At 43.0% G+C, this 47,914-nt stretch carries 35 protein-coding genes; 6 read left to right on the top strand and 29 right to left on the bottom strand.

Annotation, left to right across the window (positions count from 1 at the left end; translation table 11 throughout):
* Positions 1–35 precede the first annotated feature (35 nt).
* The 5 genes from C900_RS20455 to rpmH all read right to left on the bottom strand — a co-directional run bounded on the left by C900_RS20455 (position 36) and on the right by rpmH (position 3,545).
* Complete coding sequence (locus tag C900_RS20455) at positions 36–554, bottom strand: DUF2480 family protein (RefSeq protein WP_009582100.1); 519 nt, start codon at positions 552–554, stop codon at positions 36–38.
* Positions 555–602: 48 nt separating this feature from the next.
* The gene (tsaB, locus tag C900_RS20450; protein WP_009582099.1) at positions 603–1,283 is read right to left on the bottom strand and encodes a tRNA (adenosine(37)-N6)-threonylcarbamoyltransferase complex dimerization subunit type 1 TsaB; all 681 of its coding nucleotides are present in this window, start codon (positions 1,281–1,283) and stop codon (positions 603–605) included.
* Positions 1,283–2,938: a S41 family peptidase gene (locus C900_RS20445; RefSeq protein ID WP_009582098.1), complete on the bottom strand. Its 1,656-nt coding sequence runs from the start codon at positions 2,936–2,938 to the stop codon at positions 1,283–1,285. The genes tsaB and C900_RS20445 overlap by 1 nt, the downstream gene beginning before the upstream one ends.
* Positions 2,939–2,940: 2 nt before the next feature.
* Positions 2,941–3,303: a ribonuclease P protein component gene (rnpA, locus tag C900_RS20440; RefSeq protein WP_221408153.1), complete on the bottom strand. Its 363-nt coding sequence runs from the start codon at positions 3,301–3,303 to the stop codon at positions 2,941–2,943.
* A gap of 86 nt (positions 3,304–3,389) precedes the next feature.
* Entirely contained in the window at positions 3,390–3,545 is a 156-nt protein-coding gene (gene rpmH / locus C900_RS20435; RefSeq protein ID WP_009582096.1) for a 50S ribosomal protein L34, read from the bottom strand.
* A gap of 231 nt (positions 3,546–3,776) precedes the next feature.
* On the opposite strand from rpmH, the gene C900_RS20430 reads away from it, so the two are divergent.
* Positions 3,777–5,498: a M61 family metallopeptidase gene (locus C900_RS20430; protein ID WP_009582095.1), complete on the top strand. Its 1,722-nt coding sequence runs from the start codon at positions 3,777–3,779 to the stop codon at positions 5,496–5,498.
* A 617-nt stretch (positions 5,499–6,115) separates the two neighbouring features.
* Here the strand turns inward: C900_RS20430 and C900_RS20425 are convergent.
* From C900_RS20425 to C900_RS20355, 15 genes are all read right to left on the bottom strand, one after another.
* The gene (locus C900_RS20425) at positions 6,116–8,182 is read right to left on the bottom strand and encodes an insulinase family protein (protein WP_040497197.1); all 2,067 of its coding nucleotides are present in this window, start codon (positions 8,180–8,182) and stop codon (positions 6,116–6,118) included.
* A gap of 25 nt (positions 8,183–8,207) precedes the next feature.
* Positions 8,208–9,569, bottom strand: coding sequence for a M16 family metallopeptidase (locus C900_RS20420; protein WP_009582093.1), 1,362 nt, complete (start codon positions 9,567–9,569; stop codon positions 8,208–8,210).
* Positions 9,570–9,606: 37 nt separating this feature from the next.
* Positions 9,607–10,611: an adenosine kinase gene (locus C900_RS20415; RefSeq protein WP_009582092.1), complete on the bottom strand. Its 1,005-nt coding sequence runs from the start codon at positions 10,609–10,611 to the stop codon at positions 9,607–9,609.
* 102 nt (positions 10,612–10,713) lie between these two features.
* Positions 10,714–11,757 (bottom strand): glycerophosphodiester phosphodiesterase, encoded by a 1,044-nt coding sequence (locus tag C900_RS20410; protein ID WP_245558464.1) that lies wholly within the window; start codon positions 11,755–11,757, stop codon positions 10,714–10,716.
* A gap of 3 nt (positions 11,758–11,760) precedes the next feature.
* Complete coding sequence (locus tag C900_RS20405) at positions 11,761–12,714, bottom strand: formylglycine-generating enzyme family protein (RefSeq protein WP_185113985.1); 954 nt, start codon at positions 12,712–12,714, stop codon at positions 11,761–11,763.
* A gap of 183 nt (positions 12,715–12,897) precedes the next feature.
* Positions 12,898–14,412 carry a sulfatase family protein gene (locus C900_RS20400; RefSeq protein WP_009582089.1) on the bottom strand — a complete coding sequence of 505 codons (1,515 nt, stop codon included), beginning with the start codon at positions 14,410–14,412 and terminating at the stop codon, positions 12,898–12,900.
* A 240-nt stretch (positions 14,413–14,652) separates the two neighbouring features.
* The gene (locus tag C900_RS20395; RefSeq protein WP_040497189.1) at positions 14,653–16,878 is read right to left on the bottom strand and encodes a glycoside hydrolase family 3 N-terminal domain-containing protein; all 2,226 of its coding nucleotides are present in this window, start codon (positions 16,876–16,878) and stop codon (positions 14,653–14,655) included.
* 8 nt (positions 16,879–16,886) lie between these two features.
* Positions 16,887–17,666, bottom strand: a complete 780-nt coding sequence (locus C900_RS20390) for a carboxylesterase family protein (protein WP_221408151.1) — start codon at positions 17,664–17,666, stop codon at positions 16,887–16,889.
* Positions 17,659–19,008: a glucoamylase family protein gene (locus tag C900_RS20385; RefSeq protein WP_009582085.1), complete on the bottom strand. Its 1,350-nt coding sequence runs from the start codon at positions 19,006–19,008 to the stop codon at positions 17,659–17,661. The genes C900_RS20390 and C900_RS20385 overlap by 8 nt, the downstream gene beginning before the upstream one ends.
* Positions 19,009–19,021: 13 nt before the next feature.
* Positions 19,022–20,983: a glucoamylase family protein gene (locus C900_RS20380; protein ID WP_009582084.1), complete on the bottom strand. Its 1,962-nt coding sequence runs from the start codon at positions 20,981–20,983 to the stop codon at positions 19,022–19,024.
* 99 nt (positions 20,984–21,082) lie between these two features.
* Complete coding sequence (locus C900_RS30695) at positions 21,083–22,858, bottom strand: LamG-like jellyroll fold domain-containing protein (protein WP_009582083.1); 1,776 nt, start codon at positions 22,856–22,858, stop codon at positions 21,083–21,085.
* Positions 22,859–22,865: 7 nt separating this feature from the next.
* A complete protein-coding gene (locus C900_RS20370) occupies positions 22,866–24,395 on the bottom strand; it encodes a RagB/SusD family nutrient uptake outer membrane protein (protein ID WP_009582082.1) in 1,530 nt (509 codons plus the stop codon).
* A 10-nt stretch (positions 24,396–24,405) separates the two neighbouring features.
* Positions 24,406–27,453 carry a SusC/RagA family TonB-linked outer membrane protein gene (locus tag C900_RS20365; RefSeq protein ID WP_009582081.1) on the bottom strand — a complete coding sequence of 1,016 codons (3,048 nt, stop codon included), beginning with the start codon at positions 27,451–27,453 and terminating at the stop codon, positions 24,406–24,408.
* 418 nt (positions 27,454–27,871) lie between these two features.
* Entirely contained in the window at positions 27,872–29,725 is a 1,854-nt protein-coding gene (locus C900_RS20360; RefSeq protein ID WP_040497187.1) for a 7TM diverse intracellular signaling domain-containing protein, read from the bottom strand.
* Between the two features lie 140 nt (positions 29,726–29,865).
* Positions 29,866–31,233, bottom strand: a complete 1,368-nt coding sequence (locus tag C900_RS20355) for an exonuclease domain-containing protein (protein ID WP_009582079.1) — start codon at positions 31,231–31,233, stop codon at positions 29,866–29,868.
* Between the two features lie 490 nt (positions 31,234–31,723).
* Between C900_RS20355 and C900_RS28740 the strand changes: the two genes are divergently transcribed.
* The 3 genes from C900_RS28740 to C900_RS20340 are packed head-to-tail and all read left to right on the top strand — an operon-like array spanning position 31,724 to position 32,793.
* On the top strand, positions 31,724–32,203 hold the full coding sequence (locus C900_RS28740; protein ID WP_009582078.1) for a YkvA family protein: 480 nt from the start codon (positions 31,724–31,726) through the stop codon (positions 32,201–32,203).
* Between the two features lie 28 nt (positions 32,204–32,231).
* A complete protein-coding gene (locus tag C900_RS20345; protein WP_009582077.1) occupies positions 32,232–32,441 on the top strand; it encodes a YtxH domain-containing protein in 210 nt (69 codons plus the stop codon).
* A gap of 7 nt (positions 32,442–32,448) precedes the next feature.
* A complete protein-coding gene (locus C900_RS20340) occupies positions 32,449–32,793 on the top strand; it encodes a phage holin family protein (protein WP_009582076.1) in 345 nt (114 codons plus the stop codon).
* Positions 32,794–33,056: 263 nt separating this feature from the next.
* Here the strand turns inward: C900_RS20340 and C900_RS20335 are convergent, their stop codons facing one another.
* The 3 genes from C900_RS20335 to C900_RS20325 form a co-directional block, all read right to left on the bottom strand.
* Entirely contained in the window at positions 33,057–34,025 is a 969-nt protein-coding gene (locus C900_RS20335) for a lytic transglycosylase domain-containing protein (RefSeq protein WP_009582075.1), read from the bottom strand.
* Between the two features lie 329 nt (positions 34,026–34,354).
* On the bottom strand, positions 34,355–35,074 hold the full coding sequence (locus C900_RS20330; RefSeq protein ID WP_040497191.1) for an LOG family protein: 720 nt from the start codon (positions 35,072–35,074) through the stop codon (positions 34,355–34,357).
* Positions 35,075–35,271: 197 nt separating this feature from the next.
* Positions 35,272–36,183, bottom strand: a complete 912-nt coding sequence (locus C900_RS20325) for a TIGR01777 family oxidoreductase (protein WP_009582072.1) — start codon at positions 36,181–36,183, stop codon at positions 35,272–35,274.
* Positions 36,184–36,638: 455 nt separating this feature from the next.
* Between C900_RS20325 and C900_RS20320 the strand changes: the two genes are divergently transcribed.
* Entirely contained in the window at positions 36,639–37,541 is a 903-nt protein-coding gene (locus C900_RS20320) for a hypothetical protein (RefSeq protein WP_009582071.1), read from the top strand.
* 190 nt (positions 37,542–37,731) lie between these two features.
* Here the strand turns inward: C900_RS20320 and C900_RS20315 are convergent, their stop codons facing one another.
* The 3 genes from C900_RS20315 to C900_RS20305 form a co-directional block, all read right to left on the bottom strand.
* Positions 37,732–40,608: a TonB-dependent receptor gene (locus C900_RS20315; protein WP_009582070.1), complete on the bottom strand. Its 2,877-nt coding sequence runs from the start codon at positions 40,606–40,608 to the stop codon at positions 37,732–37,734.
* A gap of 230 nt (positions 40,609–40,838) precedes the next feature.
* Positions 40,839–42,338: a hypothetical protein gene (locus C900_RS20310; protein ID WP_009582069.1), complete on the bottom strand. Its 1,500-nt coding sequence runs from the start codon at positions 42,336–42,338 to the stop codon at positions 40,839–40,841.
* A 212-nt stretch (positions 42,339–42,550) separates the two neighbouring features.
* Positions 42,551–43,543 (bottom strand): AAA family ATPase, encoded by a 993-nt coding sequence (locus C900_RS20305; protein WP_009582068.1) that lies wholly within the window; start codon positions 43,541–43,543, stop codon positions 42,551–42,553.
* A 477-nt stretch (positions 43,544–44,020) separates the two neighbouring features.
* On the opposite strand from C900_RS20305, the gene C900_RS20300 reads away from it, so the two are divergent.
* On the top strand, positions 44,021–44,707 hold the full coding sequence (locus C900_RS20300) for a metallophosphoesterase (protein WP_009582067.1): 687 nt from the start codon (positions 44,021–44,023) through the stop codon (positions 44,705–44,707).
* Between the two features lie 19 nt (positions 44,708–44,726).
* On the opposite strand, the gene C900_RS20295 is transcribed toward C900_RS20300, so the two are convergent.
* From C900_RS20295 to C900_RS20285, 3 genes are all read right to left on the bottom strand, one after another.
* Positions 44,727–45,890, bottom strand: coding sequence for an SMP-30/gluconolactonase/LRE family protein (locus tag C900_RS20295; RefSeq protein WP_342662401.1), 1,164 nt, complete (start codon positions 45,888–45,890; stop codon positions 44,727–44,729).
* Between the two features lie 421 nt (positions 45,891–46,311).
* Positions 46,312–46,527, bottom strand: a complete 216-nt coding sequence (locus C900_RS20290; RefSeq protein WP_009582065.1) for a hypothetical protein — start codon at positions 46,525–46,527, stop codon at positions 46,312–46,314.
* A gap of 303 nt (positions 46,528–46,830) precedes the next feature.
* Complete coding sequence (locus C900_RS20285; RefSeq protein ID WP_157494098.1) at positions 46,831–47,202, bottom strand: hypothetical protein; 372 nt, start codon at positions 47,200–47,202, stop codon at positions 46,831–46,833.
* Between the last annotated feature and the right edge of the window lie 712 nt (positions 47,203–47,914).

Genomic DNA, 47,914 nt, shown 5'->3' with positions numbered 1-47,914 from the left:
ATAATCACAATACCTGACTAAGAAAATTTTTGAAATTATTTTTTGGGAGCCTTATATAACGGCACAGTACTGCATGGTTCGCCATACATTATGCTCGATGCTACAGATCGTAACTTGCTGGTAATCTCCACATAAGCAAATTCGGGAATGGGCAAGTGGCCACATCCTTTTACAACTACTTTTTTATCGAGAAATTCGTTGATATCAATTTTATCCAAGGCAACTTTGAATAAAATCTTTTCTAATTCACCAAGTGTCCCATGGATAACAGTAATGGCATGAGGTTCAAGTTTGGTTGCCAACAACATATAGGCCCAGGTAGGTACTATTGCGTCAGCCGTGCATGTCAGGGCTACATGTTTATCAGTATATTGTTCCCAATCATGGTCTTTGACGGCTTGTCTAAAATCCTTTTCCTTCAAGATGATACCCTGGAACAACCAATCTTTAATATCAAAAAGGACCCGTTCTCCATGCTGGTAATAATCTTCAAGGTTAAATGTAACTAATGGGCTTTGCGCTACTCTGTTTATTATCTCTCTTTCTTCTGCCATGATAAAGCTCTTAATTTTTTGGCCCGAATTTATTTTGCTGTAACGTTTCTATCTGGATTTCGGTTGACTAATTCTAAAATCTTTCAGATAAAATGGTTCAAAATATGCCACATTCTCAAACTGTGACTTTTGAAATTTTTCTGCAGCAATGGCTCCAATATGAATTGCATCGGGAAATACATGATCAATGAATACAGCATTATCACTTTTAATGACCCCCTTACATTTTGTGGCTCCATTGCCAAAGAATAATATCTTATGCACCGAAAGTTGCTCCTGAAATGAAGACTCATCGATAACCACAGGCCGCGTTTCCGATACAATATCTTTCTGAGCATTGACGAGCAAGCAGTAGACCTCCATTCGTCTTGCATCTATCATTGGACATAACATGGCTTGCCCGTGGTTATACTTGTTTACACCCCGCGCCATTGCTTCCAATGTGCTTACGGCAATCAATGGTATATCAAGAGAGAAGCACAAACCTTTAGCAGCCGAAACTCCAATACGTAAACCTGTGTATGAGCCGGGACCTTCAGATACCGCCACTGCTGACAAATCATTGATAGTATAACCACAGTATTCGACCAGAGACTTTATTGATGGGGCCAATAAGCCGGAGTGTGACTTATCGATAAATAGTGATTGGCTGCCCAATAATTCATTATTATCATGAAGGGCAACGGAACATACTGTGGTAGCCGTTTCGATGCTTAAGATTAAAGGCATTATTTTCCTGAAAGCAACTGATTATATGTTGCTGTATCTTTTAGTAATTCGATAGCTTTTTGAATATCCCGATCATCGTTAAAGGATGCTTCGAGGCTTCCCTTTTGCAGATAATACCTGGAGGCAATTTCTTCCTTGAGTACCTGCTTTATTTCTGATTTAAATTTTTCGAGGTCCTGTTCTTTGTTATGTTTTACTTTGTTCTTCAGGTCCATCAGTTGGTTCGCTATGTCCTTATAATATTTTTCCTTTTTAGCTGATTCTTCGAGTTCCACCAACTCTTCTTCTACCTGGGTGGTATAATCATAATCCTTATCAGATAGCCAGGACTTAAATTGCTTATATTCCTCATCCGTCAGTTCAAATTCGGCTGCGGATGGGATACTTTTTCTTTTGGAAGAATATTGCGTGGCATATTCAAAGATCAGTCCTTTTGTTAAGAGGCTCTGGGTAATCGGAGTATAATACTCCTGTTCGATGTCAACATCGGGGTCGAGCCCTCCTCCATCATATACAGTGCGTCCATTTTTTGTTTTGAACTCGCTAATTAATGAATCGGCCACTTTGCTCACGGTGCCATCTTCATTGCGATGGGTATAATCCAGAGACTGAATGCACCTGCCGCTGGGAATATAGTATTTTGCTGTTGTAACTTTTAGTTGTGCATTGTAGGTAAGCGGCCTGGTGGTTTGCACCAACCCTTTGCCGAATGTTCTCGAGCCCACAAGCAGCCCTCTGTCATAATCCTGCATAACTCCTGATACAATTTCCGCGGCAGAAGCACTGCCCCCATTAGTTAACACAACCAAAGGTATCTTATTATCGACCGGATTATTTAGTGTTTTATACGTTTTGTTCCACTCAGTCACTTTTCCTCTTGTGGACACCACATCCACTCCTTTTGGCACAAAAACATTAGAAACATTTACTGCCTCGCTTAATAATCCTCCGGGGTTGTTTCGCAGGTCCAGGATGATTTTATCAGCTCCTTGCTTCTTCAATTCTTCCACTGCCCGGGCTACCTCTTTACCTGCATCCATGGTAAAATCTTCGAGTTTAATATAACCAATGTTATCGTTTACCTTACCAAAGTAGGGTACATTGGTCACTGTAATTCGCTCCCGTTTAAAAGAAAAGCTCAGTGGTTCTTCATGGCCGTATCTTTTAATCGTAACTTCAACAGGAGTTTTTGCCTGTCCTTTGAGTAAAGTACTTATATCTGAAACTTCCATGCCCACGACCTTTTTACCATCTATGGCTATTAGTTCATCACCTATTTTTAAGCCCGCATTATAAGCAGCGAAGCCCTGGTAAGGCATCGTGATCACGGTCTTGCCATTCACCACACTGATTAGCGCTCCTATTCCGGCGTATTGGCCGGTGGTCATGGTGCGGAAAGATTCTATTTCATCTTCGGGAATATAATTGGTATACGGATCGAGAGATAGCAACATGGCGTCAATGCCTGTACGTATAACTTTATCCGGGTCGACCTCATCCACATAGTAGGCGTTCACTTCCTTAAACAGTGTAGCGAAAATGTCGAGGTTCTTTGCAATTTCAAAGTATCGCTCTGTGGGTGCAGTAAAGGACACCAGCGTTATCCCTATAATAAAAAATAGGGCGACTAATTTATTGGTTCTTTTCTTTAGCATTTTTATTCACCTTTAGCTAGCTGCTGATTTAAACGTTCAAGAGCCAAAATCAGTTTCCTTTCGATCTCTTTATACTCCAAAAGTTCTTTGGCAGTATAAATATACGCAATTTGAAGTTTAGACGTGCTCTTTAGAAGGTGCTTATTTAAGCGATAGGCCTCCCGGATTCTGCGCTTGAACTTGTTACGAAGCACCGCTTTTTTAAAGTTGCGTTTAGGAACGGAAATAAGAATCTGATGGAAGGAGCCTTTCGGGTCTGCCCTCGAGATGATCTTGAATGGGTATATATAAAAAGAGGAACCCTTTGAAAAGAGTTCCTGTATAGCCTTCTTACTGCAGAGCCGTTCTGACTTTTTGAAAGTCATTGATGTCATGGCCGTAGTTTTTTTCAATGTAGCATGAAAAAAAACGATTCCTATCGGCAGTATTTCTGCCGATTCATCGGCAAAGCTTATTTATGAGTTTTCTCGTCAGAAACTGTAAGCTTCTTTCTTCCTTTAGCTCTTCTTCTTGCTAAAACCGCTCTGCCGTTTGCAGATTCCATTCTTGCTCTGAAACCGTGCTTGTTCTTTCTCTTTCTTTGCGATGGTTGAAATGTCCTCTTCATGTGTAATATATTTTATCCCCCTGTTTAGGAAGGTGACTAGTCACTTTAAATTTCAATCGGGCTGCAAAGATAAATAGCTTTTTTGTATTTGCAAATTTTTGTTTCTCTTTCTGTTTGATGTTTGGTGTTTGGTGTTTGGTGTTTATACGATTAGAGCATTGATAAAAGATAAGGCCCGATTCTTCCCATGATTCGGCAGGATGTTGTTAATTTTATGCAAAACTAGTGTTTATGAAGTACTCTATTTCGTTCAGAAATCCTTTAACTCATTTTATTCATGTTGAATTAGAGCTAGATACGTCTCAGGTAGATATCATATCTCTGGCTTTGCCCATATGGCGTCCGGGAAGGTATGAAGCTGCCAATTATGCCAAAAATATCCGCGGATTTAAGGCTATATCTTCAGGTAATTCACTCTTGCCTTATAGAAAGATCTCACACAGCATGTGGGAGTTAGATACACGAGCTACAGATAAGGTGATGGTATCCTACGATTATTTTGCGTTTAAAATGGATGCGGGTAATAGTTGGTATGATGAGGAACTTATCTACATCAACTTCATTAACTGTATGTTATATGATATACAACAGTTGAATGAGGCATGTCAGGTATTTATTGACATTCCCGACAACTATTCCATCGCATGTGGTTTAAAGCGGCAGAGGAAAACTTTTGTTGCGGATAATTATTACGAACTGGTAGATAGTCCGCTACTTGCCAGTGCCGAGGTTGAACATATTGAATATAGTGCGGGAAATGTGCAGTTCCATATCTGGCTCAATGGGCGGCATCCGCTTGACCGTGATCAAATCACGAAAGCATTTCGAAAGTTTAGTGACAAGCAAGTGGAAATGATGGGTGAATTTCCCGAAGAGGAGTATCACTTTCTATTTCATCTGCTTCCTTATAAGTTATATCATGGAGTGGAGCATCACGATTCGACTGTCATTTGTCTTGGTCCGGCCGAAGCTTTAAATGATGAAGACCTTTACAGCCAGTTTTTAGGGGTTAGTTCTCATGAGCTATTCCATGCCTGGAATATTATCAGGATACGGCCAAAAGAAATTATGCCGTACGAATTTCATAAACCGGTTACATTCCCCACAGGGTTTGTGGCTGAAGGCTTCACCACTTATTATGGTGATCTTTTCCTGGTTCGAAGTGGGGTTTTTGACCGGGATTGGTACTTTAATGAATTGAACGTGCTATTTAAACGGCATTTTTCAAACTTTGGGAGACTCAATTATTCTGTGGTAGATTCCTCGGTAGACCTTTGGATTGATGGATATAGCGTCAGTGCACCGGAACGGAAAAGCTCCATTTATGTTGAGGGGGCTATGGTTGCGTTATGTCTGGATCTCATGATCAGGGAGAGTACAACCAATAAGTATTCGCTAGATGATGTTATGCGCGAATTATGGCTGCACTACGGCAAACAAAATATTGGCTATACCTTTGACGATATTCAAGCGCTTTGTGAAAAATATTATGGAAACAGTCTGGCGGAATTTTTTAAAGAACATGTCACTGGTTTAGCCTCTAAGGAAGATCTTATTAGTGAACTATTGAATTCTGTGGGCTGTCAGTTGATGAAAAGCGAGGCAGAAAGTAGCCTGGAAAAATATTTTGGATTGAGACTATCTGATAATAATGGTGGGCTGAGAGTAAGTCAGATCGCTCCTGGTTCCATTGGCGAAAGGCATTTTTCCCTTAATGATGAAATTCTTACGATCAATAATGAAGAAGCATCAATGGAAAAGATCAATTCTTATGACTCAAGTTCTTATGTATTTATGATAAGGAGAAATTATAAAGACCTTGAAATAAATATTACACCCGGAACAGATAGATATTTCCCGATTTACAAAATTGAACCCATCGCTCAACCATCTGAACGTCAACAGGAAGCATTTAGGCAATGGTTGGGGTGTGATTTAATAGTTGATGTTTGATGTTAGTCGGGGATTGTGTATTGGTTAATGGTTAATGGTTATTGGTCACCAATTTGACATGGTTTTCACTTTAAATTGTGTCAACCTATATCAGGGACGGACAAATTGACAAGGCAAGCTTTACTAGTCCTTATAGGCTTAGTAAAGCAGCATTCGTAACTCAATACAGGACATGTTTAACAGATCTGTGCCATACGCTTGGGGATAGCTTGCAGTTTAAGGCTAGGGCTTTGGTCAATCATTAATTGGTGCTTTGACTTGTTTGACAATTGATATTGCTTACAGATTGAAGCTCAAAGCTTGCTGCTATCCGTGCTTCGGTCTTCCGGCTTCTGGCTTCTTTTGGGTTAAGCTTTACAAGTCCTTATTAGGCTTAGTAAAGCAGTATTCGCAATTCAAGACTCAGGACCCTACTTGCCTACTGCTTCTGCCTACTGCCGATTGGTTCTGATGTTTGATGTTGCGACCTATAACATTCATCGGATGAGACTTGCTTTGCGGCCAATCATCCGATGAATTATTTCAAGGTTTATGTGATCTGCATAGTTCGTTGTAAAAAGCAAGAAGGCCGCTTGCGCGACCTCCTTAACTTATTGAATAGCGTGATAGCTCTTATTTTATTTAAAAGTATCTTCGCCAACCTCCGGGTTGATCTCAATATTTTGGGTTTTTACATTTAGCTTCATACCTCCACCCATAGGCTGTACCACAAGGTAAGGGAACTTTATACCATCAACCTCTTTATAGTCGCTATAGGTGGTTGATAGAGACATTTCTCCCTGCGGGGTCTTTTGGGTTTTGGTTTCTTGAACTTTCAGCCCTGATCCGGCATCATAATACTCGATCAATTTGCTGCCTGAGGGATAGGTTACCTCAATGGCATAAGCATCTTTACCGTCAATTTTTTCCACTCCTGTGAGCTCTATCTTGACACCCAATTTTTCATATTGCAATGCAGGGAAAGGGTAGCTGGCTAACAGCAATTGTTCTTTAGCTTCTTCATTTACAGGCACTTTGTTGCCCATTTGCATAACGACAGCTTCATCATCATTCAACAGTTGCTTGCTCATAACGTTTCCACCCATGCTGACTTCAATCAAAAGCTTCTCAGGCACTTTTTTAATTACTTTCATATCAATGGCGTTGCCCATCATCTCGGCACTCATATCCATTTTGATGGCCTTAACCGAGGAAAGCTTTTCTTCACCACCAAGCGCACTGATATAATTGTCAATCACTTTTTCTGCCGTTAGACCTGCCGGTAGTTCCTTAGCTGCGGATGGCTCATACTCATTGCCATAGATATCATAGTATTTTACCGCTCCAAATTTTTTCAGGCCATCAGCTACCTCAGAACCCTTGCCCACCACAATAATATTGGCGTGGTCGGGAAGGATATATTTATCAGCCATAGCTTTAACGTCTTCAAGTGTTGTTGCTGATACGTTTTTCAGATAGTTAGCATAATAATCTTCCGGAAGGTTATATCTGGCGGTGTTGATTGCAAAATTGGCTATTGTAGAGGGCTGCTCCAACGACCTGGCGAAGCTACCGATAATAGAAGCCTTTGCGGCTGTTAATTCACGCTCTTCTACCACGCTGTTACGAATTTTTTCGAGCTCCTGAATAAATTCATAAACAGCGCTGTCTGTAACTTCATTTCTTACACTTGCTGAAGCAACAAAATTGCCCACTAAATCATCACTAGATAGTGACGACCTCGCTCCATAGGTAAAGGCCTTATCTTCCCTCAGGTTTTGCATCAGCCTGGAAGAAAAGCCTCCACCCAGGATCTGATTGAGCACTCTGGTCTTGATTACATCAGGATTTCCTGGTCTTAGCTCCAGCGGGTAGGCGACCTCGATCACAGACTGAACGCTTGCAGGTCGATCAACAAGAGCTACGAAAGTGCTTTCGGGGGCCTGGGGCACCTCATAAACGGGTTGCTTGATCTCTCCTTTTTTCCATTTACTGAAATGCTTCTCTACCAGCTTTCTGGCTTCTTTAAGGTTAATGTCTCCTACAACTGCCAGGTATGCTACATTGGGTTTGAAATATTTATTGTAGTATGCCCTTACATCCTCCAGTTTAACATTTTCTACAGTTTCTTCAGTCGTAAGTTCACCATATGGATGTTCTTTTCCATATACCAGCACATTTCTCACGTTTCTGGCAATAGCATTAGGATCGTCTTTACTGGCCGCCAGCCCCGATACTGTTTGCTTTCTGATCTTCTCGAGTTCATCTTCAGGAAAAGCAGGATTAAACAGTACATCTGTCATCAGTTCCAGGAGCTTTTCCTTATGCTTGGTCAATGACGAGGCATAGATGCTACCAGAAGAGGTGGAAAGTGACGCTCCAATGAAGTCTATCTCTTCATCAAGCTGCGCTTTTGTTCTGTTAGTGGTCCCATTCCTTAAAAGCTGTCCGGCAAAACTTACGTATCCTGCTTTATCTCCTTCAATGATGGGTTCGTTATCAAGTATCAACGAAAAAGCCACTCTGGGCATTTTATGATTCTCAACTACAAATACTTTGAGGCCATTTTTTAGTTGAAATGACTGGTATTCACCTATCTGGATCTTTGGTGCGGGTCCTGGTTCGGGAGCTTTGCTTCTATCCACCTGGGCCGAAGTGCCAAGTGAGATAAGAAATAACGTTATGATTATATATATTTTGTTCATGTTATGGTTCATTTCATCTACATGTTTAATTGTCTGCTTTTACTTCTGACTCTGCTGGCTGGTCCCTGGCCGATTCCGGCAGATAGTAAAGAACTACTCTGTTTTCCTTTTTCAGGTACTTGTTAGCAACGGTTTGGATGTCTTCCCTGGTTACGCTCATAAAGCGTTCTATTTCGGTATTTACAAGGTTAGCATCTCCAAAATAAACATGGTAGTTGGCCAGGTTTTCCGCAACTCCTGCCATCGTGCTGTTCTGCGAAATGAAATCATTCTCCACCTGATTGCGGATCTTTTGAAACTCCGTTTCGGAGATCAATTCGTTTTTAACACGCTCGATTTGCTCATCTACACTGCTTTCAAGCTCCTCCACATTCACGCCCATATTAGCGATAGCATATATCAGATATAATCCCGGGTCTTCAAGTGCAAATGGAAACGCTCCGGCAGAAATGGCCTTTTGCTGCTCATCCACCAGGCTCTTGTACATTCTTGAGCTTTGCCCATCGCTAAGAAGGGTACTTAACATACTCAATGCATATGCATCTTCAGTGCCCTGCGCTGGTATATGATATGCTTCAACCACTGCTGGTAGCTGGATCTGATCATATACTATGTCTCTTACTTCCTTTTTTTGCTCCGGTTCAACTATATCAGGTCTAGGTATATCTTTACCTCCTGAGGGTATATCTGCAAAGTATTTAGCTACCAGTTTTTTGGTTTCTTCTACATCAATGTCTCCGGCAATTGAAAGGGTTGCATTTTCGGGTACATAGTAGGTCTTATAAAAGTCGATGAACTCTTCCAGACTGGCTGCAGTGAGGTGGTCAAGCGATCCGATGGGCATCCATTGGTATGGGTGCTTTGTATAGGCTCTTTTGAAAACCTCGATCATCAGGCTTCCATAAGGTCTGTTATCGTAGCGCTGTCTCTTTTCTTCTTTTACCACTTCCCGTTGCGTTTCAACGCCAATAGTTTCGATATTAGCATGCATCAGCCGCTCCGACTCGAGCCACAGGCCCAGTTCGAGTTGATTGGAAGGAAGAAGTTCGTAGTAAAAGGTACGGTCAAAAGAAGTGTTTGCATTGTTGACGCCACCGGCATTGGTGATGTATTTGTCAAACTCACCCCTTTTAATGTTTTCTGATCCTTCAAACAGTAGGTGCTCAAAGAAATGTGCAAATCCTGTTCTTTCAGGATCTTCATTTTTGGATCCTACGTGGTACATAATGGTCACGGCTACAATTGGTGTGCTGTTATCCTTGTGTAGAATAACATGAAGACCATTATCCAGGTCATACTCTGTAAACTCTATTTTGTTGCTTTTCTGTGCATTTAATGACAGTGTAAAAGCAAAAAACAGAATAAACATTATTGCTGCTTTTTTCATATTATAAAGGTTGATTAAAAAAATGGTTTACTTAAATTCAATTTCTTTCAAACAGGTGATTCAGTATCTCCTTGGCTTCGTGCCACTCCAACCTGGGACCCCATTTGGCTACTATTTTAGAAGATGCCAGGCTGGCTATTTTTCCGGCTTCAGCGTAGCTGTGACCATGAGTGATCCCGTAGAGGAAGGCTCCTGCAAACATATCTCCGGCTCCATTGGTGTCAACAGCCTTCACTGCATAGGGCTCTATATCAATAAATGTATCGCCATCGAAGATCATTGCCCCATTCGCTCCTTGTGTGATGGCAAATCTTTTAGCCACCTTCTTCAATTCTTCCCTGGCCTCGGAAAGGCTACTTTTTCCGGTAAATAGTTGTGCTTCCTCCTCATTGCAAAAGAGGAGATCAACACTGGCTCCTACAACCTGCTCGAGTGGCTCTTTGAAGTATTTCACCATGCTTGGATCGGAAAATGTAAGCGCTGTTTTAACATTGTGCTTTTCTGCTATTCGCTTGGCGTGTTTCATTGCCTCAAGTCCGTTCTCAGAAGTGATCATATAGCCTTCCAGGTACAAATAACTTGAATCCTTTAGGTGATTTTCTTCTACTTCATCAACCGTGAGATTTGAGGCAACACCCAGAAAGGTATTCATTGTACGGTTTGCATCAGGGGTGGTCATTACCAGACATTTTCCGGTAATACCTATTGGCACTGTATCTGCTGTAAAATTGGTGTCAACTCCATTTTCTCGAAGGTCTTTAAGGTAAAACCTGCCCATTTCATCGTTGGCAACTTTACAGGAGTAAAAGCAGTTGCTGCCAAACTGGCTTGCTGCAATGACTGTATTTGCTGCTGACCCACCACAGGCGAGATTACTGCTTGGCAAATGAATGGCCTCTACCAATTCGTGCTGTCGCTCTTCATCTACGAGGGTCATCAGGCCTTTTTCAATTTTATATTTTTCAAGAAAATCGTCTCCGACCTCTGTTACAATATCTACCAGGGCATGACCTATGCCATAAACATCATATTTTCTTTCCATTTAATACTATTTAAAACTTATTAGTGCCGCTAAAATAGGTTTCTTAGGCGAGGTTTTAAAATTTAATTGACCCGGCCTCGCTGTAAAAGTCTAACTTAAGGATCACTTTTTATTATCTGGTAAAGGTAAAGTTAGGCCCAATTGTTTAGCCATGTTGGGGTAATCGGTTATTATCCCATCAACTCCCCAGTTTACCAGTTCCTGCATTTCCTTCTCCTCATTTACAGTCCAGGGAATAACTTTTATCTTTTTATCATGCAGTTCTTTGACTGTTTTTTTTGAAAGCAATTTATAGTAAGGGCTATAGATCTGCGGAATAAAGCCAATGTTGGCAAGATTAGTCTCTATAGACTTGGTATTCTCTACCAGCGCAGCCAGTCTGACTTTTGGATACTTCTTATGCCAGTACTTTAAGACCCGGAAATCAAAAGACTGGATCACTATACGCTCCATCGGTAGATACTGGTTAATAAGAGCGTAAACCAGATCGGAAAACTCTTCAACTGAAGGGTGAAATTTATCGTCCCCTTCTTCAGTGCTTTTAATCTCGATATTGTAATCAACCTCATACCGGGTATAACTTTTTATGTGTTTTTCTACTTCTTTAATCACATCGCTGAGCAGGGGTTTGCTTACGCTTATACTTTGCTGCTCCGGAAACCTGGTGTTGTTTAACCCTCCGCAATCAAATGCTTCTACTTCTGCATAGGTCATCTCATAAATATTGTATTTCTTTTCGTTCTTTATTTTTGAGTTGTCGGGCATCAGGCATATATCAGATGACATCCAGGGTTCGTGTGATACTACTACGCGTTTATCTTTTGTGATCACCACGTCCAACTCTAATGTGGTTACTCCCTGGTCCAGTGCATACTTAAAGGCGGGGATTGTGTTTTCCGGCATCATACCCCGGGCACCGCGATGGCCCTGGATGTCTAGCTTTTGGGCGTTTGAGAATAGTGGTGTCATGAAGAGTATTGCGATGATTGTGATGATTGCGATGGTAAAGTGATGGTGATGGTAGTGATGGTACGTGGGGACACGTACCATTGGGGTGGGGACACGTACCATTGGGGTGGTGATGATTGTAATGATGACGGTACGTGGGGACACGTACCACTGCAAGGGTGAGGGTTCGTTGGTCATAGATTAAAATCTTTTGTCATTACTAAGGTACGATTTATATGTGGTTTTTATTGTTGTGTTTTGGTTTGGTGTTTGATGTTTGGGGTTTGATGTTCGCCTGTCAACATCCATGGCACAGCGGAAGCCCATATGGAAGTTGGAGGTTTCGCGGGAGGTAAACTGGCGGGCTGAAACGCGGTAGCCATGACAGACCAGTGAATCACACATAAAGGAGCCGCCTCTGATCACTTTTACATTTGGATCTTTTTGGTAAGGATAATGATTCCCCGGATACAACTCGAAGATATTACTACACCATTCCCATACATTTCCACCCATGTCAGACATACCGCATGATGTTATTCCGAAGGCACCAACGGGTGAGGTATGGGCAAAGTCGTCAGCTACTGTGTTGGTATCGGGAAAATGTCCTTGCCATACATTAGCTTTAAATACACCATTGTTATCGGTGAGGCTGTTTCCCCAACTGTATTTGTCATTGGTGTTTTTACCATTTCGGGCGGCAAATTCCCATTCATATTCGTGTGGCAGCCTCTTGCCAGCCCATGAAGCATAGGCCATGGCATCATTCCAGCTAACATGGGTTATGGGATGGTTATCTTTAGCCGGAGCACCATTGGGGCCAAGTGGCTGCTGCCAGGTGACACTATCCACTAACTCGTATATAAGCTTTTTATAGTTGAAAAGGGCAGAGTTTCCAAATTTTTCAGCATCGGTTTTGTATCCGGTCGTCTGTACAAACGCTCTGAACTGCGCTACCGTGACAGGGTGTTTATCAATAAAAAAGGGGGCTATTTCTGCTTCAAAGGTTGGTGCTTCGTTTGTTAAACCATGCTCTGAGCCGATGGTTATATCACCTCCGGCAAAATATACCATCCCTTCAGGGGCTGTGGGATTGGGATTGCAGGTTAGTAGCACTCCTGCTATAAGCAAAAGCAAAACTTGTCTTATTAGCAAACCGGTGATTTGGATTTAGTTTTTTGATAATTAATTTGGTGATATTACAGCTTTTTAGCATAAATCTACCAGTCTGAAGACTGGAATTTCGGTTAAGGTACAAGTGACGCTATAGCTTAACACTTGCGCCAGCTACTAATCTCTTTTGGTCAAATAAACTGGGTTTTAAAAGATCTTTTCCTACTAGTACGTGTTTTTATAACCATGATCAAATCTTGCTCCGCGGTCTTCTTTGAGCGGGATCTGCATGCCTCCTGTTCGCTCTAGCCAATTGAAGAGATCTGCTCTTAATTCTTTGGCGATGGGTTGGTGCTCTTCACTTCTGATCAGGTTGTTCATTTCCATCGGATCATTTTCGATGTCGTAGAGTTCGTTGATATCCCATATGCCGTAGTACCTGATGTATTTGTACTTATCCGTTCTTACAGCATGCACCGTGGGGGTTTGCGGAAAGGGTCGCTCCCAAAAATATTCATAGTAGATGCGATCTCTCCATTCAGGAGTCTCTCCCTTCAGCAGCGGCACAAAAGATTGTCCGTCCATGTTGGCTGGCTTTTCAAGTCCTGCCAGGGCCAGGATCGTAGGAGCTATGTCGATATTCTGAATCAACTGGCCAACGCTATCTTTTTGCAATAGCTGTCCACCTCCGTAAGCCAGCAAGGGTACGCGTATTGATTCTTCATAAGCATGTCGTTTATCTATGAGTCCGTGTTCGCCAAATGAGAAGCCGTTGTCTCCCATATAGAAAACCAAAGTTGATTCAAGGAGATCATTTTCTTCCAGATAACTTAGCACGTCCCCAATACTTTCATCTATGGAGAGCAGGGTTTCATTATAGTTTTCATAAAATTCATCAAAATTGATCTGCCCGTGGTACATGTAGTCTACGCCATGCCAGCTATGGCGTTGTTTTTTCACCCAATCAGGTACGTCTTTATAGTTGTACTTCGTGGTATCGGCACTTGCCGGAAACATGGTTGGCGGGTATTGCGGTTTTGTACCTTCATATACATCTTGATGCCTTTTTGCCGGCGAAAATTCCGAATGTACGCCCTTGTGTGACAGGTACATGAAGAACGGCTTGTCTTTCTTTCTTTTCCCAAGCCATTCTATAGCCTTCTCTGTCAGCAAATCGGTGATATAGGTGCTGTCAGTGTATTCTACTTCCTCCCCATCAATGTTTAGTGTAGGATTATAGTAAACTCCCTGTCCTTTAAAGCTTACCCAGTAGTCAAATCCCTTTCTGGGATTGGCATGGTGTTCCCCCATGTGCCATTTACCAAAAAAGGAAGTTTCGTATCCGTATTTTTGCAAGTATTGTGGAAAAAATATTGCCCTGTCGGGTACCGGAGACTGGTTATCGACTACCTGGTGGCGGTGAGAAAACTGGCCTGTTAGGATTGAAGCACGGCTGGGTGAGCAGAGTGAAGTAGTAACGAATGCATTGTGAATGTGCGTCCCTTCTTTTGCCATTTTATCCATGTTAGGTGTTTGTAAAAAAGGCACTTTCCCGGTAAACCCCATAAAATCGTACCTGTGGTCGTCACTCAATATGAAGATCACATTCATTGGAGGAGTATCTGAAGTTTTTTCAAGTACCAACCCGTCTGAATCACTTTGTGTATGATGCGGGTTATCGCAAGAATAAAAAAAGCCACTTATCAATAGGAGTATAAAGTATCTGCCGGATAAAGTCATAGTGTTTCTGTTAATGGTCTTTTCACAAAAGGGGCCGAAGCCTTTTATATTCAACCTAATCCCCTATGAGACTGAAAACTGTTCTTCGGTTTATACCCCTTTGTGAAAAGATCCTCTTTTTAAGGTCATTCAGAATGACTGATCTTACTAAGTTCAAGGGTACTATTCACAACTTAGGAAGATACTTCCTGCCCTCAGCATGACCACGTATTCTTTTAAGTATTTTATATCGAACTCATGTTATTTTAATGTAAACTGAGCTGTCTTTCCTTCTGCCGAGTTTGGCCCTATTGTGATCAAAAATTCACCGGGTTCAACTCTATATGACATATCTCTAGTGTAAAATTTCAGATTATCCGAATTTATCGTAAACGTCACCACCTTGCTTTCTCCGGGCTTCAAACTTATTTTCTCAAAACCTTTTAGCTCTTTCACAGGCCTTGTAACGCTTCCCACCAGGTCCCTAACGTAAAGCTGTACCACTTCCTGCCCTTCGTACTCCCCAGTATTCTTCACCATCACCTCTATGGTCAGATTTTCATGCTCCTTTATTTCGATTTTACTGAGCTTCGGCTCCCCGTATTCAAAAGTAGTGTAGCTAAGACCGTAGCCGAAAGGATATAATGGTTCGTTAGATACATCCAAATACTTACTGGTGTATTTTGAATCAGCATCGAAAGGGCGTCCGGTGTTTTTCATACTGTAGTAGATCGGTATCTGACCTACATTGCGAGGGAAGGTGATGGTCAGCTTTCCTGAAGGATTATACTTCCCTGCCAACACCTCAGCGATGGCCTTCCCGGCCATGGTACCCAAGTGCCATGTATTCACAATAGCAGGAATATTTTCATCCATCCACCCAATGGTCAGCGGACGACCGGCCATTACCAGGGCGACAATCGGCTTTCCCGTCTGATATATTGCCTCAACCAACTCCTGCTGCACTCCCGGGAGATCCAGCCCTGACCTGCTGGCTGCCTCTCCACTTTGCTGATGGTTTTCACCAACAGCCATAATTACCAGGTCTGCTGCCCTGGCGTTTTTTGTTGCTTCTTCGAAACCACTTTTGTCGCTTCCCATGAAATCCGCTCCTTTAGTATAAGTGATCTTTGCCTTTGGGAACGCTTCTTTCAGTCCCTGAAGTACAGTAACTACCTTATTGGCATCACCGGAGGCATGCCATGTGCCCAGCATGTCTATCTGATTATCGCCCAGAGGACCAATAAGAGCTATAGATTTGACATCATTGGCTATTGGGAGCAGCTTTTTGTTGTTGTAAGGTTCGTTTTTCAATAGTACAATAGATTCACGTGCCGAAACCAGCGCATGATCCATCAGCTCCTTCGAAAACAGCACCTGCAGCTCTCTTTTTTCATCGAGGTAACGGTATGGGTCTTTGAACAATCCAAGCCTCCACTTCATTTCCAGTATTCTCCTTACTGCCTCATCGACCTGCTTTTCAGAAACCTTACCCTCGTTCACCAACGTAGCCAGGTGGTCATTATAAACACCCCCTTGCATATCCATATCGACACCGGCATTCAGCGCAAGGTCTGCGGCCTCTTTTTCATTGGCCACTACTCCATGGGGCACCATTTCGTTGATTGAGGTATAATCTGTTACCACAAACCCCTTAAACCTCCATTCTTCTCTTAAAATTTCAGTCATCAGGTACCTGCTTCCCGAAGCAGGAACCCCATGCAATTCGTTGAATGAAGTCATTACGGTGGCAGCTCCTGCATCTATAGCCGCTTTGTAGGGTGGCAGGTATGTCTCCCTGAGCACACGGTCTGACATATCCACCGTATGGTAATCACGGCCTGCCTGAGAAGCTCCGTAGGCAGCAAAGTGCTTTACACAAGCCAATACGGTAAACGGGTCGCTTAGGTCATCCCCCTGGTAGCCTTCTACTTTTGCTTTGGCGATAAGGCTACCCAGGTAAGTGTCTTCCCCTGAGCCTTCCGCAATCCGGCCCCAGCGCGGATCACGTGCTATGTCGACCATAGGATTAAATGTCCAGTTCAGGCCCGAGGCAGCCGCTTCTTTAGCCGACAGACGGGCCGTTTCTTTGATCAGATCGAGGTTCCAGGAGGAGGCTTCCGCCAACGGTAATGGAAAGATGGTCCTGTGCCCGTGGATTACATCATACCCAAAGAGTAAGGGGATGCCCAGACGAGTCTCTTCCACTGCCATGCGCTGAAGGTCGCTGTTGTATTTTACTGTATGCGCATTGAACAGCGCTCCTACTTTACCGGCCTTCAGGTCCTCTTTATAATTTTCATTAAGTGTAGGCCCTGTCACATCCCAGCCGCTGGTATAAAGAGTCATCTGCCCAATCTTTTCTTCAAGTGTCATCACACTCAACAGTGAATCTATGTGGGAATCGACTGTTTTTCCATTCCTTTCCTGCGCACAAGTGAGTGTGCTGTATCCTAAAATCAGTATCGGTAAAAATCTTTTTATCATTTTTTATATTACTTCTTGTTTGAAAAAAGCCAGGGTAGCAGCTCAGGCTCTGCAAAAGCGCTGTCCCAGCTATTATGATTAGCATTTGGATAAAGTGTATATTTCACATCTCCACCTTCTTTCTTCAAAGCCTCGACCATTACCTCGGAGCCCCTTGGGGGTACAACATCATCCTTGGCACCATGGAATATCCAAAAGGGAACCTTTTCAGCGTATTTTTTTGCCATTTTAGGATTTCCGGCTCCACAGATAGCAAAAGCAGCCGCAAAAGTCTCCGGTCTGAGTCCAACCAATTCGTAGGTACCCATTCCGCCCATAGAAAGGCCTGCAATGTATACCTGACGAGTGTTTACAAAAGTCTCATGCAGCAGAGCATCCAGCAGATCTGAGACATTCTTTAATGCATTAGTCGGCTCGCTATCCTCTTCAAAATAGAATTCTCTTTCTCCATTGTTGTACCTCGATTTTATACTTGACCAGTAGTCTTCTTTTGGGCATTGCGGAAAGATCACTATTGCAGGGTGGTTGGAACGCTTTTCCATGAATAGCGAACTTCCGTGTACGAGTTGTTTTTTGTTGTCATTGCCACGCTCTCCTGCGCCATGAAGAAATATTACCAGCGGGTATTTCTTTGACTTGTCAAAATTTTCAGGCCAGAGGATGCGGTAAAGCAAAGTATCTCCATCATTAATAAAGTGTTTGCTCTCAAATGCACTTCTATCTTGTGTCATACCGCCTGTGCTTAACATGAAAAACATTACTGTCGATATAGCTAGCATCTTACTCATAAGAAAATCCCAGTTTCGTTAATCCTTCTTTTACCTCCGGGGCCTGCATGAACAGCTCCCACAATAGTCCGCTGCGATGGTTTTCGATCATCACCGGAATAGGCCCCTGGTCTATGGCCAGGTAGCGGGGCAGATACCAGTCCTTTTCGAGGCTGAAAGCATCATAGGGTCCGTATTCTCCTACCAGAGAATCAGCATCTGTGTATAGAAATCGCAGAAAATCCATGCTTTGATCAGGTGTATAGGGAAATGATGACAAGGCTGCCGTTGGTGATATGACACCAAGGTCGTTGCTGGGTTGGTGCCCGGCATAACCGGTGGGTGAATAGCTTGAGGTGAGCCCCCAACAACTCTTACCATACCCTTCATAATTTTTTGGGTTGCGCACACAGTACTCATAGTGGATCAGTGCATGGTTCTGATTCAGTTTCCAATAGTCTGCATATTTGTCTTTAAGGTTTCGTGGATCCAGCCCTAAATACGAATAGTGCGCCCAGAACAGCGGTCCAACAGGATCATTGTTGTGTTCATAGTGGTCGAGCACTGTTTCATAGCCCAGGTATGTGGTATCCATGGCTATGGAATCGTTACGGGCCCAACCCTGATGATATACCTCCGGCTCGATGGGATAAGTAGGAGAAGCTGCTGCCAGCACATACATGATCAGGCATTCGTTGTAGCCACCTACCGGGAAGTTCATATCCCAGCCGTTATTCGGAGACCAATGCCAGTACAGCACGTTTTCACCTCCTTTTGTATACCAATCCCACTCAACCCCGCGCCATAGCTCATCAATTTTTGCCGCCAGCGCTTTTTCCTGTTCGCTGCCGTTTTTAAAATACTCCCTCACCGTCAGTAAGCCCTGAACAAGAAAGGCTGTTTCCACGAGGTCTCCTCCATCATCTTTAGGGCTAAAAGGCTTTACCTTGCCTGTTTCGCCTTCCAACCAATGAGGCCAGGCGCCATGAAACCGGTCAGCGGTATGCAGATAGCTTACTATTTTCTGAAACCGCTCCAGTCCTTCCTCTCTGGTGATGAAACCTCGTTCGATTCCGACCAAAATAGCCATTAAGCCAAAACCAGAACCTCCGGTAGTCACCACGTTTTTGTCATCCTGAGGGTAAATACCATCCATATGTGTCCTTTCCCTGCCAAGTCCGGATACCGGCTCGGCATTGTCCCAGAAATACTGGAAGGTTTGGTACTGAACAAGAGTCATCAGAGAGTCATCTGAAATGGTATTTTTTGCTCCGTTATGCAATTCTTCAGAAGTCTGCGGCTTTTGCCCACAGGAGGCGATGATCAGGATTAAAACTATAAATATGTAAAAGTGTCTAGTCATTAGTGTTTTCAAATTAGTATGATGTAAAATTTAGTTTGTTCAATCCGGTTGCAATTTCCGTATTGCTCATAAAAAGGTCCCAAAGAAGCCCTGTACGGTAGTTTTCTATCATGATTATAACAGGCCCCTGATCTATAGCCAGATAAGAGTCAGCCACCCACTGTTCTGTAAAATTGAAGGCATCATAAAACCCGTATTGTCCCCATAACTTATCTCCTAGCAAATAATAGAAGTGATGCAAGGCATCCATTGAATATTCGGGTGTATATGGCATCGATGATAGAGCCGCTGTTGGCGTGATCACACCCAGGTCATTATCCGGTGAATGTGCAGCATAGCCCTGATGGTTGTCACTGGCAGTCAGGCCCCAGCTATAAATGCCATAGCCGACATAATTTAAAGGGTTGGCTGCAGTGTAGGCCCTATTGATCAAAGTATGGTTAACATTTTGAGTCCAGTAATTGGAATACTGATCTTCCAGATTGCGTGGGTCAAGTCCAAGAAATGAATAATGTGCAAAGAATAAGGGACCACCCTTTCCGTTTCCAAGCGGCAAGGTAATGCCGTAGTACTCGTTACCATTTTTTATATCACCATCTTCAGCCCAGCCATTGTGATAAACATCAGCATTTATGGCATGAGTAGGTGACGAAGCTGCCAACACGTAAACTATTAGGGCCTCATTCCATCCTCTTACCTGGTGATTCATCTCCCAGCCATAGTCTGGCGACCAGTGCCAGTACAATACATCCTCGCCGCCACGGGTGTACCAATCCCAATCCACTTCTTCCCAAAGCTGCGTGATCTTCTCCTGAATAGCCGCTTCCTGTTGGTCGGCATCATCCAGGTACTCCCTAACGGTCAGCAGTCCTTGTATCATCAATGCAGTCTCCACCAGATCACCTCCATTGTCTTTTTGACTAAACGGGATAACATCACCTGTATTCCCATCCATCCAGTGCGGCCATGCACCATGAAAGCGATCAGCAGAGGTCAGAAAATTGACAATGGTTTCAAGCCTGTCTACCCCTTGCTGCCTGGTGATGAATCCCCTTTCTATGCCCACAACAATAGCCATAACTCCAAAGCCAGAGCCCCCAGTAGTCACCACGTCTCCTGAAGTGTTTCTCTCTCGTGTCATGCCACTTACCGGATGTGCGAAGTCCCAGAAATATTTGAAGGTTTGTTCCTGAACCTTCGTTAGAAGCTCTTCATCAGGAATCTCAGGAAATTTCGGAGTAGAATCCACGGCTGTGTAAAAATTCAATTCATAGCCGGTAAACGGCTCCCCGTCCTGCCCTAAAAGCGCATCTGACAACTGTAAATAGTATTTTTTCAGATGCTGCAAAGCAGTTGTACTGCTGATGATCATGGTCTTATCTCCGTTGGACGGGGTGAAATTAAGAGCGGAAAATCCGGTGATGGTCAATGCTTCCTCAAAAGAAGCTTTATCAATGGCCGATGAAAAGTTGAAGGTCATAGATAGATCAACAGGCACATTGCTAAGCCTCAGTGTCTGAACAACTTCTTCACCCTCAATGAAAACTGAGAGCAATTCAAGGTCATCAGGCCTGGTTTTGAAGCTGACAGATGTCGGAGTTGCTGCGGCTCCTCCCTCGCTCCTCAACTGATCAGATACCTCAATGGTATAAACGGTATTGCTTGCTAGTATTGTTGATGGCCGAATGACCACTGTATTGCCAGAAGAGAGGGTTAGCTCTATCGATATGTTTTGATCATTGGCTTTTACAGAAATGCCATTGGCCATAGAAGCCTCCTGAACCACGCCTGAAAAAGTTAGCGCTATCGACCTGTCTAAAGGAGCTTTTTCGGCTATAGCTCCAGACAGACTGAGTTCGATGCCGCCTATAGAAGCACGCTGTAGCTCAAAAGAAGTGTGCTGATCTTCATCATCGCTACAAGCGTTGAGCCCTATAATCAGAAGTATAAATGTGAAAAAAGTTTTCAAAGACATTCCTTTAAGTGATAATGAGGGGCTCCGGTTTTACACGAAGCCCTCATTTGCATTAATCAACTACTCACTATGAAAAATTTAATTGTTTAACAATGGCTACTATTTTGCATCAATTATATCCTGAACCTCTGCCTGAGTAAGCACTTTATCAAAGATCCTTAGTTCGTCTATATAACTGAGGTCTGACCGATGGTCCCATCCTGTGAACCGGGGAGCGCCTGATCCTATGGAAAGGATGTCGCAATCTGTCCAGTCGACTCCATCAAATGTTCCCTGCGATACGATTTCACCGTTGATGTAGATTACCGCTTCGGTACCTGAGATAGTAAAAGCCATATGCACCCAATCAGTAGCTACTGCAGGGTCAAGATCAGCCGCATCCCCACCATCAAACCATGCATCACCGGCTCCTGTTCCTACATTTAACTTAAATCTCTGGTCTCCTCCAGCATCTTCCCTGAAAAACCTAAACCCGCTTGTTCTCACATTCTGAGCGTCAGGATTGTCAGGATCAGGGGGCCCAATGACCAAAATACCCGCACGATTTGGATCATTATTTAATTTATACCAGAAAGAGGCGCTAAATTCACTATTTTCAAGACCACCTGAAGGAAAGGTCAGATATGAATCTGTAGCTCCTGCATAGGCATTACTTCCCCGTAAACTTTCCCCTGCAAATCCTGGCGTTCCTACTTCTGTTGCACTTGTGCCCGAGACAGACTCGGTATAGTTACCATCAAATGGCATATAGAATATCTCTCCGAATTCAGGCCCTCCACCCACACTTCCACCTTCATCAGCAATGATATTTTGGATCTCTGTTTGTGATAATTCTTTATTGAACAAGCGCAATTCATCAAGATAGCTTTCGTCCGACAAGTGTCCCCATTCGGTAAAATGTGGTGCCCCGGACATTATGGATAATACATCTACCCCGGACCAGTCCACACCTGGAAAGCTACCCTGGCTCACTACTTCTCCATTAATGTATACGGCCGAATGGCCTCCTGATATTGTAAATGCAAAGTGTACCCACTCATCAGTATCCGGATCCACATCGGCAGCGCTACCACCGTCAAACCACGAGTCGCTATCTCCTGTTCCTACGTTAAGTTTAAAGCGTTGCGCTCCAGCGGCATTTTCCCTAAAAAAACGAAAACCTGCCGTTCGGTCATTTTGTGCTGTAGGATTTGCCTCATCTTCAGGCCCCGCCACTAAAATACCCGCACGATCCGGAGCTGAATTAACTTTCATCCAGAATACCGCACTAAACTCAGTACCTGTTAATCCTTCCATAGGAAAGGTAAGATAGGAATTCACAGCTCCTGCATAGGCATCACCACCCATTTTGCCTTCATCAGCAAACCCCGGAGTGCCCACAACTGTTGGAAAAGTCACGCTTACCAACTCAACATTTTCACCATCAAAAGGCATGTAAAAGATCTCTCCATCATATTTAGCAACATAAGGTGGTTCTTTTGAAAAGTTTACTGATTTGGAAGTGCTTTTACCTTCAATGTCTGTAGCTGTGACTGTAAGGGTATGGTTCCCGTTGGTCAGGTTCTCATACTGGTATTCGTCTATTACTTTACGGAAATCCTTAAACTCACTATAGGTTGTGAGTTCTGTACCGTTCAATGCGAGCTTAATTGTTTTAATTTCAATATCATCCGTCACTTCGAATTTGATATTTATTGAGGTAACTTCGTCATATACCTTTATTGCAGTACCTTCATTCGGGTAGTTGATTGTTACTCCGGGAGCCGATTTATCCGCCCCCGGATCTACAGCAGAAATATCATCTATGTATCCATCGTCACATCCAAGAGAGAATGACAGGACAGTTATTATTAATAGCGTTAATTTTTTCATCATCGTCATTTTAATTTCCATCTTGAAGTTGTGGTAGAGCATCTACCTGTTCTAAAGGATAAGGAAGAAAGCGATCCTTTCCTTCCTCGTAGATTATACCATCATGATTCAATTCAGCGGTTCTGCCATGGCGCACCAAATCATAGAAGCGGATACCCCATTCCATCGCAAATTCAGCAAATTTCTCATCGAGCACATTATCAAGCGTAACTCCTGATATAGCGCCAAGTCCCGCACGCCCTCTCACTTCGTTCACGGCATCATCGGCACTCATCACAGCGCTGGAGGCTCCATTTACCAGCGCTTCTGCATGCATCAGTAAAACTTCAGCGTATCGAATCACCCTGAAGTTATTATTCTCTCCCCATTTTGTTCTTCCTGGCGTTAGTTGAACTGTCGGTAGATAGTGCTTCCCACTTAGGAAATCATAGCGCGTATGGTTTTCAAACTGATCACCATCAGGAGATGTAGTTGAAATAAAAGCTGGCAAAGGAGCATACTCCGGATCCGATTGTATCTCAGCGATACCATCTGGGGTAAATATCACACTGGTGACCAGCCGCTCTTCCTCACCACGATCCAGCATGAATTTTATGTACTTTACTGTCGGTTCCCAAAAACCCCAACCTCCGCCAGAACCTGCTACTGCTGGTGTGTAAGCTCCCGGGCCAAAAAACTCCCAGAGATAACTAGTTGAAGTACCTGAACTGGTACCAAAATCAGAATATTGAAGTTCCATCAGGCTTTCATCGCTTAGTTTTCCGGGTATTTTGAATAGTTGATAGAAATCAGGCTCCAAATGAAACAACCCTGCACCGATGATCTCACCCGTTGCATCAGCTACTTTCTGATAGTTTTTAAGCTCCAGATTGGCCATAGCTTTTACTGCATATGCTGTGTATCTGGTAACACCTCCTTGTATATCAGTACGCTGGTTGGGCCTTACAGGGGGAAGATCAGATATAGCTTCATCCATCTGGTCAGAAATGTGCTGCATAGCTTCTTCAAAGGTAGACAAAGGAGTGTCTTCGAGCTCCGCAGGTACGGAAGTGGCCGGCACCAGGATATCTCCCCACAACCGTGCTATTTGAAGCAGCTCAAAAGCACGCATTACCTTGATTTCAGCAATATACTGATCTGCTTCTGCCGCATTTGCCCCTGATTCTTTATAGAAGTTGATACTTTCCATCAGTCCGTTAAAAAGGAAAATATCGTTGTAGAGGTTCAGCCAGGTAGAATTGTACATCCAGAAATTCCGGTCGTATTTAAATTCATCGGTTTGCGTCAAAGGCTCCTGATCTCCGGCTGCATTTACATCATCACCCCTTACTGATATGGTTGGGAAAGTCTCCCATTGCAAATCGTTGAATTCACCGTAGGCCCCATATAGAAGCAAGACCATGTCCTCCGATTTAGTGTAATCGGTTTCTTCTTCAAGCTCTACATTCTGAAGAGGCTCATCGAGTACATCGCATGACATTATCACCAGCAGTGACAGCACCCATGCAAATGTGTATTTCCAGTATTTTATTCGTATCATAGTTGTATTCTTAAAGTTTTATGTTCAACCCAACTGTGTAGATCGCGGGTATCGGGTACACTTGTCTGTCGATACCATCCGCTACTTCAGGATTAAACCCGTTGTAGTCAAACACTGTGAGCAGTCGCTCAGCAGTTAGAGTTATTCTTGTTTCAGGCATTTGAGAACCTAAGATCTGGCCTTTAAAAAGGTAGGAGAGACGCACGTTCTGAACCCTGAAATATGAGCCGTTTTCGACAAAATATTCGCTCATATTCTGGTTCCATCCTTTTCTCAATCCTGCGGCGGATGGGTATTTGTTAGAGGTGCCATCTCCACGCCACAGGTTATCTGCCAGTTCTGCATCCAGGTTGGTATCGTTAGTAAAAATGATCTCTCCTCTTTTTCTGTTTAAAATGCTATTACCAGCCTGTCCCTGAAAGTGTGCAGTGAGATCGAAATTGCCATAAGAAACTGCTATATTAAATCCATAGGTAAGATCGGGCAGGTATGATCCTAAAATAACCCTGTCTTCATCATCGATCACACCATCTCCGTTTTGATCTTTGAAGTAAAAATCCCCTGGTTGCAGATTATTTTCAGCTAAAAATTCCTGTGTATAGCCACTATTGCTTATCTGTTGCTCATTTTGGAAAACACCCACCAGTTCATAACCATAAAAAGCTTCGAAAGGCTCTCCAACAATCGAAATCTGTCTGAACTCTGCCGAACCGGCATTAAGACTTTTGGCTCCCCCTAAACCTCTAACCTCATTTTCCAGAGTTGCTAAATTACCTCCAACTGAATATGCCCATTTATCTGATATCCGGTCGGACCAGTCGATGGAGAACTCAAAGCCGGTATTTCTTATTTCGCCTACACTTCTTCGCACTGGCTCTCTAAAACCGGGAAGTATTATATTTACAGCCAGATCTTTGGTATCTCTGATGAAATAATCGGCCTCGAAAGAAAGTCTGCTTGCCAGTAAATTAGCTGTAATACCTACGTTTATTTCTTCTGTTTTTTCAAAGGCCGTTATACGATCAAAAGCAGGATTCAGAAATCTGCCGGTTACAGGTGCCCCGTTGATAACAGTAAGTCTGCCTTCATCAAAAGTTGGACTACCTTCAGCAGGTCTGATACCATCATTCCCCAACTGTCCCCAGCCTCCTCTGAACTTCAGGAAATCTATAAAGCCGACATCAAAGAAAGCCTCTTCAGACAGCACCCAACCCGCACCAAAAGTGGCGAAGTTGCCGTATTTTGTTTGGAATTTATTATTCCCATCTCTCCTAAATGTGCTGTAAAGCAAGTATCGACCATCGTAATTGTACGCTAACCTGCCGAACACTGACTGGTAAAAAAGACGACTATTCAACGTGTTGCCATCAGTATCTCTGATGTCATTGATGTTTATGTTGGCTGCCCTCGAGAGGTACCAGAATTCCTCCTGGTCTCTATCAAGCCCTTGTATCTCTGTACCCCTTGCATACAATAATTCTCTGTATTCACTTCTAAAAGAATACCCTGCAACCAAGGTCAGGTTATGTGCGCCCCAGTTGTCCCTGTATGTCGCATAATTATCCCATACCTGATCAAATGACGTCACCGTTTCCCTTACCAATGCAGACTGTACATTCTCCATTCCGTCAGAATAGTTAAAATCTACATTGCGTGCCGATATGGCTTCCATGCTATAGTTGTACACTGTTTTAAAAGATAGCTTATCCTCCAAAAGGTGTACATCCAGATGGAAATTGCCGAGCACTTTACCTATGTTATTACGGTTGTCATTGTACAATAATGGAAAAAAGGGGTTTTGACGATTTCTATAGCCCAGTTGTCGCGCATTAGCCAGCCGGAAAGGCGAAGCGTTGCTATTCTGCTCATCATACACAGGCATGATGGGTACGGCAAAGTAAGCATCAAACCAGGCCGCATTTTCACCAACATACTGACGAGCCATACTAACATTTAGATTACCTCCCACGGTGAGCCATTTCTTAACATCCGTATCCAATTTAGCCCGGAATGTAAGGCGTTTAAACTCATTGCGGGTTTCATTTAGTAACCCTTGCTGATCAAAATAGCTACCGCCAATAGAGTACCTGGTGCTCTCGGAGCCCCCATTGAAAGAAAGGGAATGGTTTTGAATGGTGGAAGGGTCCATCACCTCATCGTACCAGTCGGTGTTGACATCAGGCACGTTGGGGTTTACTCTGCTTCTTCCATAGCGTTGAAAGGCATTATCCACAAATGCCAGGTCTGCAGGATCACCTACCTCATTGATGTACCTGACAAATTGCTCGGAGTTCGCCATTTTTATCACATTCTGGGGAACCTGTATCCCTACATATCCATCATAAACAATTTCCGGCTCTTGCCCATAGGCGCCAGATTTAGTCTCAATCAATACTACCCCATTGGCTGCTCTCATACCATAAATGGCAGAAGCTGATGCATCTTTTAATATGGAGATAGTAGCGATGTCGTTGGTATTCAGAAAATCGATATTGTCGAAAAACATACCATCTACTACATAAAGAGGAGCCGCATTACCTTCGAAAGATCCGATCCCTCTGACCCGAACAGTTGGCGCTGCTCCGGGCGCACCGTTGCTTACAATCTGAACACCGGCCACCTTTCCCTGCAATGCCTGCATGGCTTGTCCGGTGGGTGTTTTGGTTATCTCCTCGGTCTTCAGGGTGGTAATTGCAGTGGTCAGTTCTCTTTCTTGTAGCGTACCGTAGCCAATGACTACCACTTCATCCAAAGAAGTAATATCACTAGCCAATGATACATCGATAACACTACGCCCACTCACCGAAATGCGCTCCGTGGCGAAACCAATAAATGAAAAGACAAGAACATTTTCGTCACCATCAAGTGTAATGGAATAATTCCCATCTACATCGGTAACTGTTCCTTTGGTAGTGTTTTCCACTAACACATTCACACCGGGCAATGGCTCCCCATCATCCGAAGATGTCACCCGCCCCTGCACCACAATTTGAGCTGCTGCGTCAAATGCCATTGCGGAGGCGAAGAAAAGACACATAAACAGTAAATACTTTTTCATAAGATTTTTTTAAGGGTTTCAATGTTTTTTACGCTGGGTTAATCAAACGTGAAATAATTGTAGGATTCCATTTACATTAAAACAAACAATGAGAGCAATAGTCTTGAAAATCAGGGGGTTTTTATAGTATGAAAAGGAGCTCGTTATTGCGCTTTAAAAACAAGGATAGATGAAGATTTGAACGTTTTTGGTTGTGGGAACGATCTCATTTTGCACATCAATAGCAGAATCTGTGAAATCGTTGATGGTTAATCGTTATTTGTTAATCTGTTTGGTGTTTGATGTTTGATGTTTGGGGTTTGGGGTTTGGGGTTTACTGGTTGACGATTGATATTTTGCTTGAAGCTTGCAGTATCCGTGCTTCCGACTTCGGTCTTGTGAATGCTTGTAGCTTAATGCCAACAGCTTGCAACTCGCACTATGCTAGATGCGCAGAGAAAAGATCATTAATCAATATACTCTTGTGGTTGTTTTCCGGACCGTCATAGAGGCTTTCGATTTTCTTTTTAAAGGTCCAGATGGTGTTTCTCCTGAGATCGAGCATTTCGGATAGCTCATCTAAAGTGAAGTGGTTGTGGCGGTTGTTGGTGAGATAGAGGATGTAAAACGCCTTTTCTATTGGAAATTTTATGCGGTGAAACACGGTATTACTGGTGACAGACTCGTCATAGCCACACTTGGAGCAGCGCCTGGAAAATTTTGTATGCCCTGTGGAGTGTTTATTATTACCGCACTTGCTACACTCATACCCCCCTGCCCATTTCAATCGCTCCAAAAATCGATAACAACTGATCGGATCGGGGAAAATCTTTTCGAACTGCTCCAGGGTCAGGTTTTTATTGACCAAACGATCCTGCAAAATTTCTTTGATGTTGTTCTTCAGCTTCCAATTGTCGAGATCAAGCATAGAATTGATCTTGTTGATCTCTTTGGCCTGCTCCAACATCTTCTGGTTAGTTTCTTCCAGAAGCAAATTCTTCTCCTGCAACTGTTTTGTACGCCTCGTTACCAGATCTTCCAGCTCTTTGTTGACCTTATCTTTCAGCGTAGCATTTTCCTGGTGCTGGATGATTATCCTCTTCAACGCCCGGTCACGGTTATCCTTTAATATCCGCACCCGGTCGCTCAACGCAAATGTCAGAAACAGCATTTCCAATAAGAAGCAAATGTGAAGGCTATAGTAGGATAATATCAAAAATGGGATAACTGACAAGTTAAGTAAGGCCTTGATGAGAAATCCAAGGAACAATACTCCGTAGGCCATTACGAAAAACCTCGCTGGTTTATACCCCCTTATCCATACGTCTATACCAGCGTAAAATATCAGCGACAATGGTATGATCTCTATATTTCTCCACTCAAAAAGTCGATTATCAAACAGCAGTACATGAACATACCATGCTGACCTGAGGATCAAAACACCAACAATGATCTTATGGAGCCTGGGTGCTCGTACTCTGGTGTTAAGAAACCGCTGCCCAAAGATCATTGCCCAGAATATCAATGAAAAAAGAGCGGTGCCATGGGCGATCTGATTCCATTTTGGCCACCCGGGCCATAAAAACTGGTAGGCAATACCATCCACACACATCGCGTATACACCTACACTCAGGATATAAAAGGTATAGTACAAGTATTTAACCTCACGTATAGCAGAGAATATCAGCAGATTGTACAAACTGATAATTACGATCATGCCATAGAAGATGCCGTACAAAAAGTACTCCTTAAGAGCATAGTGTACAAACCGATCAATAGTTCTGACAGCGATCCTGATATCAGCATAGGAATGGGACTTTATTTTAAAATAGAATGTTCTCACCCCGGAAAACTCTGAACTTAGTAGTATCTCAAAGTTTTTGTGTTTGAAGGGCTTTTGGTTGAAATTATACATGTCGCCCATTACCATGCGTTTATATGTGCCATCATCCTGCGGCACATAGGCTTCTATATGATCTATAGTTTGGTCATAAAACTCCAGCAGCCACTGGTGGTCGTCCGGTTGAGGAATGTGGAGTGTCAATTTCACCCAATAAGCTGATTCCGGATTATAATCATTGGGTTTAAAACCTGGCATCAAAGAAAACAGCCTGGGCGAGCGTCTTACCTCTGCAAAAGTCGCCCTGTCGAGAGAGTCTTCGAAAACCAACAATTCGTTGATCGGAATGATCTTCTCCGCCACTTTACTGTGCAGATGTATTACCTGTGCTACCGATGGCATGCTGAGGCTAAAGAAAATTATAAAGATACCTAAAACCCTGGCCGTGAACATCCTTGTTAAAATATTAGAGATCTGAGATCTGAAACCTGAGAAAAAAAATAGTTTAATGAAGGTACACAAAATTGGCAAAAGCTAAAAGTAAGGTTAGTCGTACCAGGTGTGGTCGTAGGTACTGGTATAGCTGACCAGCTTTACTCAAAATCAATCACCTCTGCCCCGGCGCTATTCAAATAGCTTTGGATGTAGGTATCAATTTCGATAGTAGACTTGTAGCTGTCGATCACCATTTTCACCTCTTCCAGGCTGCTCATTTGTAAATCTCTGTCACAGAAGCCGAAGCCATGATAATTTCCCCTTTCCACTAACACAATGGAGAGTTCCTCCTCTGTACGGCCGGCTCCCAAAATAGCAAAAGACCGGTCCTGTTCATAGAAGCTTTCTGCTGCCTGTCGTACTCGCTCATTGTATGTTTGATGGTTTTCCTGATGATCGCATGCACCACGACACTTGCCAAGAGGCAGGTCGTAGCAGGCGCCATCAGATTTCTGGATACCTGCCAGCTTGGGACACAATTCAAAATCACGAACTTTTCCCAGCAAAAACTGCCATGCATCAGAGTGCGAATAGAAGCTCACCAACGGTTGCACACCTTTCACTTTCTTGCTTATGTTCAGCCTCGTATAGCCTTCCCTGTCTTCATAGCTATAGATCCCCCATTGGTTGGGTATGTATTTCTGAGCCCTGTTATACTTAGGCCATAACCGTTTGATCTCGTGAGATTCCAGTAGCAGGGCAATCAACTCATTGCCGGTAAGCTCATAGCTGATATGATGTATTTCATTGCGAATGTATTGATTTCTTTTGTTCTTGCTGGTGCCGGAAAAGTGGCCTGTAATCCTTTTCTTGATATCGATGGCCTTTCCCACATAAATCACCTCCCCATGTTTATCATGAAAATAATAAACTCCGGGCTGTTCTGGCAAAGCCTCATACTCCTCTTTGGGGAGATTGGGAGGCAGGGTAGTCTCCCTGGAGTTCCTTTTTAGCGCCAGTTTGATGTATTCATAATCCTTTTTAATCAGTTGATCAAAGAGAATGGCCGTAGCATGAGCATCGCCACCCGCCCTGTGCCGGTTTTTGATTTCTATCCCTAATTGTTCACACAGGTTGCCCAGGCCATACGACCGTAGTCCGGGATATAGCGCCCTGCTGAGCCGCACAGTACATAACCGCCTGGGACTAAAAGGCAACTTCAGCTTTTCAAACTCCCTTTTTAGGAAAGAGTAATCAAAATGCACATTGTGAGCGATGAACACCCTGTCACGAAGCAGCTCAAAGACCTCCCCGGCCACCTCTTCAAAGGTGGGTGCCGATTCTACCATATGTTGATTAATACCGGTAAGCCCGGTGATGTAGGACGGAATATACTGTCCCGGATTAACCAATGTTTCATATGAGTCTACTATAGCCTCTCCATCGTGCAGAAAAATGGCTATTTCCGTGATCCTGTTCTTCCCGGCAAACCCTCCCGTGGTCTCTATATCTACGATCGCATACACTCCACTAATTTACTTGTTTAGCTTGAAAATGGATATCGTGTAGGGCTAAGAATTTGAAGTTTAATAAGTGCTGGTAAGAAAACTACAATTGACTTTAAGCAAACTCAAGCTTCCCTTCGGTAGCCGCTTTGACTGAACAAGGGCTTGTGTCTACGCACCGAAGTGCTTTGGAAAACAGGTGTGAAGTCCTAAAAAAGCGGAGTCCCGTTGTCTGGGTTGGTATTTTTAGGACGAGCGTAAGGCGGACATGGCGTTTTATTAGAGACACTAATTGATGTGTAACAGCCTGCCTTTATCACATTAGGCAGGAAAAAATGAGAACGCCAGGCTGAGAACCACCTAACTGTATGTGGTGTAATTTCTACTATTTTCGCTCGAAACATCTACGGCACATAACTGTTATGATTAGCAGAAGGCAGATAAGCCAGCTCCTGCAGCAAAAAATCAGGAGCCAATTAAAAGCGGTACGATATTTTCAATAACAAGAAATATGGCAACTAACACTACTACTGATAATTCCAATGGAGCCACGAATGGCAGGTCGACAGGATCGGCTGTTGGTGCTGTGCTGGAATCCAAAGCATTTGCTATAGCTATGAAAGTAGCTGAGAAACTGGCCTACAGCAAAAGTAAAATTTTCAGGCTCCTGGAGCATGCTTTTGAAAAGCTCAAAGAAGAAAGCAATAGAAAGCGGCTGCGACAAGACTTCCAGGAGAAGACTCAAATCCTTATGCGGCTGCTTAGAGCGTATTACAATGGTGAGTATCGAAAAATACCCACAACGGCCATCATACGTATAGCAGGGGGACTGCTCTATTTCGTTTGGGTGCTCGATTTTATACCTGACTTCATACCCCTGCTGGGTCTGGCTGACGACCTGGCTGTAATTGTATGGGTGTATAATGGAATTAACGATGAGCTTGAAGATTATGAAAACTGGGAATCGGCAACGGCCATTACTATTGATTGATAAATACTAACTAAAAATAATTTCAATTATGAACGATAATGCAAAATTTCTCGCAGGACTAGCCACCGGATTAGGGGTGGGTACTATTTTAGGATTGCTAATAGCTCCGGATAAGGGGAGTGTAACTTATAAAAAAATAGAAGGGGCGGTGAAAGATGCCGCCAACGACCTGATGGAGTTTAGCAATGAGGCATTGAAATCTGCCAAAAACGAATCTCAGGCAGTTAAAAACAATTGAAGAAAATATGTCAATTCTGACAAGTTTAATTCGTAAACCTATCAACTACGTAGAACATAGGATAGCCGATGCCAAGGAGCATATCCGCGAAGAGATTGCCGAGAAGGTATCTCAGGTGATCGTCTATGCCGCGTTGGGTATCCTGATGTTCTTCTTTACACTATTTGTCAGCATTGGTCTGGCCGTGCTATTCAACGTATGGCTGGAAACAGCGGTATGGGGTTATTTCATTGTAGGAGGCATTTATCTGCTATTGTTTGGCATTCTCTTTCTGATCAGAAAAAAGGACTACCTGGCCCGAAAAGCTCGCCAGTATGCCGATTATTTTGTAAAAGGTATCTACAGGGCGTAGAAGCCGGAGCAGAGCCCGGAGATAGACTTAACATTCTGCGGGTCAACCTGTATTTTGGGATTTTGATCCCTTCTCCTATGCATATCAGAAAACATCGAAAAAACCTCTTTAAGGAAGAGTGAAGAATCTTAATAAGTTCAAGAGTACTATTCACAACTTAGGAAAATCCTTCTCCCGAAAGCTTTAAAGCATTCGGGATAGGATGACCGCCTATTGGCGGGTCACTTCAACCATTTCCTCAATGAGAACTTATTTTTTCAATTTTACGGTGCCATTGGAATGGCGATCTTGTAGGTCTTGTTTCTCTTCACATCCAGGTGGTCATCTCTCAGCCAGGGGTTGTGTCTCTTCAATAGTTTATAATTGATCCCCTGCGCCTTAGCAAATGACACCAGATCTTTGATATCCCTATCCACCTCAACATATCTCAACTCTTCAGGCTCATAAAGGTGTCTTTTATCTATATTAAAACCGTATCTTTTCGGGTGCTCAATAATTTCTTTGATAGCCAGAATTCTGAATACATATCTTGAGGTCTCTTCATTAAGCATCAGGTCATAGTAGGAATCCACCTTTTGGTTGTCGAGAGCTCTTTGCAAGCCACCCATGCCCCGGTTGTACGAAGCCGCAGCGTTGGTCCAGTTACCAAATTTAGCGTGAGCTTTCTTCAGGTACTTACAAGCTGCTTCGGTCGCTTTCAACGGATCATACCTTTCATCCACCTCTTTGGTGATCTCCAATCCATTTTCCTCACCGGCCGATTCCAATATTTGCCAAAAACCCACGGCATTAGCCGGAGAAACAGCATTTACAAATCCCCCTTCAATAGCGGTCAAGTACTTAAAATCATCGGGCACCCCATGTTTTGACAGTATTTCCTCAATTTGCGGTAGCCATTGATGCGCCCTTTTGATCAAAAAGATAGTACTACTGTGCCAGTAGGTATTGATGTGCAACTCACGGTCCAGCCTTTCCCTAACATCAGGAATTTCCAGAGGTACACGCTCTCCTGCAAAATAAAGTTCGTTTGGCAGCTCCAGGGAGACTGCATTCAGATATCCCGCGTATTCACCAGCAGGTGGATTATCCACTTTGTAAAAAGCATATTGCTCTTCTTGAGCAGGCTGATGTATCTCCCGTTGAGCTTTTTGCGAACGGTCATTATCAAATTTTATATAGGCACAAATTACAACAAAAGATAGTAGTGACAGGGCGTGGGGAAAATACTTCATAGGTCGAAAAAATTTAAAGAGGTTCAGATCCAGTAATCAATCTCTCACAAAAATAGTTCCATATGCTCCGGTTAGCGGAAACAAAATATTTCATAAGTTCTAATTTCCCAAAAATGGAAACGAAAGCAATAGTGGGAGCTTTTGGTGTTTGAAGCAAAGTGCCTGACAATGCATGAGATATATACATCCGCCCCGTCTCAACTCAACAGCATGAGAGGAGAGCGGCATGTATGGCTCTTTCACCAGCTACCCGACTTCCTCTCACATCTCACGTCTCATATCTCACGTCTCATATCTCACGTCTCATATCTCATATCTCATATCTAACATTAGAAGTTCGGAGACAACAGGTATTTAGAGTAGAAGTCATCTATTGCTTCCACAGCTTCCGCCTCAGTTTCCACCACTTTGAAAAGTTTCAGGTCTTCTTCATGCACATTGTTGCACGCCTGCAGCATTGTAGTTTTGATCCAATCAATAAGACCACCCCAGTATTCTTTGCCCACCAGAACGATGGGGAATTTCCCAATTTTCTTGGTTTGAATAAGTGTAAGCGCTTCAAAAAGTTCGTCAAGGGTACCAAAACCACCGGGCATCACAATAAACCCTTGAGAATATTTCACAAACATCACCTTGCGCACGAAGAAATAATCAAACGTGATAAGCTTATCAGCATCTATAAAATCATTGCCCTTTTGCTCAAAAGGAAGTATGATATTTAATCCTACGGATTTTCCTCCCTCCGACTTAGCTCCCTTGTTGGCTGCCTCCATTATACCCGGTCCACCGCCAGAGATTACCCCATAGCCATGTCGCACAAGCTTAGCAGCAATTTCTTCTGCCATTTTATAATACTTATGCTCAGGGGGGGTCCGAGCTGATCCGAATATGGTAACACATGGACCTATTTTGGCAAGTTTTTCAAATCCTTCTACAAACTCCGACATTACTTTAAATATCACCCACGAGTCGTAGCTTTTGATCTCATTCCAATCTTTTTCCTCAAAAGCCTGTACTATCTTCTTCTCCTCTTCCGTCAGATCATTCATATTCTTTATATTATCAAGCTTTGTCTTTTTCTCTTCCATACTTTTATTTTCTTTATTTGCTTTACCCATTTACTGCCCTTATCCTTTCTGCCGGGTATATTAGAAACAACGAAACCACAGTTATTCCGTGGTTTTTTTCAAGCAGCCGATAAACTTAAAAAATATCAGTTGAGTAAAAAATAGTTTCGCATCATTATTTATGCAAAAAGATCGCTAAGGGCCTCTTTTAATCCGGGGTATTTGAATTCAAAACCCTCGGTCATGATCTTTTCCGGTGAGGCCCTCACACCACCAAGTACCATGGAAGCCATTTCTCCGAGTGCCAGCTTAAGTGCAAAAGCAGGTACTTTGGGTAAAAAAACCGGTTTACCCAGTGCTTTCCCTATCTCTTTGGTAAGCTGTTTATTAGTAACAGGATAAGGAGTAACAGCGTTGTAAGCTCCTGAAATATTTTCATTCTCAATCGCATATATAAACATTCTGCAAAGGTCATCAATATGCACCCAGCTCACATACTGATCACCGGATCCAAGGGGTGCTCCCAAACCGTACTTTATGGGCATTTTCATTTTATCCAAGGCACCTCCATCCCTACTTAATACCATCCCTATTCGCATTTTGACCACTCTTATGTCCAGATCAGCAATAAGATCCGCCTCTGCTTCCCATGCTTTGGTAACTGTTGCCAGAAAATCATCGCCAAAGCGGCTGGCCTCTTTCTTAACCACGCCTCCGGTATCATAGCCATAGTAGTTGATCCCCGAAGCGGAAACCACCACTTTCACCTGGTTGGGGATATCCCGCAATGTGTCCTTTAGTAAGGCCGTAGAACGCGTTCTGCTGGCCATAATCAATTTCTTTCGGTCCTGGTTCCACCGTTTATCAGCCACACCTGCACCGGCCAAATTGATTATGCCCGTTACACCCGCAATGGCGCTGGTATCCATTGTTTGCTTTTTTACATCCCACTCAAACGCTTCCACATTATTCACCTTACCCGGTGAGCGGCTTAAATACCTGACTTCATAATTTTTTTCCAGAAGAAGCTCGGTGAGCCGGGAACCTATGAGGCCTGTGCCTCCGGTAATTAATACTCGTTTTGGTGGCATTTCAGGAATTTGTGATGAGAAAATGAGCTCAGTAACATTATCAAAACGTACAGAAAAAAAAATAGTTACCTTTTGTTGCCGGGAGCTAACAATTAACCAAAATTTGCTCATTCCCAAGGTACGCCGCTTTTTGGGACTTCGCAAGCCCTTGCTCTGCCGAAGCGGCTGCACAAAGGCGAGCTTGACATTGACGTTTTCCTAAAGCCACTAATTTAACTTAACAATATACACACTAAAAATATCTCATTTCGTAGTTCATATTAGCGTTCCTCTACTCAATGCTCACGACTCAGTACTCATGACTTTTTTGTCAACTGCTTTTGCCGACTATTAAAGCTTTCGGAACAGGACCGAGCGTTTTACATCCAACTAACATTAACTTAACGTTAGCAATCTTGTTAATATGGAGCGTTTATATTATCTTAATGTTAAGAGATTGTTAAGAAAGGAAGATCATGAAGAAGCGGGGTATTATTTTTTTGATTATTTCAACACTTTTTAATTCGGTAGTACTTCATGCCCAAAACATCACTGTTGCCAAATTGCAATATCATTCTGCTTTCGAACAAGAGGTAATTCAAAGCTACCTGGAGGATCAATCAGTAGATATGCTTACGTTGCAACTAATCACTGATAAGGCCGTTGTTAAAGAAGAAATAGACAAATACAGAGAGGTTTTTAACGAGTTCATTGCTGTACTCGCTAAGAAAAAGGGGAAATATGACAATGATCAGCGCTTTCTATCACATCTGTTTTACAAAACACATCAGAAGTTCCTAAAAAAATATAATTCCTTTTCAACACTCCGTTCCGTCTTTACTAATGGAGAGTACGACTGTCTTTCCGCATCTGCATTATATGCCTTGATGCTGGACGCCCTGGACATAGGCTATCTGGTAGTAGAAACTAACTACCACATCTATCTGCAGATCGACATCGAAGACAGGGTGGTGTTATTCGAATCTACCGATCCGCTCAATGGGTTTATCAACGACTCTAAAGAAATTGAAAAACGGCTGAGTGAATATGATGCCGGTAACTACAGGTTGACTGCCAGCAATAAAAACACCTATGAGTATGTGTCCAAGATCAACAACGAAGTAGGCCTGAGCCATATTGTCGGGTTGCATTATTACAATGCGGCTGTAGCAGCCTATAATGAACAGCTATTAAAAGAAGCGGTAGACAACCTGGAAAAAACTATTCTCTTTTATAATTCGGAAAGGGTAATTGAATTTGGAGCTGTGATAGCCCGGGCCTTATTGGCCGATGCCATGAATATTGAAGATAAAAAAGAGCAACTGGCAAGGGTAAATAATATTCTGAAGTTGCAACCAGCTTTGGTTTCTGGTTATTGAATTCACACCAAAGTAAGACCAACGGTTAACAATAGCCATGGCAGATATCTCCCTTTTAAGGGGCTGTCTAAAAAGTCCTCCTCTGACATCATTCTGAGTTTGTTTAAGAAATCCCACTTGGAATTCCAAATCCACTTTTTGAATGACAAAGGGCTTTTTAGACAGCCTGATGTATTTCTACCCGTTCTTTTTAAAAGTTGTATCCCAGGCTTACACTAAAGCTTGTCCCCGGGGCAATTCTGTCAAACAATTGGTCTTTGGCACCGAATGACTGAAATACCGACTCTTTCTTGTCCCCTAAAATATTACTCACTTTTACACCTATCCTCATTTTCTCTTCAGCCCCGACTATCTTATTGGCGTTAAAATTCAAGCTATGGAAAGGAACGCTGTAAACATCCGGCTTATCAGCTATCCCTACAAACTGTAGGGTTTCACCCTGCACATTGTAGTAGAGGCCTGCTTCAATGCCATTCGAAATACCTGCATATGACAGTCCGGCATTAATTATATAAGGGGCCTGCCCTGCCATGCTCCTGACATTATTGATGGTCTCTCCTTCGCGAGCATTTCTTACCCTGGAATTATACTCGGTAGCCGTCATGTCAATCTTTGATTCGGTAAAGGTAACATTACCCGTTACAGACAGGTTTTCGAGTTTGGGAGTCAGCAAAGCCAGACTTTGTCTCACTTCTACCTCTATACCCATTACCTGACCATCGCCCACATTCCTTGCCTGGAAGTTATTAGGGGCCTGAACATATTGTACGATCTCTATAGGGCGGTCAAATGCTTTATAAAATGCACTTAACGAAATCATTTGGCCTCTTTTCTGAAACACCTCCCACCTGAGGTCGAAGTTATCGATCCTTGTGGCGGTTAGGTTTCCGTCCCATATAACTTCTCCGGAGGAATTCACATCCTGGAAAAAGCCTCCTATAAAAGTCCTTCCCGTTAAAGGATCAAGGATCTCTGCGTATGAAGCTTCTTTAAATGATGGTCTGGCAATAGTTCTTGAATAAGAGAAACGCAGATTTTGCTTTTCACTAAGAGCGTAGATCAAATTCAGCGAGGGGAAAAGATCAAGATCATCCAACACCTCTTCACGATCAACCGCCAGCCCTTGTTGGTTTTGACCTGTATAGTGCTGCGTATAGCTTTCGGCTCTTATGCCTAAAATTGCTTTAAATCTTTTCAGTGGACTAAACTCGTTGGATACGTATACCGATGAGTTGATCATATCAGCATCATATTTATTGGTATTGTTGGGCATGAACAGAGGCTCATATCTTGTTCCTCGTGTACCACTATCATTACTTGGCCACAGGTTTTCTTCAACAAATATTTCATTGGGGTCTCCACTTAACGCTATTCCCTGTGGTATGATCTGGAAATTCTGGATCTCATAATTTCTTTGTTTGTAGGTATATCCTCCACCAAATATCACCTTGGCTGATTCACCTTTAAATTTATATTTCTTTGAAATATCTAATTTCCCGGCCAGATTGTCTTCCTCCAAAAATCTCCAGATACGCTCCGGGTAACCAGATTCAGTGCCGATGGAAACATTACTGCCATCCACTCTGAATCGGGTGTACCTGATATCAGGGTCCTCAATACGTGATCTGGTAGGAGATATTTTCCATTCTACCTCCCAGCTTGCATCACGGTTGTAGTGAACACCATTGACCAATACATTGGTAAGTGAGCGCTCACTATATTCGAGGTTGTGCTGGATGGCGTCAAACACCGCGCCAAGGTCGGTATTTCTATAGTCGAATATTCCTGCCTTCGATTCTCCGTTTTGGGAGTGCAGCACGTTCAGCTTATACTTGGCCCTCTCTCTTTTAAGTGCAAGCCCGGCAATACCACTCAACGAAACACTGTTAACGCCAAAATCACCTTTCTGATATTCTCTGGAATCCAACTCAAGGATCTCAGGATCATTTTTTCCAAATCGGCCATATTCTGCTCCTTCGTAATACTCAGTATCGTTTCGGTAGACCAGAGCAAAGTTGTATCCATAAGTATTTTTGGATTTGGTGATCTGATTTCCCAGGTTCACCCCTAATCCAAAATTCATTAAACTCCTATCTCTCATAGCGGCCAGGGTAGGGTTAAAGCCCTGCAAAATATTCATATAACGCTGACCAGCTTCACTGTTAGGTCTGCCGACAACATCCGTATACAAGGGGATATCCTGACTTCTACCGGTCGGTATATCACGAGTGCCATCGTCAAAGCCAAGGAAATCCGTAGACCCGCCTTTATAGGTTAGATAGTTGCTGTTGAAATGCATATTCGGATTATATCCGAGGCTGGCAGAGACACTAAAGGTTTTTTCTTCCGGGAAATCTTTAGTGTCTATATTCACTATACCACCGGTAAAATCGGCAGGCAGATCTGCTGTAAAAGACTTAAGTACAATAATATCATCGATCAGGTTGGTGGGAAACAGATCCATCTGAATGGTGTTCCGGTCAGGGTCGAGGCCCGGAATATCTACTCCGTTCAGCGTTGATTTTGTGTACCTGTCACCTAAACCCCGTACATATACATATTTACCGCCTTCAATGGAAACGCCAGGTACACGCTTCACCGCTTCACCAGCATCAGAATCTCCAATTTTCCTGAAATTAGCAGACGATATGCCATCCAAAAGATTGGCTGATTTCCTCTTCACGGTCAGTAGCGCCTCTTCTGTAGTTTTTATGGCTTCTGCTGTGATCACGACCTCTGCCAGCTCCTCTACATCTTCCTTGAGGCGGATGTTGTTAATAACGGAAACCTCGCCATCAATGACTTTTACTCCTTCAATGGATAATTTTTGGTAGGAGATAAAAGAAACCTGTAAGGTGTAGGTACCCGGCTCAGTAGCTATTTCAAACTTACCGTCAAAATCAGTAGCTGCTCCGGTGGTAGTACCATTCAGTATTACTGTTACACCAATTAACGGCTCACCGGAAGTATTGTCAATAACGGATCCTCGTATGATTCCCTTTTGAGCATGACTTGCTAAAGACAGGCTGAGCAGAAATCCTAATGTTAGTAGTTTTGCTTTACGCATAGTAAATCTGTTAAATAAATTTCTGCAAAATTCAGCTTAATCTCGTCAAAATCAGTTACTACAAGTTTATATGAATGTTAAATGATTGTTATTATCGTAATCAAACGATAATAAAAAAAGCCGTCCTAAAAGTCTTCTGCTTGCGTCACTCTGAACTTGATTAAATCAAGTTTTGTAATAACGACCAGACTTTTGAGACGGCTTTTTTTTCGAATTAGAGCTGTGTTTTCCTAAAAATCAGCCAATTCGCCTGCTGCATGTGCCCAACTCCAGCCACTAAACTTAGATACATCGGCACCTACTGTATTGGCTCCTGAAGCTACGCTGGAAGCATGAGCATCCGTACCATTTTTGAATACATCTGTTAATGTAACCCCACCAAGTAAAGTGACCTCAAGATTGCTAAATACCAGGTCATCATTTGCGAAATTATCAGTGGTTTTGGTTCCACTGAGTGACAGGTCACCTCTACCATCACCTGCAGGATCAGGGAAATTGAAGAAGTAGATGCTTTGAAAAGTACCCCTTGCTCCATCTCTGAAATCTCCTAATTCGGCAACTGAACTTCCCTTAACAGATCCATTTTTAAGAGTATGCGCACCCAGGAATGTTCCTTCTGGTCCGTCAATTTCGAGTGCGTGATCAGTATCTGCACCAGCGATAATCACAAAGTTATCCATTGTACCTGACCATGCCTGATCTGTGTCCAGCGCATCGTCTCCGGAATTCCATACCAGCGCATTAGTTACGTTCACTGTTCCTCCGAACCACTCGATCCCGTCATCCTGATTAGCAACTACCTCTATATATTCAACTACGGTACCTGAACCAACTCCGCCCAACGTCAACCCGTTGATCTCGTTACCTTCTCCGATATTTGATCCACCATGTCTGATAGACACATAACGGATCACCCCGGAATTATCTTCAGGATCATTGCCACCATAAAGGCCATTGATATCACTGGCTGGAATACCTTCTATCTGGAAGGTTTCCTCATTAGTAGAAACAGAAATGGGAGCCTTTCCAAGAACTATTAAGCCTCCCCATAGACCGTCAACATCAGGGTCAAGGTTAGGGCTCGCTATCATACCAGGTTCAATCTCGTCTGCCACGGACGTAAAGATAATCGGTGCTTCTGCCGTTCCTTCTGCCATAAGCTTTCCGCCTCTTGCTATAACCAGGGCCGTAGCGTTTGATCCTGAGCCAGCCTGCCCTTTAATAATTGTACCGGCCTCAATAGTAAGTGTAGCGCCATCTTCTACAGCTATCCTTCCTGCTAAAATATAAACGATATTGCTCGTCCAGGTTACATCACTTGTGATATTCTCGGTGATCATAATTTCAGAGGGTGCTTCACCAACACTCAAAACAAAGTTAAATGAACCGGTGTCTCCATCAGTATCGGTTGCTGTAAAGTTGAACGCCACGTTTTTGTCTGCATCTGCTTCCTCAGCAGTATAGCTAAATTCGTATGTGGCAGTTTTTTCACCACTGTAAGTTTCTGCATCAAAAGCAGCCCCGCCTTTTGTAACGGCCAAAGCAGCAAGTCCATCTTCTGCTTTTAAGGTAACGGTAGCCGTATACGTTCCTAAATTGTCAATTTCTGCCGTTGCTGGTACTCCAGAAATAGTAACACCATTGTCTACAGCAGGATCATCATCGTCACCACAAGAAGAGAGGTAAAACATCACTCCAAATGCGGCTAATAGTGATAAAATTTTTTTCATTGTAAATAAGATTTGAGTTTTAATTAGATTCCTCAGTTAAAATTTGCCTCAAAGGTGGGGTTTTAGTATTAACGCACGCAGATGTGTGCATTAACTCTCTGTTAAAGAATCAGGGGTGTACTTTAAGCCAATATTAAGAAAGCCCGCCACCTGAAAGATGACGGGCTTTGAATATTCCCTAATAAAAAGAAAGCCGTTTATTTCCGCTTTAACTATTTGTTAATAGCCACTTTATTCAAGATTGACTGTACGATCTTGTGGGTGCTTACGTTGTCGGCTTCGGCTTCATAATTGAGAATGATACGGTGATTAAGAACATCGTCCGCTATTTCTTTGATATCCTCCGGCAACACATAGTCTCTGCCTTCGAAGTAGGCCATAGCCTTAGCCGCCAGGTTGAGGTTAATGGATGCTCTTGGCGAAACACCGAACTGGATGTATTCTGCCTCTTCATTTAAACCGTAAGCCCGAGGATCTCTGGTGGCATACACCAGCTCAATAATATATCTCTCCAAAGACTCGGAAATGGAGGTTTGATTGATCTCATCGCGAATAGCAAAGATGTCTTCCTTGGTCAGCACAGGATTCACTTTGTAATCAAAATTCATGTTGGAGATCCTGCGCATTACCTCAAGTTCCTGGTCTTTGGTGGGGTAATCTACATGCACCTTCATCATAAACCTGTCTACCTGTGCTTCAGGAAGTGGATAAGTTCCCTCCTGGTCTACCGGGTTTTGAGTGGCCAGTACAAGAAACGGCCTGTCTAACAAAAAGGTGGTTTCACCGATAGTCACCTGTTTTTCCTGCATTGCTTCCAGCAGCGCTGACTGTACCTTGGCCGGTGATCGGTTGATCTCATCGGCCAGCACGATGTTGGCAAAAATAGGACCCTTTTTCACCTCAAACTTGGCCTGCTTTTGGTTGTAGATCATGGTACCTATCAGGTCAGCAGGTAAAAGATCGGGGGTAAACTGTATCCTTTGGAAGTCCAGGTGTAGCACCTGCGCCAGGGTGCTTACGGTAAGGGTTTTTGCAATACCCGGCACACCTTCCAATAGTATATGGCTTTGTGTAAATAAACCAATCAGCAGCCGGTTTACCATTGCCTCCTGGCCTACGACTACCTTGCCTACTTCAGTAAATACTTGTTTTATCTTTTCCTGATGTTCTCTTTTTTTGTCAATTGTCGTTGCTGATTCTTCCATTCCTGAGATTGGTTATATTCTTCGTTCAGTTTATTTCTTCAAAATGACCCGTCTCCAAAGCATTTCTGCTTAATAATTATTGTCTTGCGGGCCCCAATTCTGTAAGTATCAACTACAAAACTATAGCAATAATATATAATTCAACTGAAAAATTTTATAAAGGGTTACGCTTACTCAATAATCGGCAGATATCTAACATCTAATTACCTTGTACTGTTAAATTGGTATTAATGTCGTACCTTAAGTATAAAGGGGCTCTGATCGATGTAGTAGCACATATATCTAATTAGTGTCTCTAAGAAAACACCCATGTCAGGGCTATGCTTGTCTCAAAAATGCTCATCCCCCAAGGGATTCCGCTTTTTAGAACTTTGCAAAGCCTGTGCTCGGCCAAAGCGGTTTTCGCCAAGGCGAGCTTGACCTTGACGTTTTCTTAAAGTCACTTAGAGTTTCTTACAAACACTAATAAGTATTTTCATGAGGCAATTTGTTATTGGAGACATCCATGGTGCCTGTAAAGCGCTGATCCAATGCCTGGAGCGATCAGGTTTTGATTATGAGCACGACCAACTGATCTGCCTCGGAGATGTGTGTGACGGATGGCCGGAGACCAATCAGGCTATCGAGGAGTTGTTAAAGATCCAAAACCTGGTATTCATACTTGGCAATCATGACCTGTGGGCGCTGGAATGGGCAACCGGTGGTGAGGCAAAGAATATCTGGCTATCGCAGGGCGGAGACGCTACAATCAGGAGCTATCCTGATGGCATGCCCGACAGCCATATAAGATTATTAAAAGAGGCCCACTATTATTTTGACGACCGTAAAAGGCTCTTTGTACACGCTGGCATAGACCCGGAGGTGCCCATAGAGATACAATCTGCGGATATTTTCTTGTGGGACCGCTCCCTGTTCAGAAGGGCAATTGCTAACATGCATGAAAAAAGGGAGTGCTGCATTACCGGCTACAATGAGGTGTACATCGGCCATACGCCTATTCACCACTATCAAATGACACCTATGAAGTGTTGTGAAATATGGCTAATGGATACAGGGGCTGGCTGGGAAGGTGTGTTGTCTATGATGGATATTAATACCAAAGAAGTATTCATCAGCGATATTGTGATGGATATGTATCCCAAGGGCAGCGGGAGGGTAAAATAGCTGCGTTGTGAACTGTCTCCTATTCTTTAAAAAAATTAGTTTTAACACCTCTCACTCCGGGAATAGCTGCGAATACCGCACCGGCCATCGCATATTTTGCCAGCTCTTCCTCATTCATACCTATGCTGGCGGTGGTAATGAACAAAGTGTCAAGATTAACACCTCCAAAAGCACATGAAGTGACATTTTTAGCTGGCACGGAGATCCTGGAAAGCAACTTGCCTGTATCGGGATCATAGCGTACCACACCGGACCCGCCCCAAAGGGCTATCCACAGCTTTCCTTCACTGTCGATAGTCATACCATCGGGAAAGGCTCCTTCGTCTTTTATCTTTACTACTACTCTGCCATTTGAAATACCCCCTGACGCATCATCATAATCAAAGGCCTGGACTGTCTGCGTGGGTGTATCTACATAATACATGGTAGACCTGTCTGCCGACCAGCAAAGGCCGTTGGAAATACTTATACTATCAAGTACCTGCGTTACCTTTTGAATACCCCTAAAGCAATAGAGCGCTGCCTTATGCGGTTTACTGTCCAATGCCATGGACCCTACCCAGAGGCGGCCGGCCGGATCGCATTTACCGTCATTAAAACGTGTGGTTGAAGGATCGTAAGGCGCTGCTGCCAGCAGTTTCACCTCTTTTGTTTCCAGGTTCAGAGAATAGATCCCATCCTGAAGCGCTATTACTACGTGCCCCTCTTTTGAAGAGGGAACAACTGTACCTACGCGCTGCCCTACAGGTATCATCCTCATCTCCTCCAGCAATGGGTTAAAGGTGAATACCTTCCCATCTTCTATATCAACCCAATAGAATTCACGTGTTTCTTGATTCCATATTGCACCTTCGCCAAGCCTGGCTATAGTGTCTATGTATAAAAATGCAGTTTCCTGCACAACCTCCCTTTCCTTCATTGCTTCTTTTTGCTTTGTCTGGCAGCATAAGAGCGCGAGTAGAGCTATGGTGAATAAAATGCGCATCATCAGTTTTCCTGCCCCTCTCCGTATTGAACACTTACCACCCTGCTCATTTATTATGAACTCGAATTCTTCCGCCTCAACTATCTTTTCCCCCGGGGCATTAATAGAGGCCAGGTCTTCAGGGGCAATTACAAAAGACACCTGCTTTTCTTCCCCGGCGTCCAACTCTATTTTGTCAAACTTCTTCTCTTTTTCTATTTGAGCGTAATCGAGACATAAAGATCCCCTGGAATAAAAGCTCAGCGGCTACTTTTCCTGCCCCTTGCCTGTATTTTTAACAGTAATGGACAGATATAGTTTTTCACTAGTATGATGATTGCTAAATTGGTTTATTAAATTTTTGTAGCTGCTTTTCTGTAGAAAAAGAATCTAATCGGTTCTACTATATCGAACTCACGTTAAATAAAGGGTTAAAACGTAGGTGTAGGAATAATAATTAACCCGCAGAGAGGAAAGAAAGATAGAAAAAGCAGACGATCCATAATAGCAGAAGGCAGAGCATATAAAGAACAAATTCGAAATTATTTAACCACAGAGGAAGCTGAGAGGAGGGCAAGTACCGCAGAGAAAAACTCTGCCCTTTTATTACTCACTTTCCTCTGTGATTAAAACCATTTGATTACATTCTGGAGATCAAATCCAATGTTTTTCTGATCCTCAATTGATAAATATGTTGTTCCAACTGCTCGATCTTTCTCAGATAGGAACCTTTTGAAACATCATCAAGGTTTTGGCCTCGCTTTTGAAAAACACGGTTCAGAAACTCCAACTGACACAGTTTGGCTTCGATCTGAAGATCAACCGGCAGTTCTGATTTCAATAAATGCGATTCCATATATTTAGATATTTAACTCATAACTAGTGAAAAATTTAGTCGTACCCAGCCTTTTAGTTCTTGTGATTCGCGCTCACTTAAATGAATCAGTGCCTTTTTGTATTCCTTCCAAAACAGTTTAGGGTGAAAGCTGACTTTACTCAGAATTAACTTATAGTACTCTAACATTGAAGTTTTCATAGCTGTAATTTTTAATTTTAAAAAAATAGCTCATATCAATTCGAAAAACAGTCGCTAAATAGCTGATGAAACTGATAAGACATCCACACTAACGTTCTGTAGATGATTTTTCAAAAAATGGAGTTAGGCCTTTGGAGGAGGAGGAATGATATCCCGGATAAATTCGGTAATATCATCATCTTTTTGAATAGAAAAAATGGAGGTGCGTAAAACAGGTCGGGCCAATTGCTTTCCGTAATAATCATGCCCATAAAACCAATCAAAAAAATTCACTTTAGTGATAGAATTATCTCCTTCAGGGGTACCGCTTTCAGGAATCGCCTGATCAATATCCAATCCCATCTCCAACACAAGCTCTATCAAACTCTCTATCTCGTTGGAATCATTAAAACCAGGCTCATAGCCCTGGTGGCGAGGATCAACACTCAGATTAGCAAAAACTACGGCAAAGGCGAAAATTGTAAATTTGAAAATTAAATTTTTTAGCCTTCTCATAATTCCCCTGTTCATATTTTCTGTCACCTATAATAACGAATTTTTGAATACCTTGTTATAGAAATTTCGATTTTTTAGTACAGGGGTGAGGGAAGGTAGAAGTCGGAAGTCGGAAGTCGGAAGATGGAAGTCCGAAGATGGAAGAATCGCTATAAAAATCACCTGCCGGTCTCTCCGATCCCGATCGATGCATCCGGATTCCGGCCCTTGAGAAAAAGGTGTTAGAAGAAATGGTCTGCATATTGAGCTATGAAACTCCAAAGAGCCCGGATTTTTTCTTCGCCATGTTATTGATTACTGCCGCTAAGAAAACTCACAATTTATCATCATTGTAACGAAGTGCGGCAATCCCCTCTTCCTTGGTGTGTATTAAGAGGGGATCGCTTCGATTCCTCCCCGTGGCAAGCCCCATAGCCGTTAACTTAAGCATCCCTGCTGGGCTGCAATATTGGTAGTCCAGTGTGAAACCCCGGGAAAGGATTAAATTTTTAATGCTCCATATTCAGGCTTTGGAAGAGGTGAAGGCTATCTTGGCGCATCTATGGTTGCTTGAGTAAAAGCTTCGATCCTACTGCTAACAGCGTGTGCCAAGAAAGCCTGTGTTTCATGGCTAAGTCTTCCTATGGCACATTCTACTTCCTCTTTAAACCCGGGGCTTCACCCCGGGCCTTTAGTTTGGCTATTTTCTACAGTAAAAAACAGCAGCCTGAAC

This window comes from Fulvivirga imtechensis AK7 (assembly GCF_000331535.1).
GTDB classification, from domain to species: Bacteria; Bacteroidota; Bacteroidia; order Cytophagales; family Cyclobacteriaceae; genus Fulvivirga; species Fulvivirga imtechensis.
This window is presented reverse-complemented; position numbering and strand designations above follow the sequence as displayed.

Excerpts from the sequence above, each read along its gene's own strand:
- C900_RS20455 (WP_009582100.1), bottom strand. The coding sequence starts at position 554 with ATGGCAGAAGAAAGAGAGATAATAAACAGAGTAGCGCAAAGCCCATTA.
- tsaB (WP_009582099.1), bottom strand. The coding sequence starts at position 1,283 with ATGCCTTTAATCTTAAGCATCGAAACGGCTACCACAGTATGTTCCGTT.
- C900_RS20445 (WP_009582098.1), bottom strand. The coding sequence starts at position 2,938 with ATGCTAAAGAAAAGAACCAATAAATTAGTCGCCCTATTTTTTATTATA.
- rnpA (WP_221408153.1), bottom strand. The coding sequence starts at position 3,303 with ATGACTTTCAAAAAGTCAGAACGGCTCTGCAGTAAGAAGGCTATACAG.
- rpmH (WP_009582096.1), bottom strand. The coding sequence starts at position 3,545 with ATGAAGAGGACATTTCAACCATCGCAAAGAAAGAGAAAGAACAAGCAC.
- C900_RS20430 (WP_009582095.1), top strand. The coding sequence starts at position 3,777 with ATGAAGTACTCTATTTCGTTCAGAAATCCTTTAACTCATTTTATTCAT.
- C900_RS20425 (WP_040497197.1), bottom strand. The coding sequence starts at position 8,182 with ATGAACAAAATATATATAATCATAACGTTATTTCTTATCTCACTTGGC.
- C900_RS20420 (WP_009582093.1), bottom strand. The coding sequence starts at position 9,569 with ATGAAAAAAGCAGCAATAATGTTTATTCTGTTTTTTGCTTTTACACTG.
- C900_RS20415 (WP_009582092.1), bottom strand. The coding sequence starts at position 10,611 with ATGGAAAGAAAATATGATGTTTATGGCATAGGTCATGCCCTGGTAGAT.
- C900_RS20410 (WP_245558464.1), bottom strand. The coding sequence starts at position 11,757 with ATGACCAACGAACCCTCACCCTTGCAGTGGTACGTGTCCCCACGTACC.
- C900_RS20400 (WP_009582089.1), bottom strand. The coding sequence starts at position 14,412 with ATGACTTTATCCGGCAGATACTTTATACTCCTATTGATAAGTGGCTTT.
- C900_RS20395 (WP_040497189.1), bottom strand. The coding sequence starts at position 16,878 with ATGATAAAAAGATTTTTACCGATACTGATTTTAGGATACAGCACACTC.
- C900_RS20390 (WP_221408151.1), bottom strand. The coding sequence starts at position 17,666 with ATGAGTAAGATGCTAGCTATATCGACAGTAATGTTTTTCATGTTAAGC.
- C900_RS20385 (WP_009582085.1), bottom strand. The coding sequence starts at position 19,008 with ATGACTAGACACTTTTACATATTTATAGTTTTAATCCTGATCATCGCC.
- C900_RS20380 (WP_009582084.1), bottom strand. The coding sequence starts at position 20,983 with ATGTCTTTGAAAACTTTTTTCACATTTATACTTCTGATTATAGGGCTC.
- C900_RS30695 (WP_009582083.1), bottom strand. The coding sequence starts at position 22,858 with ATGATGAAAAAATTAACGCTATTAATAATAACTGTCCTGTCATTCTCT.
- C900_RS20370 (WP_009582082.1), bottom strand. The coding sequence starts at position 24,395 with ATGATACGAATAAAATACTGGAAATACACATTTGCATGGGTGCTGTCA.
- C900_RS20365 (WP_009582081.1), bottom strand. The coding sequence starts at position 27,453 with ATGAAAAAGTATTTACTGTTTATGTGTCTTTTCTTCGCCTCCGCAATG.
- C900_RS20360 (WP_040497187.1), bottom strand. The coding sequence starts at position 29,725 with ATGTTCACGGCCAGGGTTTTAGGTATCTTTATAATTTTCTTTAGCCTC.
- C900_RS28740 (WP_009582078.1), top strand. The coding sequence starts at position 31,724 with ATGGCAACTAACACTACTACTGATAATTCCAATGGAGCCACGAATGGC.
- C900_RS20345 (WP_009582077.1), top strand. The coding sequence starts at position 32,232 with ATGAACGATAATGCAAAATTTCTCGCAGGACTAGCCACCGGATTAGGG.
- C900_RS20340 (WP_009582076.1), top strand. The coding sequence starts at position 32,449 with ATGTCAATTCTGACAAGTTTAATTCGTAAACCTATCAACTACGTAGAA.
- C900_RS20335 (WP_009582075.1), bottom strand. The coding sequence starts at position 34,025 with ATGAAGTATTTTCCCCACGCCCTGTCACTACTATCTTTTGTTGTAATT.
- C900_RS20330 (WP_040497191.1), bottom strand. The coding sequence starts at position 35,074 with ATGAATGATCTGACGGAAGAGGAGAAGAAGATAGTACAGGCTTTTGAG.
- C900_RS20325 (WP_009582072.1), bottom strand. The coding sequence starts at position 36,183 with ATGCCACCAAAACGAGTATTAATTACCGGAGGCACAGGCCTCATAGGT.
- C900_RS20320 (WP_009582071.1), top strand. The coding sequence starts at position 36,639 with ATGAAGAAGCGGGGTATTATTTTTTTGATTATTTCAACACTTTTTAAT.
- C900_RS20315 (WP_009582070.1), bottom strand. The coding sequence starts at position 40,608 with ATGCGTAAAGCAAAACTACTAACATTAGGATTTCTGCTCAGCCTGTCT.
- C900_RS20310 (WP_009582069.1), bottom strand. The coding sequence starts at position 42,338 with ATGAAAAAAATTTTATCACTATTAGCCGCATTTGGAGTGATGTTTTAC.
- C900_RS20305 (WP_009582068.1), bottom strand. The coding sequence starts at position 43,543 with ATGGAAGAATCAGCAACGACAATTGACAAAAAAAGAGAACATCAGGAA.
- C900_RS20300 (WP_009582067.1), top strand. The coding sequence starts at position 44,021 with ATGAGGCAATTTGTTATTGGAGACATCCATGGTGCCTGTAAAGCGCTG.
- C900_RS20290 (WP_009582065.1), bottom strand. The coding sequence starts at position 46,527 with ATGGAATCGCATTTATTGAAATCAGAACTGCCGGTTGATCTTCAGATC.
- C900_RS20285 (WP_157494098.1), bottom strand. The coding sequence starts at position 47,202 with ATGAGAAGGCTAAAAAATTTAATTTTCAAATTTACAATTTTCGCCTTT.